Source organism: Candidatus Melainabacteria bacterium (assembly GCA_016193285.1).
In the GTDB taxonomy this organism is placed as follows: Bacteria; Cyanobacteriota; Vampirovibrionia; order 2-02-FULL-35-15; family 2-02-FULL-35-15; genus JACPSL01.
This window is the reverse complement of record JACPSL010000025.1, coordinates 1-57671: the sequence shown is the minus strand read 5'-3', so window position 1 is coordinate 57671 and position 57671 is coordinate 1. Positions and strand designations below refer to the sequence as shown.

At 31.5% G+C, this 57671-nt stretch carries 54 protein-coding genes (1 of these 54 running past the window's edge); 26 read left to right on the top strand and 28 right to left on the bottom strand.

The features are described 5' to 3' along the window. On the top strand, nt 1-549 hold the 3' portion of the coding sequence (locus HYY52_05450) for a DNA-3-methyladenine glycosylase (GenBank protein ID MBI2996135.1). Its footprint begins 6 nt before the window's first position; the window shows 549 of its 555 coding nt (coding positions 7-555); the start codon falls outside the window, past its left edge; it ends in the stop codon at nt 547-549. 25 nt (nt 550-574) lie between these two features. After that, nucleotides 575-1795, top strand: a complete 1221-nt coding sequence (locus HYY52_05445; GenBank protein MBI2996134.1) for a hypothetical protein — start codon at nt 575-577, stop codon at nt 1793-1795. Here the strand turns inward: HYY52_05445 and queC are convergent. Continuing rightward, the gene (queC, locus tag HYY52_05440) at nt 1781-2608 is read right to left on the bottom strand and encodes a 7-cyano-7-deazaguanine synthase QueC (GenBank protein ID MBI2996133.1); all 828 of its coding nucleotides are present in this window, start codon (nt 2606-2608) and stop codon (nt 1781-1783) included. The two genes, HYY52_05445 and queC, sit on opposite strands and share 15 nt — an antisense overlap. A gap of 36 nt (nt 2609-2644) precedes the next feature. Between queC and HYY52_05435 the strand changes: the two genes are divergently transcribed. The 4 genes from HYY52_05435 to HYY52_05420 all read left to right on the top strand — a co-directional run bounded on the left by HYY52_05435 (nt 2645) and on the right by HYY52_05420 (nt 6502). Further along, entirely contained in the window at nt 2645-3349 is a 705-nt protein-coding gene (locus HYY52_05435) for a hypothetical protein (GenBank protein MBI2996132.1), read from the top strand. Between the two features lie 87 nt (nt 3350-3436). Then, nucleotides 3437-4213, top strand: a complete 777-nt coding sequence (locus HYY52_05430) for an SAM-dependent chlorinase/fluorinase (GenBank protein ID MBI2996131.1) — start codon at nt 3437-3439, stop codon at nt 4211-4213. Nucleotides 4214-4235: 22 nt separating this feature from the next. Continuing rightward, nucleotides 4236-5039: a DUF561 domain-containing protein gene (locus HYY52_05425; protein ID MBI2996130.1), complete on the top strand. Its 804-nt coding sequence runs from the start codon at nt 4236-4238 to the stop codon at nt 5037-5039. Between the two features lie 20 nt (nt 5040-5059). Beyond that, nucleotides 5060-6502 carry a lysine--tRNA ligase gene (locus HYY52_05420; GenBank protein ID MBI2996129.1) on the top strand — a complete coding sequence of 481 codons (1443 nt, stop codon included), beginning with the start codon at nt 5060-5062 and terminating at the stop codon, nt 6500-6502. Here the strand turns inward: HYY52_05420 and HYY52_05415 are convergent, their stop codons facing one another. Then, nucleotides 6503-6931, bottom strand: coding sequence for an S-adenosylmethionine decarboxylase (locus HYY52_05415; GenBank protein MBI2996128.1), 429 nt, complete (start codon nt 6929-6931; stop codon nt 6503-6505). Between the two features lie 491 nt (nt 6932-7422). Between HYY52_05415 and HYY52_05410 the strand changes: the two genes are divergently transcribed. From HYY52_05410 to HYY52_05385, 6 genes are all read left to right on the top strand, one after another. Further along, on the top strand, nt 7423-9882 hold the full coding sequence (locus HYY52_05410) for a phenylalanine--tRNA ligase subunit beta (protein MBI2996127.1): 2460 nt from the start codon (nt 7423-7425) through the stop codon (nt 9880-9882). A 13-nt stretch (nt 9883-9895) separates the two neighbouring features. Beyond that, on the top strand, nt 9896-11362 hold the full coding sequence (locus HYY52_05405) for a hypothetical protein (protein MBI2996126.1): 1467 nt from the start codon (nt 9896-9898) through the stop codon (nt 11360-11362). Between the two features lie 15 nt (nt 11363-11377). Beyond that, entirely contained in the window at nt 11378-12472 is a 1095-nt protein-coding gene (locus HYY52_05400; protein MBI2996125.1) for a type IV pilus twitching motility protein PilT, read from the top strand. A gap of 258 nt (nt 12473-12730) precedes the next feature. Further along, nucleotides 12731-16219 (top strand): hypothetical protein, encoded by a 3489-nt coding sequence (locus HYY52_05395; protein MBI2996124.1) that lies wholly within the window; start codon nt 12731-12733, stop codon nt 16217-16219. Then, nucleotides 16216-16506 carry a hypothetical protein gene (locus HYY52_05390; GenBank protein MBI2996123.1) on the top strand — a complete coding sequence of 97 codons (291 nt, stop codon included), beginning with the start codon at nt 16216-16218 and terminating at the stop codon, nt 16504-16506. Before HYY52_05395 ends, HYY52_05390 begins: the two co-directional genes overlap by 4 nt. Nucleotides 16507-16707: 201 nt before the next feature. Next, nucleotides 16708-16968, top strand: coding sequence for a hypothetical protein (locus tag HYY52_05385; protein ID MBI2996122.1), 261 nt, complete (start codon nt 16708-16710; stop codon nt 16966-16968). On the opposite strand, the gene HYY52_05380 is transcribed toward HYY52_05385, so the two are convergent. After that, the gene (locus HYY52_05380; GenBank protein ID MBI2996121.1) at nt 16965-18515 is read right to left on the bottom strand and encodes a hypothetical protein; all 1551 of its coding nucleotides are present in this window, start codon (nt 18513-18515) and stop codon (nt 16965-16967) included. The two genes, HYY52_05385 and HYY52_05380, sit on opposite strands and share 4 nt — an antisense overlap. Before the next feature lie 269 nt (nt 18516-18784). Beyond that, a complete protein-coding gene (locus tag HYY52_05375) occupies nt 18785-20029 on the bottom strand; it encodes an exonuclease SbcCD subunit D (protein ID MBI2996120.1) in 1245 nt (414 codons plus the stop codon). A 72-nt stretch (nt 20030-20101) separates the two neighbouring features. Between HYY52_05375 and pgeF the strand changes: the two genes are divergently transcribed. Continuing rightward, a complete protein-coding gene (pgeF, locus tag HYY52_05370) occupies nt 20102-20887 on the top strand; it encodes a peptidoglycan editing factor PgeF (protein ID MBI2996119.1) in 786 nt (261 codons plus the stop codon). A 9-nt stretch (nt 20888-20896) separates the two neighbouring features. Here the strand turns inward: pgeF and HYY52_05365 are convergent, their stop codons facing one another. The 3 genes from HYY52_05365 to HYY52_05355 all read right to left on the bottom strand — a co-directional run bounded on the left by HYY52_05365 (nt 20897) and on the right by HYY52_05355 (nt 23118). Continuing rightward, entirely contained in the window at nt 20897-21952 is a 1056-nt protein-coding gene (locus HYY52_05365; protein ID MBI2996118.1) for a Fic family protein, read from the bottom strand. Between the two features lie 217 nt (nt 21953-22169). After that, nucleotides 22170-22766, bottom strand: a complete 597-nt coding sequence (locus HYY52_05360) for a hypothetical protein (GenBank protein MBI2996117.1) — start codon at nt 22764-22766, stop codon at nt 22170-22172. 136 nt (nt 22767-22902) lie between these two features. Then, nucleotides 22903-23118 (bottom strand): hypothetical protein, encoded by a 216-nt coding sequence (locus HYY52_05355; protein MBI2996116.1) that lies wholly within the window; start codon nt 23116-23118, stop codon nt 22903-22905. Between the two features lie 24 nt (nt 23119-23142). On the opposite strand from HYY52_05355, the gene HYY52_05350 reads away from it, so the two are divergent. Further along, a complete protein-coding gene (locus HYY52_05350) occupies nt 23143-24246 on the top strand; it encodes a hypothetical protein (protein MBI2996115.1) in 1104 nt (367 codons plus the stop codon). A 13-nt stretch (nt 24247-24259) separates the two neighbouring features. On the opposite strand, the gene HYY52_05345 is transcribed toward HYY52_05350, so the two are convergent. The 5 genes from HYY52_05345 to HYY52_05325 form a co-directional block, all read right to left on the bottom strand. Beyond that, complete coding sequence (locus HYY52_05345) at nt 24260-24526, bottom strand: hypothetical protein (protein ID MBI2996114.1); 267 nt, start codon at nt 24524-24526, stop codon at nt 24260-24262. Then, nucleotides 24516-27119, bottom strand: coding sequence for a bifunctional acetaldehyde-CoA/alcohol dehydrogenase (gene adhE, locus HYY52_05340; protein ID MBI2996113.1), 2604 nt, complete (start codon nt 27117-27119; stop codon nt 24516-24518). The genes HYY52_05345 and adhE overlap by 11 nt, the downstream gene beginning before the upstream one ends. Before the next feature lie 82 nt (nt 27120-27201). Then, a complete protein-coding gene (locus tag HYY52_05335; GenBank protein ID MBI2996112.1) occupies nt 27202-28518 on the bottom strand; it encodes a FliI/YscN family ATPase in 1317 nt (438 codons plus the stop codon). A 73-nt stretch (nt 28519-28591) separates the two neighbouring features. Next, complete coding sequence (locus tag HYY52_05330) at nt 28592-30679, bottom strand: FHIPEP family type III secretion protein (GenBank protein ID MBI2996111.1); 2088 nt, start codon at nt 30677-30679, stop codon at nt 28592-28594. A gap of 172 nt (nt 30680-30851) precedes the next feature. Then, the gene (locus HYY52_05325) at nt 30852-31838 is read right to left on the bottom strand and encodes a glycosyltransferase family 2 protein (protein ID MBI2996110.1); all 987 of its coding nucleotides are present in this window, start codon (nt 31836-31838) and stop codon (nt 30852-30854) included. A 47-nt stretch (nt 31839-31885) separates the two neighbouring features. Here HYY52_05325 and HYY52_05320 point away from each other — a divergent pair, with 47 nt between their 5' ends. Beyond that, entirely contained in the window at nt 31886-32257 is a 372-nt protein-coding gene (locus HYY52_05320; protein ID MBI2996109.1) for a hypothetical protein, read from the top strand. An 8-nt stretch (nt 32258-32265) separates the two neighbouring features. On the opposite strand, the gene HYY52_05315 is transcribed toward HYY52_05320, so the two are convergent. From HYY52_05315 to HYY52_05300, 4 genes are read right to left on the bottom strand one after another with little or no spacing between them, the layout of a single operon-like run. Continuing rightward, nucleotides 32266-32691, bottom strand: coding sequence for a hypothetical protein (locus HYY52_05315; GenBank protein MBI2996108.1), 426 nt, complete (start codon nt 32689-32691; stop codon nt 32266-32268). A gap of 29 nt (nt 32692-32720) precedes the next feature. Continuing rightward, nucleotides 32721-33692 (bottom strand): Holliday junction resolvase RuvX, encoded by a 972-nt coding sequence (gene ruvX / locus HYY52_05310; GenBank protein ID MBI2996107.1) that lies wholly within the window; start codon nt 33690-33692, stop codon nt 32721-32723. After that, nucleotides 33671-34477, bottom strand: coding sequence for an RNA methyltransferase (locus HYY52_05305; GenBank protein MBI2996106.1), 807 nt, complete (start codon nt 34475-34477; stop codon nt 33671-33673). Before HYY52_05305 ends, ruvX begins: the two co-directional genes overlap by 22 nt. Then, on the bottom strand, nt 34452-34850 hold the full coding sequence (locus HYY52_05300) for a response regulator (GenBank protein MBI2996105.1): 399 nt from the start codon (nt 34848-34850) through the stop codon (nt 34452-34454). The genes HYY52_05305 and HYY52_05300 overlap by 26 nt, the downstream gene beginning before the upstream one ends. 106 nt (nt 34851-34956) lie before the next feature. Here HYY52_05300 and HYY52_05295 point away from each other — a divergent pair, with 106 nt between their 5' ends. Genes HYY52_05295 through HYY52_05285 form a run of 3 tightly spaced genes read left to right on the top strand, consistent with a single transcriptional unit; the run spans nt 34957 to nt 37920 of the window. Beyond that, on the top strand, nt 34957-36942 hold the full coding sequence (locus HYY52_05295) for a DUF1926 domain-containing protein (protein ID MBI2996104.1): 1986 nt from the start codon (nt 34957-34959) through the stop codon (nt 36940-36942). A 5-nt stretch (nt 36943-36947) separates the two neighbouring features. Beyond that, the gene (gene rsmD / locus HYY52_05290) at nt 36948-37493 is read left to right on the top strand and encodes a 16S rRNA (guanine(966)-N(2))-methyltransferase RsmD (GenBank protein MBI2996103.1); all 546 of its coding nucleotides are present in this window, start codon (nt 36948-36950) and stop codon (nt 37491-37493) included. Continuing rightward, entirely contained in the window at nt 37483-37920 is a 438-nt protein-coding gene (locus tag HYY52_05285) for a MaoC family dehydratase N-terminal domain-containing protein (protein ID MBI2996102.1), read from the top strand. Before rsmD ends, HYY52_05285 begins: the two co-directional genes overlap by 11 nt. A gap of 21 nt (nt 37921-37941) precedes the next feature. On the opposite strand, the gene der is transcribed toward HYY52_05285, so the two are convergent. Next, the gene (der, locus tag HYY52_05280) at nt 37942-39276 is read right to left on the bottom strand and encodes a ribosome biogenesis GTPase Der (GenBank protein ID MBI2996101.1); all 1335 of its coding nucleotides are present in this window, start codon (nt 39274-39276) and stop codon (nt 37942-37944) included. 727 nt (nt 39277-40003) lie between these two features. Between der and HYY52_05275 the strand changes: the two genes are divergently transcribed. Continuing rightward, complete coding sequence (locus HYY52_05275) at nt 40004-40393, top strand: ribonuclease HI family protein (protein ID MBI2996100.1); 390 nt, start codon at nt 40004-40006, stop codon at nt 40391-40393. Here the strand turns inward: HYY52_05275 and HYY52_05270 are convergent. The 7 genes from HYY52_05270 to HYY52_05240 form a co-directional block, all read right to left on the bottom strand. Continuing rightward, on the bottom strand, nt 40382-40768 hold the full coding sequence (locus HYY52_05270; protein MBI2996099.1) for a hypothetical protein: 387 nt from the start codon (nt 40766-40768) through the stop codon (nt 40382-40384). The two genes, HYY52_05275 and HYY52_05270, sit on opposite strands and share 12 nt — an antisense overlap. Nucleotides 40769-40773: 5 nt before the next feature. Continuing rightward, the gene (locus HYY52_05265; GenBank protein ID MBI2996098.1) at nt 40774-42168 is read right to left on the bottom strand and encodes a substrate-binding domain-containing protein; all 1395 of its coding nucleotides are present in this window, start codon (nt 42166-42168) and stop codon (nt 40774-40776) included. A 40-nt stretch (nt 42169-42208) separates the two neighbouring features. Continuing rightward, complete coding sequence (locus HYY52_05260; GenBank protein ID MBI2996097.1) at nt 42209-42394, bottom strand: hypothetical protein; 186 nt, start codon at nt 42392-42394, stop codon at nt 42209-42211. A 15-nt stretch (nt 42395-42409) separates the two neighbouring features. Continuing rightward, entirely contained in the window at nt 42410-42664 is a 255-nt protein-coding gene (locus HYY52_05255; protein MBI2996096.1) for a hypothetical protein, read from the bottom strand. 145 nt (nt 42665-42809) lie between these two features. Next, entirely contained in the window at nt 42810-43271 is a 462-nt protein-coding gene (locus tag HYY52_05250) for a hypothetical protein (protein ID MBI2996095.1), read from the bottom strand. A gap of 11 nt (nt 43272-43282) precedes the next feature. Then, the gene (locus tag HYY52_05245) at nt 43283-43552 is read right to left on the bottom strand and encodes a hypothetical protein (GenBank protein ID MBI2996094.1); all 270 of its coding nucleotides are present in this window, start codon (nt 43550-43552) and stop codon (nt 43283-43285) included. A 209-nt stretch (nt 43553-43761) separates the two neighbouring features. Continuing rightward, nucleotides 43762-44133: a hypothetical protein gene (locus tag HYY52_05240; protein MBI2996093.1), complete on the bottom strand. Its 372-nt coding sequence runs from the start codon at nt 44131-44133 to the stop codon at nt 43762-43764. A 453-nt stretch (nt 44134-44586) separates the two neighbouring features. On the opposite strand from HYY52_05240, the gene HYY52_05235 reads away from it, so the two are divergent. From HYY52_05235 to HYY52_05215, 5 genes are all read left to right on the top strand, one after another. Next, the gene (locus HYY52_05235; protein ID MBI2996092.1) at nt 44587-47172 is read left to right on the top strand and encodes a hypothetical protein; all 2586 of its coding nucleotides are present in this window, start codon (nt 44587-44589) and stop codon (nt 47170-47172) included. After that, nucleotides 47099-47356, top strand: a complete 258-nt coding sequence (locus HYY52_05230) for a hypothetical protein (protein ID MBI2996091.1) — start codon at nt 47099-47101, stop codon at nt 47354-47356. The genes HYY52_05235 and HYY52_05230 overlap by 74 nt, the downstream gene beginning before the upstream one ends. Nucleotides 47357-47518: 162 nt before the next feature. Further along, nucleotides 47519-48229 carry a response regulator transcription factor gene (locus tag HYY52_05225; protein MBI2996090.1) on the top strand — a complete coding sequence of 237 codons (711 nt, stop codon included), beginning with the start codon at nt 47519-47521 and terminating at the stop codon, nt 48227-48229. Nucleotides 48230-48232: 3 nt separating this feature from the next. After that, nucleotides 48233-48901 carry a hypothetical protein gene (locus HYY52_05220; GenBank protein MBI2996089.1) on the top strand — a complete coding sequence of 223 codons (669 nt, stop codon included), beginning with the start codon at nt 48233-48235 and terminating at the stop codon, nt 48899-48901. Then, nucleotides 48882-51599, top strand: coding sequence for a CHAT domain-containing protein (locus HYY52_05215; GenBank protein MBI2996088.1), 2718 nt, complete (start codon nt 48882-48884; stop codon nt 51597-51599). Before HYY52_05220 ends, HYY52_05215 begins: the two co-directional genes overlap by 20 nt. Here the strand turns inward: HYY52_05215 and HYY52_05210 are convergent. Genes HYY52_05210 through HYY52_05195 form a run of 4 tightly spaced genes read right to left on the bottom strand, consistent with a single transcriptional unit; the run spans nt 51570 to nt 56032 of the window. Further along, nucleotides 51570-53495 (bottom strand): ATP-dependent metallopeptidase FtsH/Yme1/Tma family protein, encoded by a 1926-nt coding sequence (locus HYY52_05210; protein MBI2996087.1) that lies wholly within the window; start codon nt 53493-53495, stop codon nt 51570-51572. The genes HYY52_05215 and HYY52_05210 overlap by 30 nt on opposite strands. A 40-nt stretch (nt 53496-53535) precedes the next feature. Next, nucleotides 53536-54066 (bottom strand): hypoxanthine phosphoribosyltransferase, encoded by a 531-nt coding sequence (gene hpt, locus HYY52_05205; GenBank protein MBI2996086.1) that lies wholly within the window; start codon nt 54064-54066, stop codon nt 53536-53538. Between the two features lie 18 nt (nt 54067-54084). Then, nucleotides 54085-55074 (bottom strand): tRNA lysidine(34) synthetase TilS, encoded by a 990-nt coding sequence (gene tilS / locus HYY52_05200; protein ID MBI2996085.1) that lies wholly within the window; start codon nt 55072-55074, stop codon nt 54085-54087. Continuing rightward, on the bottom strand, nt 55010-56032 hold the full coding sequence (locus HYY52_05195; protein MBI2996084.1) for a hypothetical protein: 1023 nt from the start codon (nt 56030-56032) through the stop codon (nt 55010-55012). Before HYY52_05195 ends, tilS begins: the two co-directional genes overlap by 65 nt. A 53-nt stretch (nt 56033-56085) precedes the next feature. Between HYY52_05195 and HYY52_05190 the strand changes: the two genes are divergently transcribed. Both HYY52_05190 and HYY52_05185 read left to right on the top strand, forming a co-directional pair. Further along, nucleotides 56086-57066, top strand: coding sequence for an asparaginase (locus tag HYY52_05190; GenBank protein MBI2996083.1), 981 nt, complete (start codon nt 56086-56088; stop codon nt 57064-57066). A gap of 63 nt (nt 57067-57129) precedes the next feature. Beyond that, on the top strand, nt 57130-57435 hold the full coding sequence (locus HYY52_05185; protein MBI2996082.1) for a type II toxin-antitoxin system Phd/YefM family antitoxin: 306 nt from the start codon (nt 57130-57132) through the stop codon (nt 57433-57435). Nucleotides 57436-57671 lie beyond the last annotated feature (236 nt).

Here is a 57671-nt window from a genome sequence, read left to right as displayed (position 1 = left end):
AAACTTTTAAAATGCTCATTTTTTGAAAGACCTACGTTAACTGTAGCACCTGAGTTATTAGGGAAAACAATTGTCTTAAGAGGAAAAAATAAAAAAGAAAGATTAGGAATAATTGTTGAAGTTGAAGCTTATACAAAAGATGATCCTGCATGTCATGCAGCTCGTGGAAAGACTCCAAGAAATGAAGTGATGTTTAGTCATGGAGGTTATAGTTATGTTTATTTTATTTATGGTATGTATCATTGTTTAAATTTTGTTACTGAGAAAAAAGGAATACCAGGTGCTGTATTAATTAGAGCACTTGAAATTCCAAATCATGATGATGTTCGTATAGCAAGTGGTCCTGGCAAACTTTGTGAACATCTTAAAATTACAAAAGCTCATAACAATATAAATTGTTGTAATGAAGATAGCCCTTTAATTGTTGTAAACAATCCTTATTATAAAAATTTTTCAATTGTTCAGGCAAAAAGAATAGGCATAAGAGAAGCAGCACACCTGCCATGGCGTTGGTACATAAAAGATAATCTATCGGTTTCAAAGAAGTAACCATGTAAAATATAAAATATAAACTGTGGAAATAAGTAATTTTGAAAAAACATATATTAATTTTCTGGAGGTGATTAACAAAGCACAGGATGTTGAAACTTTATGCATAGAGACTTTTAAAATTATTCAGAAAATATTTAATACTAGTAGGGTTCAAATTTGGGAAGAAGTTCTTGATACAAATGAAATGTCTGTTTTATTTGAATGTTTTACTAGCAATGATATTTCAATGCTTAAACTAAGAATGCCTTATTTACCTGAAGAGTCCCTTAGAAAAATTAATCAATCGGATGTCTGGGAATATACTAATATTTCTGACAAATATTTAATTAGGTATAAAATAAATTCCCTTCTTGGTCTTGAACTTAAAATAAATACTACAGCAAAAAACTTTTTAATTTTAACTTTTACTGAAAAAACTAAAAAATTAAGTAAGAATGAAATATTATTTTTAATAGAACTAAAAAATCTTCTTGAACAATCAATTATAAAAAATAAAAATTATGAAAAAGCACTTGAAGAACTTAAAAGACTTCAAAGCCAAAGTATAAACCTTAGAGAACAAGATCATCGTAGAACAAATTTAATTAACAACATAAGTCATGAATTTAGAACTCCTCTTTTAAGCATTCTTGGTTACAGTAAAATGCTTTTAACTAAAAATCCTTCTCAAATTACAACTAAAGAAATAATTGAACAAATTTCACAAGCTGCAAACCGGTTATCATCTTTAATAACTGATTTTTTACAAATTAATAAATCTGATTATGAAGGATGGTCAGTAAGTCTTGAGCCAACTGACATAGGTGAACTAATTAAAACTTCTGTAAAAGAATTTAGCAACTTAAATAAAAAACATGAAATCACTTATCATATTTCTAGCAATTGCCTTATTCTAAAGACAGACACAAAATTAGTAAGAGTAGTGCTTGATAATTTAATTTCTAATGCAATTAAATACTCTCCAGATGGTGGAAAAGTAAAAGTTTCTTTAATCTTTCCACCAGAAAAACAAAACTTAGAAATTTCTGTAACTGATGAAGGCATTGGAATTCAAAAAGAAGAAATAAATAAAATATTTGACAGATTTTATCGTGCAAGTGATCCAAAAATTCAAAATATTTCTGGTTCAGGTTTAGGCCTTGCAATCTGTAAAGAAATTCTTTCTATATTAAATGGAAGCATAAAAGCTGAAAGTGTAGTAAACAAAGGCAGCGCTTTTACATTTACATTACCAATTACCTGATTTGTAAAAGTCAGGTAAGTGTTTATACTTCAAGGGGTCCTTTATACCAGCCTCAGCAAAACCTTTTAAACGTAATTGGCAGCTATCACATAATCCACAGGCCAACTTACCTCCTAAGTAACAGCTCCAGGTTAAAGACCAGTCAACGCCAAGCTTTTCACCAAGTTTTATAATCTCCGACTTAGTCATTTTTATTAATGGTGTCTTAATATTAACTGACTTACCTTGAACTCCACTAACAGTTGCAACCTTTGCTAATTCTCTAAACTTATCTATAAACTTACGACGACAGTCTACATAGCCTGAATAATCAACTGAGTTTACCCCTATGTAGATTTCATCTGCACTTAATGCTTCAGCATATGCCAAGGCAAACGAAAGAAAGATAGTATTTCTTGCAGGTACATAAGTATTTGGAATTGATTTGTTTGTCAACAATGATTTTTTATTTCTCTTAAAAAGGTTTCTATTTTGAGGTACTTTAGTTTTAATATCTGTTAAAGAAGAACCACCCCAACTAGTTAAATCAAACTTAATTACTTTATGTTGAACTGCTTGAATTCTTTTAGCTATTTTATATGCACTCTTAAGCTCTCTCTTATGCCTTTGTCCATAATTAAAAGTTAATGTGTAAATCCTAATATTTAAGCAAGGCTTCTTTTTATAGCTTGCAAGATAAGCTAAGGTAGAAGAGTCAAGCCCACCTGAAAGCAAGACAACAATTTTTTTAAAAGAATTTTTTGAGACCATCTTGTTCCAAATCTTGTTAGAAGAATTAGTTTTAGGGTATGTAAATAACAAATAATAAATCATACCTTAAAACAGCACTTAAGAAAGACTAAGAAGTCCATGAATAAAGCTATTTTAATATTTTTATCAGCCCTCTTAATATCAGTAAATATTTCATTGCCCTCAAAGTCCAATACTATTTTAAAAGGCATGGCTAGTGTAAATGATATCTTACCTAGAAACACTAAATTAAAAGTATTTGTAAATAACGATCTTGATTCATTAAAGAATCAAGCAGGTGATGAATTTAATGCAACAGTTTTAACTGACTTTAATGTGAACGATATTGATTTAATTCCTGTTGGAAGTATTGTAATTGGTTATGTTGAAGATATTATGCATGCAGGTAAAGCAAGTATGCAAGGAACTATTGAGGTTTCATTAGATAAAATTGTTTTACCTTCGGGAAAGTACCTTCCTTTAAGTGGTGCAAGATTTGCTGCTGATAGAAAATATACAAATAAAAATCACAAGCTTAAAGGTGAAGGTAATGGTTTAGCAAAAGGGGTTGGAATTGGAGTTTTAAGAGGAGCAACATTAACTTTTATTCCAGGAAGGAAGGCAGTAAGAACTACAGCTGTTGGAGTAGCAGCAACTACTGCAATTTTTAGTGGTGGATGGAGTGTAACTTCAACAGCTGTTATTGGTGGAATAACAGGACTAGCATATGGCTTAAAAAAACATGGACAAGAAGTTATGATTGCACGAGGTCAAGAACTTGAAATATTACTTGATTCAGACCAAGATTTAACTCTTCTTGAATAGCAATGTAGCCTCTTAAGGAAACAATTATTAAATAAAATCTATATCTTAATTGACAATTAACGATTGACGATTGACAATTGTTTTAAAATGCAAATAATTACTTTAACAACTGATTTTGGAGATGTAGATCCATATAGTGGTGTAATGAAAGGTGTAATTCATGCTATTTATCCATACGTACGTATTGTAGATATTACTCACAATATTTCTCCTCAAGATATATTACAAGCAAGTTGGGTCATTGAAAGTTCATATTCTTATTTTCCAGGTGGTTCAATTCATGTTTGTGTTGTTGATCCTGGGGTTGGAAGTTTACGTAAGCCCTTGCTTATTGAAAGTAGAAATTATTTTTTTATAGGACCTGACAATGGAATATTTACAAGTGTTCTTGAAAAAGAAGAAATTAAAACTATAACAGAACTTACTGAAAGTAAATATTGGCTGTCAGTTATTAGTCAAACTTTTCATGCTAGAGATATTTTTTCTCCAGTTGCTGCTTACTTAGCAAAAGGAGTTTCTCCAGGTGATTTTGGAACACCACTTACAAAAGAAGGTTTAATTAAACTACCATCAAACAGTTTTTTAAGAACTGAAAAAGGTTGTACTGGTACTGTAAAATACATAGATCGGTTTGGAAATATTATTACAAATATTCCTGATTCAATAATTCCACCTAAGATCCAAGGAAAAATTAAAAACATTGATTTTAAAGGGTTAGTTTCTAGCTTTTCTGAATGTGAGCCTAATAAGTTTTTTGCAGTTAAAGGAAGCAGTGGTTATATTGAGTTATTTGTAAATAAAGGTAATATTGCAAAACAAATTGGTGCAAAGATTGGTGATAAAGTAGAAGTTAGGTTTTTGTAAAGTTACAGAAAGGTTAAAAAATATGTTAAATATTTCAAACAAAGAAAAAATATTAAATGCATTAAAGAGTAAGAAGCTAGTAAAAATTATTTCTGGAATTAGAAACTACGACAAGCAAAAAACATTGAACATAGCAATTGCAGCTGAACTTGGAGAAGCAACTGCACTTGATATTTGTGATGCTCCTGAAATTATAAAAGCAATCCGGGCTTCTGTTCAGCTTCCACTTTTTGTTTCAAGTGTGGATCCTCTAAAGCTAATTGGAGCTCAATACCTTGGTGCTGATGTTTTAGAAATTGGTAATTATGAAAGCTTTTATAAAGAAGGTAAAATGTTTACCCCATCTGAAATTCTTGAGATTGTAAAATTTATAAAGAAATCAATTACAGTAGAGACGCATAGCTATGCGCCTCTACTGTGTTGCACTATTCCTGCAACACTTGAAATTAAAAATCAAATTAAACTAGCTAAAAAATTGTTGGATCTTGGTGTCGACATATTACAAACCGAAGGCTTTGCATTTCTTACACCTGTTTCTGATAGTAAGGAACAAACTTATAATGATGTTTTAAAAGCTGCTTCCACATTAGCAAACACAATTGAGCTTAGAAAAGCTTTGCCAAATGTAAACATTATTTGTGCAAGCGGGATTACTTTAACAACAGTCCCTCTTGCTTTATCTTGTGGAGCAAGTGGTATTGGAGTTGGAAATTATATTAATTCAATTGTAAGTCAGATAGAAATGACTGAAAAAGTAAAAGAAATAATGGAATGTGTTCTATCCAGTTATGCTACAACTTTAAAAATGACACCCATAAGAATTTAGTTTACCTTTATAATATTTAAATGACACAAGCAGAATCTACTCAAGAAATATCTCCGAGGATTAGAAACCAGCGTCTTGAAAAATTAGAAAGAATAAAAAGTCTAGGGATTAATCCTTATCCTTATAAATTTAAAAGAACCCACAAGGCATCTGACCTTCAAATAAAATATAAAGATCTGACTTATGGTCAAGAAACTAATGACAGAGTTATTGTATGTGGAAGGATTCATAATGAAAGAAATGACTGGATGTTTATTGATTTATATGATGATTCTGGAAAGATTCAACTGTACCTTGAAAAAGAAAAGTTAGACAAGAGAATTACTGAATTATTGCCACTCTTAGATAAAGGAGATTTTATTGGTGCAAGTGGCAATATATTTAGAACACCACGTGGAGAGTTATCTGTTAAAGTTAGTGAACTTACACTTCTTTGTAAATCTTTGTTACCGCTTCCTGAAATTATAGAAGGAAAAAAAAGGCACTTAGGAATTCATGACATTGAAACAAGATATAGACAAAGATACTTAGATTTAATTGTAAATCCAGTACCAAAAGAAACTTTAAAAAAAAGAGCAAAAATAATTTCAGAGATTAGAAATTACTTAGATTTAAAAGGATACATTGAAATTGAAACACCAGTTTTACAAACAGAAGCAGGTGGTGCAGAAGCCAGGCCTTTTGTTACACATCATAATGCTTTAGATCTGGATCTTTATTTACGAATTGCAACTGAACTTCATTTAAAAAGACTTGTTGTAGGTGGACTTGAAAAAGTATATGAACTTGGACGAGTTTTTAGAAATGAAGGAATATCTACAAAACATAATCCTGAGTTTACTTCACTTGAATTATACGAGGCCTATACTGATTACAATAACATGATGGATTTAACAGAAGATTTAATTGAGACTATTTGTTTAAAAACATTAGGTAAGTTACAAATAGAGTTCCAAGGTAAAACAATTGATTTTAAAAAGCCATGGAAAAGAGTTTCAATGCTTGATCTTATAAAAGAACATGCAAAATTAGACTTATCAAATTCTCCGGGTGAAAAAATTATTGAAGTATTTGATGAAAATGTAGAATCAAAATTAATTGAGCCCATCTTTGTAAAAGATTATCCACTTATGGTTTCACCTCTTGCAAAAAAACATCGTTCTATAGAAGGCATGGTTGAAAGGTTTGAACTTTATATAAATGGTTGGGAAATTGCAAATAGTTTTTCAGAATTAACTGACCCACTTGATCAGAGAAAAAGATTAGAAGAACAAGCAAAGAGAAAACTAGCAGGTAATCACGAAGCTCATCCATTAGACATAGACTTTATTACTGCACTTGAATATGGCTTACCACCAACAGGAGGACTGGGGATTGGCGTAGACAGATTAGTTATGTTACTTACTAACTCAGCTAGTATTCGAGATGTAATAGCTTTTCCAACAATGAAGCCACTAGCTTGATTATTTTACGCTAGCAATGCGTCTTCTTTCCCCGTGAACGATCTTTGCTGCACGTCCAATAGATCTTGGGAATTCTCTTCCTCTAGTTAAAACTGTTTCGTCAAAATGAACTGGTTCAAGTGTGTCTAAAACAAAATCAACAGCAAATCTAACATCAAAATCCTTACACGAAAAAATATCTAAGGTAAAAAACTCCTTTTCTGGAAAAGTATGTAAAGCAATATGTGACTCTGCAATTAATACTACTCCGCTAATACCCCAGTCTTCTTTTATGTTTCCACCATCATACTTAAATACATAAGGTGGCATTATTTTTGTCATTTCTAACTTTTCAGGTAATATATCAAGTAATCCACTAATTTTTCCAACGTCTATTAATTTCTCTCTTGGTGATCCATATGCTTCTAACAATAAATGTGGTCCAAACATTCCTTTCTTCCTCCAGCCTTTTTACTTAATTTCGATTTTCGATTTTCGAATCTTGATTATTTGCCCAGTTTAATTTCCAAAATTTTTTTTGTTTGGCCGGAATTGGGCAGTCACCGTTTAGGTGCTAGTAACTATCTTAATTTCCTCCTTTCATTTTTTTTTATTTTTAATTTTTTTCTTTGGCTCTTCACTAATTTCACTAATTTCATTTATTCCCTTTTTTCATTTTTTCTACTACAAAAAATCTTTTAACAAGCTTTAGATTATAACAGCAGATTATCTTATGCAACGAAGCTCCTTTCACATTTTTTTATAAACTTTTCTTGGCAAAAAAAATATTTCTTGTGACAAAGAAAACCTGAAAGCTAGAAATTGCTAAATGGGCGAAATTGTTTGAAATTAAGCTTATTTCTAACATTTGTTGCTTGGTGGATATTTTTTTTTGGATAAAGTGTGCCATAATTTTGCTTGGATATTTTTTTTTGGATTTTATGAAACTATCAATTAAATGGCTTGAGAATTTTGTACCGTTAGACGGAACTAGCCCTGAAGAAGTTGCTAAAAAGCTTACTTTGCACTCCTTTGAAGTAGAAGAAGTTCACAAAATTGGTCCAGAGCTCAAAGGTCCAATTGTTGTTGGCAAGATTCTAGAGGTTCAAAAGCACCCTAATGCTGACAGACTTTTAGTAGCAAGGGTTACTACTGATGGAAAAAATCAGCTACAGATAGTTTGTGGGGCAAAAAATATAAAAATTGGTCAGTTAATTCCTGTTTCACTTCCAGGAGCTATGGTCATAAACCGCCAGGACGGGTCTAAATTAGGAATTAAGACTTCAAATATAAGAGGAGCAGAGTCTAATGGAATGCTCTTATCACCAAGTGAACTAGGTTTAGAAACTACTGACCCAAATAGCATTTTAATCCTTTCTGACAACACAAAAGTTGGTGCTGATGTAATTAATTATCTTTCACTTAGCCAAGATACAGTTCTTGAAGTAGCAGCTCGTTCAAACAGGGGAGATGCACTTTCAGTTTATGGACTTAGCAAGGAAATTAGTGCACTAACAGGTAAAAAACTTAAAGAAATAAAAATTAAGCCTCCTTTTGAAGATAAAACAGTTCAAACCATTAAAAGCAAGATTGAGGACAATAAAGACACCTGTATTTTTTATGCTGCAACAATTGAAGATATAGAGATTTCAGAAAGCCCACACTGGTTAAAAAACTTACTACTATCATGTGGGATTAAGCCAGTAAATAATATTGTAGATATTACAAATTATATTAATTTTTCTTTTGGGCAACCTCTCCACGCTTATGACAGGAAAAAGTTAGATGGCAATGTTTTAACTGCTAGATCTGCTAGAAAAGGTGAAGAAATTATTACAATTGATGGAAAAAATAGAAAGCTAGATAAAGGAATCTTAGTAATAAGTGATAGTAGTAAACCAGTTGCTGTAGCTGGAATTATGGGTGGCAAGGAGTCTGAAGTAAGTGAAAATACAACTGATATTGTTTTAGAAGCTGCAGTATTTAGCCACATAAAGGTTAGAAAAGGCTCAAGAACTATTGGTTTATCTACAGAAGCTTCAAAACGATTTGAGCGTGGGGTGGACAGTAATTTTACATATAAGGCCTTGTTGTACGCCATAAATATGATTGAAGAGTTTGCAAGAAAAGATAATACAGTGCCTAAGGTTGGGCAGATACAAATAGCTGGACAACCCTTAAAAAAAGAGGCTCAAATTAACTTAGAAGTAAAAGAAATTAAAAGAGTTCTTGGCATTGAGCTAGATATAAATGAAACTGAAAGGATACTTAATTCAATAGAATTTAAAACTAAGAAACAAGGAAAAGATTCCTTAGAAGTAGTAGTGCCTTCAAGTAGAGTAAATGATGTAACTCGATCTATAGACTTAGTAGAAGAAGTTGCAAGGATTTATGGGTATGATAAAATACCTGCTTTTCCTCCACCTTCATCTATTTCAGCAAGTAGAATACACAGCTCAATAAACAAGATTAGGAACTATTTTTTAGGAGCTGGTTTTTCTGAAACTTATTTAAGTAGTCTTATTGGAGAACAAATTTTAAGTAATATAGAATTCCCGTTTGATAACTCTAAGTCTATAAGCATGGTTAACCCTCTTTCAAAGGAACATTGTGTACTAAGACAATATCTTTTGCCTGGGTTATTAGAAGCATTAAAGTTAAACCAAAGCTATAAAAATTATGCAGTAAGGCTTTTTGAGATTGGGAAAATATATTATTTAAACAAAACTGCTACAAGTATTAAAGAAACAGGTGTTACTGAAAAATTAAAAATTGCAGGTATAATGTCAGGATTTGAAGAAAACTGGTTCTCAAACAAAAACCAAACTGAAAGTAATAGCTTACTTGAGCTTGCATTTTTTACTATGAAAGGTATTCTTGAAAGATTGTTTTGCTTAGTAGCTACTAAAGTCATATTTAATTTTACAAGTGAGGGCTATCTTCAACCTAACTTATCCTTAAAGGTAATCTTAAACAATCAAGATATTGGTGTTATGGGATGCTTACACCCCAAAATAATAAAAAAGCATAAACTTTTACTTTTTAAACCAGTAATGGTTTTTGAATTATTCCTTGACCCAATTATTACAGAATTAGAAAAGATAAAAACATTTAGAAAAATTTCTTCCCAACCAATGATTGAAAGAGATATAACAGTTGATGTTTTAAAATCAATTAACTCAAGCAAGGTAAAATTTGAAATTGAAAAAGTAGTATCAAGCTTTGTTGTGGATACCAACTTAATTAATACATATGAGCTTGACAATGAAAATGTGAGTTTAACTTACAGACTTAAAATGCAAGAATTAAAAGAAACCTTAACTAGTTCTCAAGCTGATGAAGAAGTAAATAAAATAAAAAATCATTTAAGTTCTTGCCTGGGGGGTAAATTCAGGGTTTAATAGGAAGTACACTGTGTATAAGATTAATAAACCAGTACAAATTATATTTATACCAATTGTAACTATAGGTATAATCCTTTGTGCTATTACTCCTAACTACTTTACTACTACACGGATACTATCTATAACAGCATTACTCATTGGTGAAGCAGGATTAAGCTTTATCCCTGTTTTAGCTTTTTACCCTAAAGCTAGCATTACACAAGCAATAACACTTGCCACTGTTTATTTTTTTACAACCTTTCTAATATGCTTTGCTGCTTGGGGAATAAATAGCTTTGGAATAACAAGTGATTATGCTTTTTTAATAAAAGATGGAGAATTCCAAATTAACACTCATGCTTTATTTGTTTCAAATATTTTCTCACTACTGGCATTAATCTTAAGTTTTAAACTTGTTTATCAGGAAGAAAGTAAAAGTACAAAAAAAGATAAAGGCTACAGTAAAGATAGGCCTAAGTTTGTTGGTTTTCAGAAACCATTATTAAAACAACCAGAACATGTAAAAAAGGTGGAATCATATAGCAGTAAAAAAGATGCCTTAGATGAAGATCTTATAAAACCATTTGAGTTTGAACCTGAAATAGAAATTTCTACAAAAGATCTTCCAGAAGAAAGTTCAGGAAAGCTATTTTCACACAAAGAGGAAGAAACTCAAACACCTTCAGAATTCTTTGATGATGGTGAGACAACTAGCCTAGTTAAAAAAACCCTTGAAAAGCCTAAACCAATACAACTTACTCCATTTCAATCTTCAGACATAAAAAAGGATCTAGCTGCAATTTTTGAACAATATTCTTCATTAAATGCTGTAAGAAAATTAACTTTTGATAAGAGTAAGAAAATTCTTGATGATCAAAAAGAACAGGAAAGAAAGAGAAGACAAATAGAAGTTCATGTGGAAGGAGAAGACATTCATGATGCTAGCTTCAGACAAATTAGTGAAACAGAAAAGCTAGAAGAAATCAGGGAAGAATTAAAAAAAGAACTACAAGAAGAATTAAAAGCAAAATTAACACAAGAGATCCCCGACAAAAGCATAAAAACAATAAAAGAAGAACTTATTGAAAGCTTAAAAGAAGAAATTAAAAAAGAGTTAGTAGAGAAAACAAAAGAAGTTTCACAGGAGGACATAAATACTTTAAAAGGAAAACTAGCAACTTTAAATAATAAAGAACTAAAAATTGCTGGTTCGTTTATATTAAGTAAAGAAGGAAACTTGCTAGCTGAAGAGTGGAGAGAAAAACAAGTCTTACAGGAATCTGCTTATAAATCAATAACGCAGTTATTTCGTATAGTAAGTAAAGAAATAAATAAAACAAATCAAGGATCTTTGTTCCATATCCTGCTAGAATCTGAAAATGGTACCTTAGCACTAGCAAAATTAAAAGATAAAATACTAGCTATTAACACAAAAGGAACAGGTGAAAACAATTCAGGTCAAATTCTAAGGGCAATATCTTCAATTGAAGAAAATTAAAATTAAGTTTTAAAAATGAGAGAATTAATTGAATTAGTCATCCAAAAAAAAGCAAGTGATTTGCACATTAGTGTAGGTTCTTCTCCAATTCTAAGAATTGATGGAAAGCTAGTACCAACAGAATATGAAACATTAACACCACAAGATACAAAAGCTTTGATTTACAGCATATTAACTCTTGAACAAAAAAAAATTCTAGAACAAAAACTTGAACTGGATTGTAGTTATGGTATTGAAGGAGTTGGTAGATTCAGGGTGAATGTCTATAAAGACAGGCAAGGCTTTGCAGCTGCATTGAGAACAATTACTACAAAAATACCTACCTTTGAACAATTAAATCTTCCAAAAGTTTGTCAGCAAGTTTGTACAAAACCAAGGGGTTTAGTCCTTGTAACTGGACCAACTGGTTCAGGTAAAAGCACGACTCTTGCTGCAATGGTAGGTTGGATAAATGAAAATAGATCAGATCACATTCTTACTATTGAAGATCCTATTGAGTACATTCATTCAAGCAAAAGATCACTTGTAAACCAAAGAGAACTTGGTGCTGACACACATAGTTTTGATAATGCATTAAGAGCAGCTTTAAGAGAAGATCCGGATGTAATTTTAATTGGTGAAATGAGGGATCTTGAAACAATTGCTCTTGCTTTAAAAGCAGCTGAAACAGGACACTTGGTTTTTGGTACATTACATACAAGTTCAGCAGCACAAACTATAGATCGTGTTGTTGATGTATTTCCACCAGAGCAACAACAACAAATTAGAATTCAGTTAAGCAATGGACTTGTTGCAGTGTTTAGTCAGACACTCATCCCCAAATTAAATTCCCAAGGACAAATTGACGGCAGAGTTATGGCTATGGAAATTTTAGTTAACACACCTGCAATAGCAAACTTAATAAGAGAAGGCAAGACTGCACAAATATATTCTTCTATTCAAACTGGTGGAAGACTGGGAATGGTTACTTTAGAAAACGGCTTGGCAGATCTTGTAAAGAAAAAATTAATAAGGCCAGAAGATGCACTTGCTAAAAGCTCCAGAGCAGAAGATCTAGAAAAATTAATAGCTAGTGAGTTAAGTGGGGCAGGGATTTCACAATCTCTTTAGCTTTGCCTTCAATGCAACCAAAGGTTACATGAAATATTTAACCTTCTCAATATCTCTTCATAAAAGGTGTCTTGAAATATTAAAAAAATAAAAAGTTTTGATACCAAAAATATCATCAATACAGTAAATGTATTAGACAAAAACTCTACAATTAAAAAAATATTTTGTTTTTGCAGTAAATATAACCATAAGTTGCATTTGAATCTAAGGTTTTTCCCGATACAAGAAATTTAAATCTTTTGGTTGAATGTATCTCTCATGATAACTAAAAGAAAAACAATTTCTTTTCTCTGTATCATTTGTTTATTAAACAACATTTGTGTTTTTGCTCTTCCAGTAAATGCTCAAGAAATTGTACAAGATAAACTTGTAATCTCTGGTGTTGTTGAAGATGAACATTTTGATTCAATTTCATACAGGATAAATAATGAAACTGAAATTAAAACAATAAATGAAACAGAATTGGAAGATCTTGGCGATAATAAAAAAGCATTTGAAATAATATTAGATACACAAATAACCCCAATAACAAAAGTAGAAATAATTGCAAAAGATAAAGCAGGAAATAAAACAAGTAAAATATTTGAAGTTGTAGGAAATAAAGTAGTAACATTAAAAAAACAGAGCCAAAATAATGAAATAAATGGAATAAACAAAGTGAGTGAAATAAACGGAGTAAGAATAATAAAAAATGATGGAATGACATATCAAGTAAGACAAGGAGAACCATTTGAACTTATTGGAGATTTGGTAATTTGTGATGATATACAAAAATCTCAAAATGATGGTCAGGCAAAACTAGTAATAAACTCCAATGTTTTTATGATAAATAATAGCTCTAGTAATATAAACATAGGAGGAAGTTTACTTGGGAGTGGATTAATTACAACATCTACAATTGGAAAATTAGACGGTTGTAGACTGTATCCAAGTGTCTTTGAGAGCATTATTTTAAATAGTAATAATACAGTAACTGATCTTTTTAATCCTAATTTAATTGGGAATAACCCAACTCTTTACTGGCCACTTAGAACTTATACAATAACTCAAACACTAACAGCTAATCCAGGGTATTCAAACCTCTATGGTACAACTTTCGAAAACAACTCACTTAGTACAACACTTACTTACAGTATTCAAGTAATCCGCGATGTAGAAGCATCCATACAGAAAGTAGAACCAAAAAATCTAATTTACGACAAAGAAAATACAATAACATTCAAACTACAAACAGAAGACAGTGCTCCCTTTACAGAAGATAAAAAACCACAAATTAAAAATGCTGCTGCAAATATTGAAACTCCAAGTGGTGAAAAAGAAAATAATTTAAACCTAAACTGTAATCTGACACCAAATCAGACTTTGCCAAATAGAAAATTAACTTATGATTGTACATTCAAATACACGCCAAAAGAATATACAAAAGAAGAAAAACCTTACATATTAAATATTCCTGTAGAGTTTCCAGAAGAAAATGGAGATAACAAAGATAACGAAGACAATGGAGGTAAACCACAAATTGTAGCAACTACTAAATTAAACTTTAATTTATTAACTAACGAAAGCTTTAATAAAGATTTTGAAAGTGGGAATGTATTTGGACCAATATATTTTTATACAGCTTTCTCAAGTGCCTCTGAAGATGAAACAAGATTTTCGTATAGTACTCCACAAAAATTAATTCTTTTAGATAAACCAAGGATAAATAGTGGGAGTGGAAAACTAAAAAGAAAAATAGACAAGAAAACACAAGAAGAAACAACGGAGACAAAGGAATTAACACTTAGTATTTCAAACAATACAAAAACACCTGAGAAATATACACTTGAATTAAAATTAGAGATGTATGATGCTTTGAATAATTTACTAACCACGCAAACTAAAAAAGTGAAATTAACTAATGAAGAACTAAGTAAGCAAGTAACCATAACAGGATTACCAAAAGAAACAGAGCTTGTAAAAGTAACTCTAGAAAGAAGTAACAATTTTCTTACTGACCTAAAACAAAGAGTAAAAGAAGAGTTTGGAGATTTAGCAGCAAGTAAATTAAATGATCCAAGATACAAAATAGCAGACAAGGCAGAATACAAAGTAGATGGTGAAGTAGTAACGTTTTGTGATGTAGAAAGAGAAAATGAGGGAAATAAAAACGTAATATTTAGTTACTCACAAAAATCCGGGAAGACACCAGGAATAAGTGCAGAAGGTTATTTAACAAGTGAACCAATAGAAGTAGTTCCAATACTAAACCTAAACGAAATAATAGATCCAACAAATAGACTTACCGGTGCAATGAGTGGAACGATTTCATTTCTAATTCCAGATGAATGGAATAATTTTGACAAGGTCTCCTTCACAATAACATCAGGAGATGAAAGTGACAGTTGTGAATTAAAAATTGGAGACAAAACTTTCTTTACTGAATCAAGTAAAGAAGAAGACAAAATTAAACTTCCATTTGTAACAAATGGAACAGCAACGATTCTAGATGATCTAGCACTAAACATAAAATCAGTAAGCTTTCCATTTAGTGAAGAGCTTACCTTAAAAGATTTCAAACAATTACTGAAAGACCTAAAACTTTTAAGTGAAGACAATAATAATGGATATGATCTTGAGACACAGGAGGCGACGTATGAACTTCTAAAAATTATTGATGATTTAAGATGTAATCAAAATCAAATCTTAGATCAAAATCTTAAATCACAAGTTACAACCACTACATTTCAATGTGGAATATCCACATCAAATTATCAGGAATATATTTTAAGTTCAATTAAACAAAATCTTCCTTATGTAATTTTAATAAAAGGACTTACAAATGTTTTAAAGCCAATAGGATTACAAAGTCCTCTAGTAGATTCTAATTTACCAGATAGTATTTTATTTAAAGCGTTTGCAAACGAAGAAGCACTTTTACCTCTACCACCATGGGTTAAAGTAGCTTTAGGTCTTGGAGCTTACATTGTAGCTGCCACGTTAAATAACCAAAAAACAAAATTAGATTACTTTGAGCAAGTAAAAGATTCAACATGTACAAGAGTTAGCGGAACAATTGACAGAAGATTTATAATCGGGAAAGATCTAAATAACTTAGACAGAATGAGAACAAATACAATGGCAGGAATATCAATAGACAATTCATCAACCTTTAAAGTAAATGTGACAGAACCATTTCCACATATTCCTCAATATCCTGGATTTTATTCTACATGTTTACCTGAAGGATCTCATACAATCACTCTGCAATTTAACGGACAAAATACTTTTAGTATGAGTGTTACTGTGCCTAGAACTTCTCTGCCAATATTTGTTGAGCCATTTGTTGGTGGAGTGTTTAGGAAGTATGGGACATTAACAGCAATTCCTAAAATTATAGATTCAAAATCAATCTTCAGCAGTTCAGAAGGTGATGTAAGATCAGTTCTCAACCCTACTGGCTCTGGTGCATACTTAACTAACTTATCTCTTAAGCCAGATTTAGAAGCTTCAACTTCAGAAATTGCAGAAGCACTAAGATTATACAAGTCAGGCACTTTTGAACTTGGCGATCCAAACAGCAAAGGTGAATTAGAACCTGAAAGAGCTAAAGCTTTTATTGACTTAGCAGTTAATACAAAAGAGATTTACTTAGACCATAATAATTACTTCCCATTACAATTTGTTGTACCATCTTCCCCAATATCATTTGGCAATCCCGGTGAGTTATCACCTTTCATCTTAATTGACAAGTTAGGCATCCCATGACTATTAAAGAAATATTAGACAAATTCAAAAATGCAAAAAATGACACAATTTTAGCAAGGGACATACAGCTTAATGTAAGAGCAACTTTCATCCCTGAAGACCCATTAGTCAAATACACCATACTAGAAGATGAAACGGGGATACTTGAAGCAGTTCCTGCAACAAAAAAAATATTTGAATCTTTAAAGCCACACATAGGAAAGAGTGAACTGCTAACACTTAAAGGTCGTTTAGATAAAACTGGTTTTGGAAATATAGCTTTTGCGATTGAAGAGATTATTGAATAAGTTAAACCTTACTTACAGAACTAAAAACCATTTTAGAAATTCCTGACTAACTTTTCTTTTTTACCAAAACCCGACTACAATTATTTTTAGTATCTCTTTTGATTAAAAAAACCTCAAAAACTTCAACTTAACTAATTTTTACATAAATTTTGGTTAAGAAACTAATACATTTACTGTATATCAGTTAAGAAGTGAGATTAAATGCTTGGCATGGTTGAGCCAGTAAATAATTCAGGACTTTCACTTCCAGAAATGAGGGCACTAGGTATTGATGTTAGGACATCTTTTTTTCCAGACACTCGTAAAAAAGTAGAAGAGATGTTAGCCCGGCAACAAGCATTTAGAGACTCGCTATCTCCAGAAGAACTTGCTGCTTATGATCGAGAAGTGGAAGCTATGAGTGCAGCAACTTGCAGCCTAATTGAGCTCAGGCAAGTGGAACCACGAACTACTGATTATTAATCTTTCATTGCTTTTTCACTTTTAACTTTTTCAGATGCCCCTTTTTCTTCAATGAGGAAGCGTTCTCCTCTAAGTTGTCTTCTTTTTGGGAAAAAATATAAACTTAATCCATTTGATATTTCATATAAAATTGATTTTGTTGTTTTCATAAATGGATTGCTATCATCAAATAGTCTTACAAATGGCATAATTATATTTAAGTTATTTACAAATAAACCTATCATTGAGAGCTTGCATCTCTCATTTGCTATTCTTAGAAGCTCTTGTTTTTGTTCTTCTGTATAATTGTTTGGAAGTTTTAATTTTTCAAGAATTCTTTCACCCTCAATATGCTCCTTAATACTAAACCTAAGACTATAAAGAAGCTGTTGCGTTGCTACTCCTATACTGGCAAGTGAATCTATTTTTCTTCTTACTGAATCACTTATAGTATCTTCAGAAAATAAAAATGTACTTATTGCTTTCAGTGGTACTCCTATAAGTGATACTGCAAATCCAGGTAATCCTAAAAGTGGTGCTAATGCTTCATTAAGTATCCCTGCTGATTCTTCTACTCTCGTTATGTCTTTTGAAAATAATCCTTTAACTAAATAAGTTAATTTTTTTGATACTGTTTCACCTCTTTTAAGTTCAAGCAAGGATTTTAATCTTTCTTTCATAAAATTAACTGTCAATAAATCATCTTTATTTATTTCTTCCAATACTTTCTTACTTGCTTCATTACCAAATAGTGCAAAGGGACAATTTGCTACATACTTCATCAGATGTGTTAAAAATCTTTGGTCAAGGTAACCAACGTATTGCCCTCTCCAAAAAAGAGTTGTTGGAAGTGTAAGTAATTGAATTAAAGATTCTTGTTTATCAGAGTCAAGGAAAGAAAGGAAAGGTAAAACAAAAGGTTTAACTTTAGTTTCAATCTTACAAGAAAGATCTGCAAGATCACCAGTGACATGATTACCATAATGTTCTTTCTGGTAAAGCTTTACTCCTAAATCATCATCAGGTTGTTTATAGATGGTATAGAGGTCATGACCACGTTTTCCTAATGCAAAATTATGAAGAATATTTATTCCTGTTTTTACAAAAGATGGAACGGAATCAAGATTATTTAAAACTGAGAGAAATATTCCAGTTATAGTAGCAATAAGAGCAGCATTAGCTCCGCTTTCACCATAAGTTTTATTTCTCTCTGCCCAATCACATGCTTCTTGAAAGCGATCCTGGGCTCCAGCAATTTCCCATTTAGCTTCATCTTTAGGAATGCCATTTTTGATTAATATCCTTATAGCCTTAGATTTAAGTGAAGGATCTAAAACTATTCTTTGAGCAAAATCTATTGGAAGTGCATTTGGTTTTTGAGGAAGAATAGTTTGCGGAAGAATTAAATTATCTTCGTTTATTATTTGTTCTGGTTTAAATCTTGTAAATTGTCTTTGTTTAAATCTTTCAAAGGTTTCTTCATTTACTAAATATCTTCTTGGGATATGAACATGAGTTTTACCTCTAGTCGGTTGTAATTCAGAAGTTTTACTAATTGCTGTAATCATAGTTGTAACTTCAGGCAGTATTAAATAATTGCAACTACAATACCACAAAGAATTTTGTTTTTTAATCAGGCAAGGTATGGGAATTGAAAATTTAATATTTGTGGAATTAATTAATGAATAAAAACTGTGAAACTTGATTAACGCGTCTTAATTGCAATACAGTAAAAACCTTACCCCTTGGTGCAGAGATTATTAATGAAAAAAATCAAGCAAAAATCTTGATGAAGTAATTACTACTGCTGAAGAAATTCCTTTTTAAAAATTGATAGCTAGTGAGTTAAGTGGGGCAGGGATTTCACAATCTCTTTAGCTTTCTCAAGCAAAATATTTTTTTCTTCATCCTTATACTCAAACAAATACTTTTCTAGAGTAGAAAGCGGGTTTGTAATTAAATTAGAATCAAGTTCTGAAATTCTATAAGTCCTTTCCTTATTAACAATTTCACTCTGAATTAAAAATGCAAAACTGTCACTTAGTAATTTTTTTATTTGTGTTTGATTAATTAAACCAGCATTTTCTTCATTTATTTTATATTTAACCCTAACAATAGCTCCTGCTTCTTTTTTGCTTTTAACTTCGTTGACTTCGTTAACTTTATTTTCAAAATCTAATTGTGGATTTTTGCTATTTGTTAAATCACAATTTATAGTTATAAATTTCCTTGGATTTGTAGAAATAAACTTGTGGTTTACTTTACCTTTTTCTAGTTCTAAATATATAAAACCTTTATCCTCGTTTTCTTCGCTAAAATCTACCCTTTCCAAGGAGCCTGCATATAAAATTAGTGGATTTTCTTTTTGTAAAACCTGATGACGGTGAATATGCCCAAAGCCTACATAGTCAACTTGTGTATTTTGAAAAATACTTAATGGGTAACTTAGAACTTTACCAATGGATAAATCCTGCTCTGAACCAAATTGTGCAGTTTCTATAGTCCCGTGTCCAATTAAAATAGAAGGAGATTTAGGATCTAATTTTTCAATCATTGCGCTAATTGCTTCTTTTACTTTTTGAATCATTAATTTATCTTGCTCTTTTAAATTTAAGTTTCTATATTCATCCTTTATTAATAATCTGCTCTTTGTAATGTGAGGTAGAGTAATTACTTGAACAATTCCATTTCTTGTTTCAATATTTTTTAATTCAATTTTATTAAATACTGTTACATGCTCAATTGATAATGTACTGTAAATATCAAGGGTATCCGATCCATCAATCCTGTATAAAATGTCATGATTACCTACAAGCAAAATTGTTAATATTTTATTTTTGGAAAGTTTTTTAATCCTTTTTGCAAACTCTCGTTGATACACAGGTTCAGGAGTAGCATGTTTATATGTATCTCCTGTAAAAATAACCATATCTACTTTTTTATCAATTGCAAAGTTTACAGGTTTATCTAAAGCAGAAATAAAATCTTCAAACCTTCTATGTAGTCCAGTCTCTGGATTTAAAGAGCCATATCTTTCTCCAGAGCCAAAATGAAGATCACTAAAATGAACAATTTTTATCATTAGTTGCTGGTCTATAGTCTATAGTCTATGGTCTATGGTCTATGGTCTTTCTCATATGCTATATTTTACCTTATGATGTTTTTAAAAAAATTACAAAAGAAAGACTGGGAAGAAGTAAATTTTGGACAAGTAAAAGGATGGCAATGTAATGATCTATTAGAATTTAATAACTTAAAACACTTATTTACCGGTAAATCAAATGACTTAAATTTAGGTAAACATCAACCAACTGTATTTCCTGAAAAAAGTGTTGACAAAAACAGGGAAGTATTGTGTAAAAGCCTGGACTTAAGTTTTGAATCTTTAGTAGTACTTCCAATTGTTCATTCAGATAATGTCTTAGTTTTAGAAAAAAATACTAAAGAAGTTACTGAATCAGATGCTGTAGTCACTAATCTTATTAACATTCCAATTTTAATAACAGCTGCAGATTGTGTACCAGTACTTCTTTATTGTCATGAAAAAAGATTAGTTGGTTTAGTGCATGCAGGATGGAAAGGAACCAGTAAAAGAATTGTTGAAAAAGCTGTTATTGCTATGCAAGAAAATTACCTAGCTAGACCATCACAAATTATTGCAGCAATAGGACCTGCAATAGGTCAAAAAAATTATGAAGTAGGTGAAGATGTTGCAAATCTTTTAATAGAAGCATGTGAAGCAGATGAAATAGTTAACACAGAAGGACTTAAACCTAAAGTAGATTTAAAACTAGCAAACTACATTCAACTAGAACAAGCAGGAGTTATGAAAATCTTTACTTCTGAATTAGACACAGCTCTTCATCATAGTTTATTTTACTCTCAAAGGATTCAAGGCAAAAGAGCTGGCAGGCAAGGTCTAATTGCATGCTTGGTTTAAACACATACTTCATATTTGATATCTTGTTGCTCTTCCCATACCAATTCTGTTAACTCTTTTTAAATCTAGCAACTTGGTGAGTATTTGATTTACTGTAGGTCTAGGAATCTTAAGTTTACTTTCTATCATAAGTGGTGTAACTTCCCCTTGTTTTTGAATAAACTGCCAAACTTTCATTTGTTTCTCTGAAAGAATAACTTCTATATTATCTTCTGAAAGTAAACTAATTGCTTGATTAGACTGTTCAAGCAAAACGTCAAAAAAGAAATCTAACCAAGGCAATATATTTTCCCTCTTAGTTTTAAAAGTCTTTTGAGTTTTTCTTAAAGCCAAATAATAATCAGGTTTGTTGTCTTCAATTATCTTTTCATGTGAAACATAAGGCATGTATAAATATCCTGCTCTTAAAAGAAGTAAATTAGTTAATATTCTAGAAATCCTTCCATTACCATCTTGGAATGGGTGTATTTGAAGAAACTCTACTATGAAATTTCCTGTTACTAAAAGCGGATGAAAAGACTCACTTTTTAAACTTTCTTTTGTCCATTCAACTAACTCAAGCATTTCTTTTGGGGTTAAATAAGCTGATGTAGTATTAAATAATATTCCTACTGATTCTCCAGCTTCATTTATCATTAGAACTTTATTTTCAGTTTTCTTATATTCACCTCTGTGTAATTTATCTTTTTCAACATATTTTAGAAGTTCTTTATGAAAATGCTTAATTGCACTTTCACTAAACCCGATGGTTTCCCAAGAATTAAATATATTTTCTAAAAGTTCATAATAGCTTTTTACTTCTTGCTTATCTCTGTCAGAGAATTTTTGCATTGAAAGACCCCTAAGAAGTTTTTCTATGTCTTTGTCTGTTAATTTTGCTCCTTCAATCCTTGTAGATGCACCAGTTGATGTAACTAGGACTGACTTTTTTAGTCTTCCAAGTATTTGAGGATTTAAATTGACCCCACCTAACCATCTACCTTTTAGTTCATCAATCTTAGCTATTTTTGACCATATTGAAGATGGTAAATTACTTATTCTATTGTCAAACCTTTGTTTTAGCATAATCTAATGTAATTATACCCTGACTATATAAGATTATATAGGATTATATAAGATTGTGGTTTAAGCTACTTCCGCTTAGTTTAAACACATACTTGTTGTATTTCTCAATTTTTCGGTTGATTAATTTCAATCCAATAAATTAAGCAGACATCACAGTAGCCCAATCTCTAGAACAAAGTGATTTATTAATATCCTGAAAACATTTCGTTTGAAATGTTTAACCTTCTCCCTTAACTTTTTCAAATGCAGCAATTATGTTTTCTTGGGTTAAAACTTCTGGTGCATGTTTTTCAATAGCATCTTTTATTTGTCGTGGACTTAAATCTTTTGCAGCTAAGGCAAGAGATGAATAATTAAGTTCACCGTTTATTTTTTTCACTTGATCTAGATCAACCAAATATGTAATCCTACCTCGTAGTGATTCAATCAGCTCAGTATTTTCACGCAATTTACTTCTGCTCATTTCCATTTTTAATGGATTAAGCATATCTTCAATGCTTACTTTATCTTGAGTGCTGTTTGCAACTTGATTAAATGTACTTGTAATAACCGCAGGAGTATAATCTTTAACAACTTGTCCTACTGCAGCATAATTCTCAGGCCTATCTACTTTCCCGGAAATCACATAGGGCTCTAAAAAGTGCCTTGCTAAAGCTTCTCCTTGTTGTGCATCAAGTGGTTTATGAAAAGAATAAAAATGATGACTAAATCTATGTGGTCCTAGCATAGCCTCGCTAATTTTTGTATATAATTTTAGCTCTGCTTTTAAGCTGTGCCCCCCCTCATCAATTGAATTAATTTCTTCTTCACTCAAAGATGGCTCGGATGTGATAATTACAGGTATAAACTTCTTATCTCTATCTGAAAGAGTGCTTAGAAAATATCCTGTAAGATTTTTCTGAGCACCTTCTGGAGTAACGCTAAAGCCACGATCACATTCCCTAGTATAACTACAATTTAATTTCTTCCATATTTTTTACCCGCTCATATTTAAATTTAGTTCTGGCATCTTTAGTTGAAAATCTCCAATTAATAGTGACCTTCTTTTCATTAACATAAGTATTCCAAGCTTTTGTTTTCTTTTTCAAAGATTCAATATCTGGAATTCGTGATTTACCTAAGCATTGTCTTGCATACATGTTAATAGCAATCTCTGCTTGGTTCAGCCAACTCCCATGCTTAGGTGTATAGTGAACTTCGAATTAAATCCAGCACTAATTAAATGCACTAGCTCTAATGACATAAGTATAAAAGCAAATGCACTTCTAGCAATTGCAAACAACATTAAGTGGGGAATTGTTCCAGAGTTATCTGGCTTGTTAGTTACTAATATTTCGGATCAGCATGCTGCAGTAAGAGCAAGTGCCTTACTAGGAGTTAAACATTATTTAGAGCAAGTATGTATGTCTGAACCAAATCTAGAACAGCTGATTAGAAATAACGTACATGACAGAGATGAATCAGTTCGAACAAATGCTCTTTATGCTTATGGCAATGCCTTTATTAGGTTGCCTGTTTTTGATCTGCAACCTGGCGATGTGGAATTATTGTTGCATATTGCTTCTAGAGATACTTATGAACCAGCAAGAGCAGCAACTTATGCTTTGTCAGTAGTAGTAAATAAAGATATAAGTAAAACTGAAAGAGTAGAGTACGAAGATAGAATTGAAATACTGTGTACAATTTTTGGTGGTTGCTTGCCTGAGGAAGATGATAATTATGATAGAAGTATTAAACTGGCTTTAAGCATCTCAGAACAAAGATTTGAACTGTGGAAAATGTCTGTGGTGCAAGAAAGTGTACCTTCTGCTCTAGCTTTAAAACGCTTTGCGATTAGAGATGAATTACACAAGGGTGCTATAAAGCAAATATCTTTAAGAGCAAATGATTTATACCGAGAACTTTTAACAGCTGGTGAAACGATTAAATCTCTTCAGGCAATGAATCTTACTTTAGAATTAAAGTTACAAAGAGAAAGAGAAATAAGACAAAAACTAGAACAAACATTAACTTCATTGGCAATGAGATACGATCAGCTTTACAATATTTATAACCCTTCTAATAAGACTTCAAGTAAAATGGGCTCAAAGGTAATATTGTGGCTCCTTGAGCGTTGTCTCAAAGAGCATGGTTTTTATATCCCAAGGATGATAAATGATTTAAGAGCTAAGTTAATTATTGGCTACACAGTTAAGGGACCAATACAAAAAAGTTTTGGATTACCTGAGGCACTTTCATGGAGAGAAGTTAAAAAAACAATAGAAAGAAACTTTGATATGTTTGAGACGGTCTAATTGCATGCATGGTTTAAACACAAGTATTTAAAATATCTTTAATTCTACTTACCTGGAACACTTTATAAACTGAAGGGTGTACATTAATGATTTGAATTTTTACATCTAAACTTTTAGCTTTATTTACAAAGTTTTCTAATCTCTCTAAAAAATAAACAGAAATGAAATTAATCTTTTCAAAGTTTAATGAGATTTCTCTTTTATCAAGTAATTGATTTTCTAAACTGTTAAAGGTAGAACAGATAACCTCTCTTGAAGTCGTTTCATCACTAATAAGCATTTTTAAAAATTTCCTCTAATTCTTCTATAAGTGGCATTCGTGGATTTGTTCTTAAACTTAGATCATTTATAGTTTTATTTACTAAGTCTGGAATAGCTGCTAAGTATTCATTTAATTTTATTCCTAACTCTGAAACACACCTTGGTAAAAGTGATTTTGTAAGAAGATCTTTTACCTTTTCTTTTAATGAATTTACTAGTTGTTTTACATTGTCTTCTGTACAATCAAGATATCTTGCTATCTCAGCATATTTTTCATGTGCAATATATTTTCTGTAATTAGAAAAAGGCATGAATTTTTTTGGCATTCCAGAATTGTAGTCAATTGTACTTAAAAGAAATACTGCATTTGCTCTACCATGTGGTATGCCAAATTGTGCACCTAAAGCATGTGCAAGTGCATGATTAATTCCAACAGAAGCATTGCTAAATGCCATACCTGCTAAAGTTGCTGCATTATGCATTTTTTGTCTTGCTTCTAAGTTGTTTGGATTTTCTACAGCAATTGGCAACCATTTGTTTATTATTTTTATTGCTCTTAAGCAAAGTGCATCAGTAAAGTCTGATGAAAAAATTGAAACAAAAGCTTCTAATGCATGAGTAAATGCATCAATTCCTGTGTCTGCTGTGGCTTTTATTGGTAAATTTTTTACTAACTCGGAATCAACAATTGCTATATCAGGTGTTAAATTGTAATCAAAAAGAGATACTTTTAAATTATTTTTTTTATCAGTGATAACACATGCCGGACTAACTTCACTGCCAGTTCCACTTGTAGTAGGTATTGCAACCAACCTTGTTTTTCCAAGTAAGGGGAAATTAATTGCTCGTTTTCTAAAATCAACAAAATCAACTGCCAGGTCTTCAAATTTTATATCCGGGCACTCAAAAAATAATCTAATTGCTTTACAAGCATCAATTACTGAACCACCACCAAATGCAATAAAATAATCTGGTGCAAAATTTGTAAGATATTTTAAGCCTTTGTCAATAATATCTTTACTAGGTTCTGGTTCTACCTCACTAAAGACTTTAAAATTACAAGCAGGTGGTAAACTTTCAATTACTCTTTTTAACAGGCCTAATTTTTCCATTGTGTTGTCAGTTACAATAAAAGCATTTTTAGCATCTAACGTTTTTAGTACTGATAATGCTCCTGAGTTAAAATGAACTTGATTTGGGATTCTAAACCACATTGACATGATTTGTCTTTGAGGAACTCTTTTTATATTTAAGAGGTTATAGATATTAACATTGTCGGTAGTACTATTACCACCACCTGTTCCACAACCAAAACTTAAAGTAGTAGAAAGATTATTATAAAAACCCCCAAGTCCTCCAAGTGAAGTTGGCTGGTTAACAATAATTCTTCCAGCATTAATTAGTTCTTGAAACTTTGTAATTACTTTTTCATCTTTTGCAAAAATACCTGCTGTATGACCTGTACCTCCAGCATGGTTTACAAGCAAGCATTTATCTAATGCATCTTCTTCTGAAGTGGCTTTTAAAACTCCAAGGACTGGCATTAATTTTTCTTGTAAAAGAAGATGATTTTTTTGAAATGAATCTATCTCACAAAGTAAAATTTTTGTTTCTTTAGGTACAGAAAAACCACTAGCTAAAGCAATTTTATGAGCTTCTTTTCCAACAAACTTATAATTCATTTTTTCAGTTTCGATGTCAATAACAGTAGGGGTTAATTTTTTCATTTCTTCTTCTGTACAAATGTAACAATTTAATTTTTTAAACTCATTTAGTAAAAAATCATAGATCTCTTTATCAACTACTAGAGTTTGTTCAGAAGGACACTCAGTACCATTATCAAATGTTTTTGAAATGCAAATATCCATAGCTGTACTTGCAATATCACAAGATTTGTGAACATAAACAGGTGTATTCCCGGAACCTACTCCAATAGCTGGTTTTCCACTACTGTATGCAACTTTAACCATTGTAGTTCCGCCTGTTGCAAAAATTAGATCTACTTCCCTATGCTGCATTAAATAATTTGTTTGTTTTCTAAGTTTTGAATTTCTTTTTAACCAGCCTATACAACCTTCTGGTGCACCTGCTTCTAAAGCTGCTTTATATAAAATTTCAGCTGTGTATGCAACACATTTACTAGACATTAAGTGCGGACTAAAAATAATTGTATTTCTAGTTTTTAATGAGATTAAAGATTTATAAATAACTGTACTAGTTGGATTTGTAACAGGTGTTAAAGCACCAATAACACCAATTGGTTCTGCAACTTCAACCATTTTTTCATCTTTAATTTCCTTAATTACGCCTACTGTTTTTTTGTCTTTAATCTGATGATATAAAAATTCACTAGCAACTATATTTTTTAAAACTTTATCTTCAAATAACCCCATTCTTGTTTCACAAGCAGCAAGTTTTGCAAAATCTTTTGAATGATTAATTGCAGCTTTAGTTACATTAAGAACTATTTTGTCTACTTGTTCTTGTGTGTATTGAGTAAAAACTGCACAAGCACGTCTTGCTTTTAAGAGAAGCTCATCAACATTTGGGAAAAATTCTTCCTGGATAAAATTTTCTTGTTTTTCACTTTTTTCACTAGTGGCAAATCTCATAGCCATAATAGTTTACCTTTAAAGACTAAAAGATTTTTATAAATACATTTTAGACATTAGAAAGATAGAACTAAATTGTCAGTTATTTTCCTTGTTGATAAATGTCGATTAGTAATTTTATTGTTTCTTCAAAACCGGAGGTTTCATATATGCCTTGTTGTAAAAATGAATCTATTACAGGTTTTAATAAAATAGCTTTATCAATTCTAGGATCTGAGCCTTTTTCATATGCACCAATTGCAACTAAATCTTCAGCACTATTGTAAGTAGCCATCATGTTACGTATAAATGCACTAGCTTCTTGATGTTCCTTATTAGCTAACTCTGGGAAAAGCCTGCTTACACTGTTTAAAATGTCTATAGAAGGATAATGATTTCTAGCTGCAATTGTTCTAGATAAAATAATATGACCATCTAATATTCCACGAACTGCATCAGCAATTGGTTCATTAAAATCATCTCCTTCAACAAGTACTGTATAAATTGCTGTAATTGCTCCTGCCTTAGATCTGCCTGATCTTTCTAATATTTTTGGCAGCATTGCAAAAACAGAAGGTGTATAACCTTTCATAGTTGGTGGTTCACCGACTGAAAGGCCAACATCTCTTGCTGACATTGCAAGTCTTGTAACTGAGTCTGCCATAAGAAGAACATTTTTCCCTTGATCCCTGAAATATTCTGCAATTGAAGTTGCAGTAGAAAGACATTTAACACGTAACATTGCAGGTTGATCTGATGTAGCAACAACAACAACAGATTTTTTTAAACCTTCTTCACCTAAACTTACTTCAATAAAATCCTGAACTTCTCTTCCTCTTTCACCAACTAGTGCAATAACATTAACATCAGCATCTCCATATCTTGCAATCATACCTAAGGTAGTACTTTTTCCAACTCCTGAGCCAGAAAATATTCCAATTCTTTGTCCAACACCAAGAGTTAAAAGTCCATCAATAGCTCTTATACCTGTAGCAAAAACTGTATCAATCCTTGGGCGGCCATAAGCTTCTGGTGGCTTTGCATCTAAAGCTCTTGGTACTAAAGTTCCATCTAATTCTTTACCATCTATTGGTTTCCCAAAAGTATCAATTACACGTCCAAGTAAACTTTCCCCAACAAGTACTTCTATTGGTCTGCCTGTTTGAATTATTCTGCTTCCTTGATGCACACCAGCACCATCAACTAATAAAAGTAAGAGTGAAGTTTCTCCTCTGAAGCCAACAACTTCACTAGCTTTTATTTCACCACGATCCGTAATCACATGACATAATTCTCCAACCATTGCACCAGGAAGTTTTGCTTCTAAAAGTAAACCAACTACTTTATTTACATAACCAGTCCACTTACGAAGCTCGTTCTTACTAAGCAAGTCTTGAACTTCTCGATTCAAATCTTTTATATAATTTTCATTAACTAAATTATCCATTAGTCCTATCCCCGTCTCGCTATCTCGCCGTCTCGCCGTTTCGTTCTTATGCGGCTGATGCTGTCTGTTGAGCTTCAGCACCAATTGTTTCTAATACTTGAACATTAAAGTCAGGAGAAAGCTCTGCATAAGACAAAACATGTATGTGTGGATCAAACTGTTCAAGCAATCTGTATAATGGCAGTCTTAAACCAGGCCCACAAATTAAAACTGGTTTTCTACCATATCTTTCGTTAATTCTTTTAGAGGCTTTTGAAATCATTGTAACTAATTGTTGAATTTGAAGTGGATCTAAAATTAAGACAAGATTATTTTCAACTCTTTGCAATGACTCTTCAAGTTTACGTTCTGTTGCTGGATGGAATGCCATTGAGTAAATTTGTTTTTCAGGTGTTGCAAACTCAAGACAAATTTGTCTACCTAAAGTAATTCTTAATTTTTCTGACAAAAGATCAGGATCTTTAATTCCAACACATAAATCTTCTAAGCGTTCTAAAATATATTGAACATCTCTAACTGAAACTCTTTCTTTAAGTAAGTTTACAAAAACACGTCTTAAGTCACCAAGGCTAATTAAGTTTGGTACTAAACTATCTACTATTTGTGAATCTCTTTGTTTTGCTTGCTCAAGTATTTTCTTTACGTCTGCTTTAGTTAAAAGCTCATCAATATTTCTTCTTGTAACTTCGGCCAGGTGGGCAGTTATTACTCTTACTGATGGTGTTGCTGGAAACTGCCAGTCAATTTGTTCAAGATAGTCTGGATCAATCCAGTAAGCTGGTTCTTGTAATGCTGGATCCCATCCAGGAAGTGCGCCTGGAGGTGGTTCTGAATAAATCCTGTCCCAATATTCCCTGAGCACTAACATCCTGTCTGGATAAGCTTCACTTGAAGCAACAGTTGTATCTCTTATGACAATCCTGTACTCGTTTGGACTTAAACTTGGAGCATCCATAATTCTTACTGAAGGTAAAATATATCCAAGGTTTAAAGTTAGCTGGTGTCTAAGCGAGGCTATTTCAGGAACAAGAGTACCCTGCCTGGCTGGGTCTGCTATGTCTAGTAAATTTCTTCCAACCCAAATAGCAAGATTGTCTACTTCTAATAATGAATACATCATATCAGGACTACTTGGATTTACTTTTGGTTCAGATGCAGCTTGTTCTTCTGTTGCTTTTAGAGCTTGTGCTCTTTGAGTAAAAACATAAGCAGCCATACTGCCAACGATTAATGAGAGAACTATAAAAGCAGGAGTTGGCAAACCTGGTAAAAATCCAATTAAAAATAAAAGTCCGGATGCAAGTGCTAATGCATTTGGCCTGTTCATAATTTGTGTACCAATATCTTGTCCTAAACTTTCAGCACTTGATGTAGATCTGGTTACAATAAGGCCAGCTGCAATAGATAAAATTAGTGCAGGAACTTGAGCAGATAGTGCATCACCAACAGTTAGTAATGAATATTTATTTGCAGCTTGGGCAAGATCTAAACCTCTTTGTGTAACTCCAATAGTTAAACCTGCAGTAATATTTACAATAGTTATTACAATACCTGCAATTGCATCTCCTTTTATAAACTTACTTGCACCATCCATTGCTCCATAAAATGAAGATTCTCTTTCTAAGTCTGCTCTTCGTTGCCTTGCTTGATCACTTGTAATTAGTCCTGCATTAAAATCTGCATCAATAGACATTTGCTTTCCAGGCATTGCATCTAATGCAAATCTTGCTGATACTTCAGCAATTCTTTCAGCACCTTTAGTAACAACAATAAACTGTACAACAGTAATAATAATAAAGATAATGATACCTACTACTAAGTTTCCACCTGCTACGAATTGTCCAAAAGCATTTACAACTTCTCCTGCATAGCCTTGTGACAAAATTAATCTTGTAACAGCAATGTTTAAAGATAAACGTAATAAAGTTGTAATTAAAAGTACTGATGGTAAAACAGCATAATCAAGTGGCCTTGCAATATACAAAGCAATACCTAAAGTAACAATTGCAAAAGAAATATTAGTAGCTAATGAAATATCCATTAGCCAAGGAGGTAATGGAACAAGTATTAGTAAGAGTAATCCAAATACTACTCCACCAACTATAACTTCACTTATAAGATTTTTTCTATACACAATTTAAGTTTTAAGTTACAAGTTTCAAGACTTACAACCTTCCACTTATAAGTCTTATACCTAATTCTCAAGATTCATATTACCTTGTTATTGTTAGGCATCTAATAATCTAATAATATGAAGGTAATAAAATGTTTAAAAGAAGTGGTTTTATCATCAAATTTGCCTTAAATCATCGATTTATCCCTAGGGGTAGCTCTTCATTAACATTTACTGATTCTTTTATTTGGTAAGTCTTTTTGTTCTGAGATTCAAAGTATGTTCTCATAAGTAAGTCAGCAAGTATTCCCATAAGTAACAGTTGCATTCCAACAATAATAAACACACTAGCAAAAATTAAAAGTGGGGTATGGTCTAAATCAATATTTTTAAAGGCCTTTAAATACAATGACCACATTATAAGTACAAAAGAAAATACAAATGAACTTAGTGAAAATCCTCCAAAAAAGTAAATTGGTTTTGTTGAAAAGTCAGATAAAAACTTTAGTACTAAAAGATCTAGTACAACTTTATAAGTTCTATTTAATCCATATTTTGATTTTCCAAAAATTCTTGATCTATGATTAACCTCAATTTCAGCAACTTTTGCTCCGTTCCATGAGGCACATATAGGTAAGAACCTGTGTAACTCTCCATATAATCTAACTCCATGTAAAACATCTCTTTTGTATGCTTTTAAAGAACAACCATAATCATGTAATTTTATTCCTGTAACCCAGGAAATTAATTTGTTGGCAAGCATAGAAGGAATCTTTCTGTCTAATGTTCTATCCTGTCTGTTTTTTCTCCAGCCACTTACTAAGTCATATCCTTCTTCAATTAAGTTTAATAACTTTGGTATGTCATTTGGATCGTTTTGTAAATCCGCATCAAGTGGGATGATTACATCACCAATTGACTCATCAATTGCTGCTAATAAAGCTGCACTTTGACCGTAATTTCTTCTTAGTCTTATTACTTTTATGTTTGAATTTTTTAAAGCTGCTTCTTTTAAGAGGCTAAAAGAATTGTCCTTACTCCCATCATCTACAAAAACCACTTCATAGTTGTACTGAAAACTTTTTAAAAAATCTTCTAGCTCATCAAGCAAGACTTTTAAACTAGTTTCTTCGTTGTATGTAGGTATGACAATAGAAACTTTTTTAATTGTATTGTGCATTGTTTTTTAGTTTATCAAAGAAGTATTACAATGTAAAATATTAATTAATGATAAAGACCATTATCTATGAACAAGAAGAAGATTTAAGAAAACGTCTTTCAGTAGAACTTTGTGATAATTTTGTCCACAGGCTTAACCCAGCTCAAACAAAAGAAATAAAAATTGGTGCACTTATTGCAATTAAAAATCTTATTAAAGAATCAAAAATCTATGATTCATTTTTGTTTAATTATCTTATTGACACAATAGTTGATCCAGATAAATTAGTTCGAGAAATAGTAGCTAAAATTATTAAAGATGTAGTAACAAACCTAGATGTTTACCAAGAAATAATAGAACTGCTTGAAATTAAGACAAATGAAACAAAAGGTGAAGTAAAGTTAGAGATTAAAAAGTTGTTGAAGGCAGTAAAAAAATAAATCTTAATCTAATTTCCTGTTATTGTTTCTACCACTTCAGGATGTGGCTTGATATTGTTTGTCTTGCAATAATCTAAATATTCTTTTGAGCAGTAAGAAAATATTTTTTCAAATTTACTTTTGTTTTCCATATCAGATAAATAACCTTTTAAAACAGGTGGCAATGATTTAATTGGTTTTGATTCAATTCCAATTTCTTTTCCATAACATATTTTTCTTAAATGACTTAAGCATTTTTTAATATTTGTTTCTTGACCTGAAAGAATCAGTGAAACTGAATCTGGTCCATAAGCTAAAGCTGGTGCAATATTTATTAAAATAACTTTGTAATTGATAAAAAGCTCGTATAAATCTTTTCCTAAGAAATCAATAAGCTTCTGTGAAGTAATGATCATTGCATGAATTATATTGTTTGGGTTGTTATATCTTTTCACCACCAATATTATAAAACACGATTTGTTTGCTACCACTCTATACCTTTGGTATATCCTTTGTAATGTTTGTATGCTTTACCTTTAACAACTGTAGATGCCATGTCTACTAGCCAATCTGGACATAAGTGTCCAGTTACTATAAGGGATGTTTTAGGGTTTAAGGATTTAAAAATTGGTGTAGCTATTTTTTCTGATATTCTTTGTTCTTTATGATAAAGAAGATCTGTAATTTCATCTATACAGAGAACGTCATATTTACCAGATGCTATATCTATTGAAAATTGTTTTATGCCTTGATCAAGTTTTAATTGATCATTAAGTGTCCAGCCGTCTGGATCTCCAAAAAACCTAAAACTACCATCATCTCTTATTCGTGATGTGCCTGCAAAGAAAAAATCAAAGTGGTATGGAAATTGTAATTTTAGTATTTCATAAATTTTTGACTCGCTTGTATTTTCTGGACATTTTGAAAATAATATAATCTTTACTTTTAAATTAGCACCTAAAGCTCTTAATATAATTCCATTAAGTGCTGTTGTTTTACCTGGAGCATATCCTAAATAAAGCCTTATCTTTTCTTTTTTTTCTAAAGAATTTTGTTTAAGGTATTCCTCAAGCAACAATCTGCTAGCTTCTACATCTATCTTAGATTTTATTTCCTTACTAGAAAGACCAGCTTCTCTTAAATTTTCTTCAGCAATAAAACTACTTAATCTTTCATCAATAGTTTGAATTGAAATATTTATTTGTGTCTTTAATTTTTTAATAAAAGCTTCTATATTGTTAGCCATTTTGCCCTTTGATTTATCCATATTGTAGGCCATGCCAATAATAATCAACTCTACATCTTTTTCAATGATTATTTTATTTATATGAGAAATCACATAATTTATTTCTTTATTTTCAATTACTCCATAAGGAAAAGCAAAAGACTTATTCTCGTCAGAAATTGCAAGTCCAATTCTTTTTAATCCATAGTCTATTGATAAAATGCAACCCATAATACTATACTTACAGCAACTCCCAAATTTAAAGATTCTACTTTACCACTGTGAGGTATTGTAACTACTTCATCTGCTATTTCTAATAATTCTTGCGAAAGACCTCTTCCTTCATTTCCAAATAAATAAAGAAGAGGCTGGTTTAAGTCTAGTTCTTGAATTGCTTTACCTTTTTTAGAGCTTGTTGCTATGATTTTATATTTTTTTTCCTTTACAATCTTCTTAAGATTATCAATGTCTTTAAGACTTACTACTGGTAAATTAAATAAAGCACCAGCACTGGAACGAACTACTTTTGAACTATATGGGTCAACTGAGTTACTCGATAAAATTACTCCACCAGCTCCGAATGCTAATGCTTCCCTTATTACTAATCCTAAGTTACCAGGATTTTGAATGTTTTCTAGAAAGATTAAATTTTTTTCATCCGTAAATAAATTAGATAATTCAAAAGTAGGTCTTTGAGCAAGTGCAATAACTAAGTCATCTTGAGTAGGCTTACTTTCAGTGTTATATAAAGAAGATAAAAGTTCATTATTAATAAAAATTAAATCATGCTTCTTAGTATTTAAAATATTTAAATACAAGTCCTTGTTTTTTTTATCAAGATAAACCTCTGTAAGTTTAATAGGACTGTTTATAGCTTCGATTAGTAATTTTCTACCTTCTATAAAAATTAAATTAGTTTTCTCCTTGGAGATTTTTTTTAATTTCTTATATATAGAATTTTGCCTGCTTGTTATTTCTAAAAGTGCTTCTTTATGAGGTTTTTGTTTGTTTATCACTATTTGATTTTAACAATATTTTTTCAATTAAATTAAATAATTCAATAGGACTAAAAGGCTTTGTTAAGAAGTAATCTGTTCCTACTGAGATTGCCCAATCACGATCAGATTGTTGGCCTTTTGCTGTAAGCATAATTATAGTAATTTTTTTTGTCTTGGAATCATTCTTTAGTCTTTCACAAACCTCAAAGCCACTTAATCCTGGCATCATTACGTCAAGCAAGATTAAATCAGGCATTTCACTTTGAGCTTTTGACAAAGTTTCAGTTCCATCAGATGATTCAATAATTTCAAAAGACTTGTTAGCACTTAAGGTAGCTCTTACCAAAAGCCTTAAAGAAGGTTCATCATCTGCAATTAATATCTTTGGCATATTACTACCTCTTCTTATTATAACTACCACAAAACAGTTTCTGATTATCCAAAAATGACTTTTGGAGTGTAAATTGATATATTTTACTTATTTGAGATAATTAACAATGATGGCTGGTGAAAAGTTAAACTTAATCCTTGGTTTCCACTCCCATATTCCACTTAGAGTTTTAAAAGATAATACATACCATGAAACAATAAGAAATTACTTAGGCATAATTGAGTTTTTAAAAAGTTTTAAATCAATTAAAACCAACTTTCATTTTAGTGGTAGCTTAATTACATACTTAGACAAATATTCTGAGAGCTTTTCACAAAACATAAGAAGTCTTCTTGATTTAAACCAACTTGAACTTTTAGGTGGAGGAATATATGAACCCGTTTTCCCTTTTATACCTAAGGAAGATAGGCAAGTACAGCTTCTTTTAATGAACAGGATATTAGCTCATTTGTTTGGCTATACTCCTAGTGGTGCATGGATTCCTAAGTTTGTATGGGAGCCTACACTTGCTTTAGATTTAGCAAAATCAAGGATGCAGTATACCTGCCTTTCAAAAGAATATTTCACTCCATTAGGCATAAATGAAAAGGAACTTACTGGATATTACATAACAGAAGAAGAAGGAAGAAAGCTTGCAATTTTTCCAATTTCTTATTGCTTAAACAGTCTAACTGAAAGGTTTACTCCAGAAGAAGCAATTAATGATCTACTTAAGTCATACAATCATCAAGATACAGAGTCAGACTCAGCTATTGTCTTATTTTATAACAATCCAATATTAGAGATGAGTAAACTTAATTGGCTAAAAAGCTTTATACAAAATATAGACAAGAAATCAGATTTAATTGAGACTAAGTTATTAAATAATTATTTTACAAAGACTAAGCCTAAAGGAAGAATTTATTTGGGTGCATTTCAAGATGTAGATCTTCATAATGGTTCTAAGTTATTAAAACATTTCTTATTAAGACATCCAGAAGCAAACTTATTACATAAAAAAATGCTAAGAGTAAGTAAAAAAATTAATTCTGCCAAGGAAGGAAAATCAAGATTTAAGGTGATTAAGGAAATGATAAATCAAGCTCAGGATTTATTACTACAAGGGCAAAGCAATGATGTGTATTGGGATAGCTTGTTTGGAGGAATTTATTTGCCTGAAGAAAGACAAAATACATATGCAAATTTAATTAAAGCTGAAAATCTTATAGATAGTGCTTCTAGACAAGGTACAAAATGGATTCAACTGTCAGAAATAGATTATGACTGTGATGGAAACGATGAAATTATCATAGAAACTGAGACACAAAATATTTATATTTCTCCTGCTTTAGGAGGAACTATTCTTGAACATGATTATAGGCCAAGAAATATAAACATCACAAGTACAATTTCAAGAAAAGAAGAACCATATCATAATACAGAAGTTAAGACAACGAATGGAAATTTAATTTACGATAAATATTTAAAATTAAGTTTAATTGACCATTTTTTATCAACTGATATAAGTCTTAAAAAATGCAAATCAAATGAATTAGATCATTTAACAAAAAAAATATTTTCTCCTTATATTGTTGAAAAAATAAAAGCTAAAGAAGAAACATGTAAAATAAGCTTTTTGTCTGATATTAAGCTAATAAAAATTACAGGCAATCCAGAAGTCCAGTTACAAAAACAAATAAGTACTAGATCGGGTGATTCGTCAGTACTTATAGACTATGCCTTAATTAATAAAAGCACAGAATCAATTAGTTTTATCTTTGGGGTAGAGTTTAACATAAACTTATCACCTATTAATGAATGTAATTGTTATATTGATGGAGAGCCAAATAACTCACAAGAGAGCAAAAATATAAAACAATTTTTAATCCAAAATAAACTACATAAAATCAACTTCTCAATTTCCTGGACCAAGGAGTCTACTTTGTTCCAATATCCACTTGAGACAATCATACTTAAAGATCAAAAGCTAGAAAAAATTATACAAGGAATAACTTTATTACCAACTTGGCTTGTCAAGCTTGAACCTGAACCAAGCATTCCATGGGAGCTTTCAATTAAACAAGAAATTAATAGTTCTCAAGAAGAAATATAGTTTTAATGTACATTTTAGGCGGAAAACTAAAAGGAAGAAAACTTGCAAACTATAAAACAAGATCAATAAGGCCAGCAATGGCTCTTGTAAGAAAATCAATTTTTGACACAATTAGTAATCACATACAAGGAGCAAAAGTTCTAGATTTGTTTAGTGGTAGTGGTGTGCTTGGAATTGAATCACTAAGCAGAGGAGCAAAAGAACTAACTTTGATTGATTCTAATAAAGATGCTATTAGACTAATAAATAAAAATCTTGAAATTTGTAACTTAGAAGCAAAAGTTATATTTGGGGAATTACCAAAGATATTACATAAAAAACAGATATTAGCTCAAGAGTTTGATTTGATTTTTATTGATCCTCCTTATGGTTCTTGTAATGTGATTGAAAACATTCTTGAAATTATTACCTCAAATAAGATCCTTGCAAAAAGCGGACTTATTTCAATTGAGTCTGAAACAAAAAGTAAATTTTTAATTCCACATCCACTGAAGATTTACAGAGAAAAAAAATTTGGAAGTACTAGAGTATACTTGTTATATGCCAGTTGATACAAAATTTATTGGAAGGGAATACAAGCCAGTTACTTATGTAGTTGGTGAAGAAAAAATAAAAGAATATGCTCTTGCTGTTGGTGACTTAAATCCTTTATATTTAGATTCTGATTTTGCAAAAAAGTCTAGATATGGCTGTGTTATTGCTCCTCCAATGTTTGTAGTTGTATTTGCCAAGGAAGTACTTGTAAATCTTTTTAGTGATGGTAAGTTAAAGCTTGATATGCTTAGGCTTGTTCATGGAGAACAAGAATTCAACTTTCATAAAATTGTTAAAGTAAATGATATTATAAAAACAAATTCAAAAATTAAAAATATACATCAAAAAAATAATAATGACTTTATAGAATTAGAAACAAAATCTTTTAATCAAAAGGATGAATTAGTTGTTGAAGGACTTTGGACATTTATTGTTCGTGGCTAGAGACGCTCCGACGGAGCGTCTCTACTTCTTTTTATTCCTAAATACAAATTTTAAAGGGCTTCCAGAGAATTCGAAGTTTTTGCGAATCTCCTTTTCTAGAAATTTTAAATATTGCTCATTTACTAATTCTGAATCATTTACAAATAAAACTATTTCCGGGGGTCTTATATTTGCTTGAGTAGCATAATAAATTTTTAATTGTTTGCCTTTTTTTGCTGGTGGAGATGTTGCATGAATAATGTCTTCTAATACTTTATTTAATTTACCAGTTGAAATTCTGTTTTGATAGTTTTTATTTACTTCATCTATTAAAGCCCATATCTTTTTAATATTTTTGTTTTCTGTTGCACTTGTAAATAATGTCTTTGAATAATTTATAAAATGAAGATCATGTAAGATTGTTTCTTCTTTGACATTTTCACCAATCAAATCACATTTATTAATTAAAATAATTGAGGCTTTATTCCGTCTTTTTATTAACGAAGCAATTTTTTGATCTTGATCAGAGATTCTTTCTGTAGCATCTACTACTAACAAAACAATGTCAGATCTTTCAATTGCTTCTACAGTTCTTGTGGTTGCATATCTTTCAATATTAGAAGATACTTTTGATTTTCTCCTTAAACCTGCAGTATCAATTAATAAATAATCTTTCTTATTAAATGTAACTTTCGTATCAAGAACATCTCTTGTTGTACCAGGTACAGGTGTAACTATTGCTCTTTCTTTTCCAACCAAACAATTTAATATGCTAGATTTGCCAACGTTTGGTTTACCAACAATTGAGGTTTTAATTTCGTTTTCAATGTTATAGAGACGCCTCATTTGGGCGTCTCTGCCGGATGTAATCACATCTAATATGTCAGCAAGGCCACTAGATCCAGAAAGTGCAGAAATCGGATATGGTTCACCTAAACCTAAAGAATAAAATTCATAAATATAACTTAACTGTTTTTCAGTATCAATTTTGTTGACTGCAAGAAATAATTTTTTTTTATCTTTGATTTTTCTAAAGAACCTTGCAATTCTTTCATCTTCAGAAGTTATGCCACTTGTTCCATCTACCATAAAAATAATAAAATCAGCTTCATTAATTGCTAAGTAAACATGCTTTCTTACTCCTGAAATAATTTCATTACTTTTAAGTTTTGAATCTTCAACTAAGCCGCCAGTATCTATTAAAGTAATATTTTTACCATTCCATTCAAGATCTGCATAAAGCCTGTCTCTTGTAACACCAGGAAGATCATCAACTATTGACCTTCTTTCTTTTATAAGCCTGTTAAACAATGTAGACTTACCAACATTTTGTCTTCCAATAATAGCAACTGTTATGTTTTTGGTTTTAGTAGTCATGAAGATTTTAAATTATAACGCTACAATTAGAACTATGTCTATTGTTCTTGAGTACAAAAGCATTGAATATAAAACCAATATAATCTTATGGGATAGAGATTCATATTTTATTGATTTTAATATTTACTGGGTAAGACTAGTTGGAAGTATAGCTCAAAGAGTTGCTGAAAATACTACTGAAAACTGGCCTAAGTTTAATCAAATAAGAAATCAGACAATTAAACTTCTAGGCATTAATTCAGGAAATAGTATTCCTTGCTTATCAAGTCCAATACTAAACCTTCCTGTAAGTGTTTTCTCATCAATGCTTGCAGTTGGATTAAAAGATTTTTTAAGTGAAAAAACCCTTGACGAACTAAATGATTTATTTCATCTGATTGTTGGGAAAGTACTTGATGAAAATAAAATCTATATAAAAGACTCAATAATGAAAACAAGCTTAGAAAAAGTTAAAGGATTAAATAAAAAAGCAAAACATATTCTAATAACAAATGACTTAGAAGAAAATAATAATCTTTTTATTAAAGAAGGACACATGGAAAATTTCTTCCAAGAATTAATTACAGACACAAACAAAATGAAATTAACTAAGCTTCTAGAAACAAATTCTTTGTTTATTACTAAAAATGATTTTTTAAAAAACTTTTATGAAAAGCAAGATTTACACAATGTTCTAGTTATAGCTGATTTAAATTTACTTTCTTTTAAAGAGAGTATAGAAAATCCAATAATTACTATTAATATTGATGGTGCTTCAAGAGGTAATCCAGGCCCAGCTTCTATAGGCATTGCATTTTATAAAGATAAAGAGTTAATTGAAGAGATGTCTGAACATATTGGTATTTGTACAAATAACTTTGCTGAATATACAGCTTTAATAAGAGCTTTAGAAACCAGTTTAAATAAAGGATTTGATACTATTGAAGTTAGATCTGATAGTGAGCTTGTTGTAAATCAAATAAACAAAAGATATAAAGTAAAAGATGCTGATATTAAAGAATTGTTTGACAAAGCAAATTCATTAATAGAAAAATTTCATTCTTTTAAAATTATTTATGTGCCACGTGAGGAAAATCTTAGGGCAGATAAGTTAGCAAATAAAGCATTAAAAGGATAGTACTGCAAAAGCATTGGTGATAACTTGTTCACCTTTTTGGTTTTCTGCTAATAGTTCAACAGTAGCTAAACTATTTTCAACCTTTGAAACCTTTCCTTTTATAGTTAATTTATCAAGTGGTCTAACCATGTTTCTAAACCTTACTTTAATTTTTTTTATTTTACCTGGATCTTTATTATCTATCGCGGAGCGGTATACATATGCCATCGTACATAAGCCTTGTAAAATAATTCCACCAAGACCAGCCATCTTTGCAAAGTCATTGTCTATGTGAATAGGATTAAAATCACCTGAAGCACCTGCATAATAATACGGCCTGTATTTATCTATTTCTATTTCAAAAGGCTTTATATTTTCATTAAGTTGGTAATTCATCTTTTTTAGTCTTCAGTAACTACAGGTAGTAAGCCTGAGTGTTCAACAACTTCTTGTCCTTTTGGCTCAAGTACCCACTCAGTAAAATCTTTTACTTTACGAGAAGCATTAGTTTGTACAACTAAATACAAATAATGTGCAAGTGGATAATCACCATATCTAATTGCTTGTTCATCTAACTTTTTATTATCAAATGGTGAAACACTAAGAGAATTATCATAATTGTTTACTTTAAGAAATTTAATATTATTATTTTCCCATGGATAATTAGTAGAGTTTACAAAGCTAATAGCAGCTTCATTCTCAGATACAAATTTTATTATTTCTTGATTAGATTTTAATCGTAAAAATAAAGAAGGAAATTTTGTCCCTTGTAAAATTCTGTCTTTAACAAATTCATTAGTCCCACTTCCTTCTTCTCTAATGACTACTATAACTGGTTTGTTATAAGAAACTAACTCTTGCCAGTTTTTAATTTTATTGCTAAATATTCCTTCTAAACCATCTAAACTAATTTCATTAAGAGAATTCTTCTTATTTACAATAATAATAAGTGCATCAAGAGCTACCCTCTCTTCTATTAGTTCCAACCCTTTCTCAGCTGCTTTTTTCTTTTCTAGGAATGATATAGGTCTACTTGAATTTGCTATATCTACTTTGCTGTCAATTAAATTTTTTATTCCTTGATCAGAATCTGAAGCAACTAATTTGACGTTGTATTGTGGATATTCAGTACTAAAAGAGTTCTTCCACCTTTGTGATAATGGAAGTAAACTTGATGAGCCAGAGATTTTTATATAACCCTTACTTGGCTTTACCTTATCTGATTTTTCATTTATCTTTAAGCTACTTACAACATTGCTTACATTGCCATATATTTGATTTATAGTAGGCAACTTAAGTAAAAAATATTTTTGTGTTAAAAAGTAAAAACTACAAAAAATTATAAGCCAAAATAACAAGCTAAATAAACTAGCTGTAAAAGAAGATCTTCTTAGTACCTTGGGTTTTGGTGGAAAGACGATGTTTTTATTTTTAACCGTAATGGTTTTAGCTATATCTTTAACACTTTGACTTTTGTTCATGGTAGACACACTTGTTTTAAGATTTTCTTTAATTGAGTTTATTCCTTCTAAAAGATTTTTTGACACTTCATCTCTTGGTTTGTCAATCTTTTTAGCAATCTCGTCAACTGACAAATTTTGAAAAAACCTTAAATCCAAAATATCTTGTTCTTCTTTTGGAAGTAAGGTAATTATCTTTTTTATATCATCTTTTAATTTTAATAGCTCAGCTTGTAAGGTTTTGTCAAGCTTTTTGCTATTTCTATCTTCTTTAAAGTTTAAAATAATCTCTAAAGCTTTTTCATTTAACACATCAAAAGGCCTGACATCATTCATGTTAGGTTATATTTTAGCAAAAAGAGCTTGAGTGCTAGAGTTAAATTTTACCTAAAGCATTTGGTCTTAATTCTTTTTCTTTTGTAAAAGAAAGTTTTGGCATTTCATTTAAACGATATTCTTTACATGTAAGTTCAATTAGAAATTTACGACAAGCTTCTGAAATCATTTCTTGCCATTCTTTTTCATAAAATTCTTCTACTACTTTTCTGGAAATGGAAATCACTGTTTAAGAAATCCCTTATGCTTTAGCAACTTCATCTGGGCCAGTTTTATGTTCATTTAGCACAAGGCTTAATAATAGTTCTTGAGCTTTTGGTGATATTGGCCAACTTGCTACCGCAGCTTTTAAATTTTTAATACCTTGAGATTGAAACTGGTCTGTATCTGGCACAATTGGAGCTGGTTTAATCTCTCCTGGACTTTTAGATTGTTTAACTGGAGATGGTTTTCCAATTTCTATATTATTAAAATTGCTTGGTTTTTCAACTGACATAGCTTTATCCTCTTTCTCTTTTTAGTCTTAGTCAGAGTAACTCCGACTCTATAGTATATTTAACCTTAATTTAACCATACACCATATCTGTACGATTATATAAAGGATGTAGCTATAAAAAGTTGATAGCTTAAATTATTAAGATTTAGACTGACATTGCTCCCAGATCATCTTTCTTACGTTTATTTTCATTTTGACGTAAGGTATCAAGTGCACCATCAATTTGATCTATAAAAGCTACAGAAGCTGCTAACTGAGTATGTCTGACTCTTGCTTCATGAGCAATATCATTCATATCTGCCATTGCTTGGCCATAAATCCTATTGCTTAGTACGTTGCCTACATATTTACCTACAGCATTTCCTACCGCGTAACCTAATGACAACCCCATAGGTCCGCCAAATACTCCAGCTGCTAGTCCAAGACTTGATGCTAGAGCAGAGACTTTTTGTCTTAATCTCCCTGCACTCGTTTGAAGCTGGCCGCCTTGTTTTAATGAATCCATATAGTCTTGAAAATTTGCATTAAGCAAACCTCTGTGCATATTTCTGTTAGAGTCATTCTCTACATACATTGCTGTAAGATTTATTGGATTTGCAATATACATCTTTAGTACTCCTAATCTTTCATTAATTCCCAGCCTTTTTTCATGCTGTCTTTTTCCCCTTTAAGTACAGTCATCCAGAATTCTTCTCGTTGGTATTCATTCCCAACCATTGATCTTGCAATTCCTAGTAAATGTCTTGCTACGTTTGGATCGCCATAACCCATAATTGCTAACCGGCTTAATTGTTCAGCAAAACTGTTATCTTGGAATGCTTGTGAAATACCCTCTTGTGCACTTGCAACTTCTGCTACTGGGTTTATATAACTTATTGTAGTAGCCATATATTTATCCTCCACTTAACTCTAAAGATTTCTCACGTTCGTTGTATAACGAACAATAGTATTAACTCATATGATTGTTAAAAGAAAGTTATAAAAAATAAAATTTATAAAAGATGAACTTACTATTTTTCTCCTTATGCAAAACAAAAAACTGCACATACCTTTGAAAGTATGTGCAGTTTTCTTTTTACAAGCTGGTGAAATATTATTTATGCTTTTTCTACAGCTTTTTGAGTTTCTTTTTCTAGTTTCTTGTTTTCTGATAATGCGGTGACCCACAAGTTTTCTTGAGTTCTTAAGATGCCTAGATATTCTTGTGTTTTGCCCAATTCATCTCTGACTCTATTTAGATCGTTGCCAACACCTATCCTGATGGCGACACCGAACCAATCTTCACCATCTATAGTAACTCCGTTGCCCGGTAGTAATGGTTGCTCCAAGAGAGTTGCTGAGTAAAGTGCTTCTAAATCTTGCAATCTCGTTTCTGCAGAGAAAATCTTACTTCTGATTTCAGATAAACGTTGTGTTGGATTTTCACTGGTATTTGATCCTGTTGGTAATGGTCTTGGTATTGTACTCATGGTTTTCTTGCCTCCTTATTTTTGTAGTGTCTAGCTTTGCTAGCTCTCCACTTTTTTTTTGCAAATAAGTTATTTTCCTTACTTGCTGTATGAGCTACATTAAGCCTGTCAATGGTTAATAGAAAGTAATGAAAAAATAAAATCTTTTATTAAATTTTTCTTATCAGTGAAAAATTCAACATTTTTATTAATTTAAATCTTAGGAGCTGTCCTACTTGAAGCTCTTTCTTTATCTACAAGCAAGTGGCAGCACTAACAAAAATTAAAAATTAACCCCTGGTAAACCCTCAAAAACATCTAAATCCGTGAATTTTTAACAATTCAACAAAAAAATGCTAATCGAAAATTTTATAAAAATCTAGGGCAAGCTATGGTCCAAAAATTCTACTTCAGGGAACTTTAGTCACTGTATCGAATATTTTCTTTGGGTTAAAAAATCTTAAGAGGTGAAATATGTTAAAGAATAAACGCATTCGTATATTTTTATCAATTTTGTTTTCAGTTTTGTTAACCGGACAAAATTTCCAAGTAGCTTATGCTGGTGCAAGATCTACAACACTAACACTTGAAAAATCAACAATGGACTTAAGTGTTATTGATCCATCCAAGAATAAGTTACATATTTTAAATGCAAGCAGACTTAGTAACACAATTACAATTAAGCCTGCTCCAAAAACATTACGAAATGGTAAGCCAATTAAAATACAAGGAACATTAAATGATGATGGTGCCCTTGAAATTGACTTAAGTACTCTTGGCCCAGCTAACTTACTTCCAAAAGGTACTTATCAAATTACTGCAACAAGTGGAAAGAAAAAATTAAAAGGTCAAGTAGTATTAAACCCACCTACCTTAATAATAGGAAGAGCAAAAGTTCCTATTCCAGATACAACTGGTGAAGTAAAGGCAAGGATTTTAAGACATCAAGAAGCTGTTGCAAGTGGAGAGCCAATAACAGAAGAAACAACAGCTAGTGAAATACCTGATGCTGAAGTTGCATTGTATGACATAAATCATGAGCCAATAGAGGATGTTGCAACAGTAGAGGTTCCTGGAACAGAAGCACTAGATGAAAATGGTAATCCTGTTCTTTATTATCAACTTATATCTGAAATACCTGATAGTGTTGCAGAAGAAGTTGAAAATCCAGTAATAAAGGCACAGATCGAAGCTCCAACTTCTACTGGAACAGAAGAAGTTACATTATCAGCAATTGCATTTACTGAAGATGCAACTGCAAACAATGTAATTAATAATGTAGTGGATGCTGCAACAACTGCAGCAGTAAATATTGCTACTGCAACAGTTGGTGAACTTGAAGATGCAGCACCAAAGGCTGAGATACCTCTTCAAGATACATACGATACAATTGTTGCACAAGTAGAACCAGCAACTGAAAATGCAGAAACTGTTGACGAAGCCTTACAATCAGTAGAAACTGCATGTGCAGTACATTCAACTGAAATATATGGAGGAATAGTTGATGATCTTGCATCTGTCCTAAATAATCCTGAACAAATCGCAGAAATTGCATCAGAAGTTGCATGGAAAGCACCTGAAATAGTTGGAGAAGATCCAACTCAAATTGCGGAACAAGGAATAAGTAATATTCCTTTTAATACTTATGCGACTGGATTTTTTAACGAAGGAGAATTAGGAGAGGGTGTTCCTCCTCCTCCTCCAGAGATTCAAGCTTTGGCTTATATAGAAGCTGGTGTTATACCTGGTTCTATAGAAGCTACAAGTGAAGAAACTCTAGTAGCAGCATTGAAAAGCGGGAGCTTTCCACCAGCAGTTTTTAGACAAGAAGCATTACAAAATTTTGGTGAGTTAGTAAATCTTGCAAAACAAGGAGAGCTAGGAACATTTAATGCATCACAATTCAACAAGATTCCTATTCCTCCAGGTATACAAGCAAATCTTACAGGACTAGCAGAACAAGCAATGGGACTTGCATTTCAAGGGCAAGCTTTTACTTTTGAAGCAGCTCCTGGTAGTTTTCTAGAAGGAGATTTTGAATCACAAGAAGGATTCGAGCTTTTTGCATATCCTGGTGCCTTTATGCCTCCTAATATTGCAGGTACAGCACAGCTTCAATCGAGTGATAGGCAATTCCAGTATCCATCTGGCTTTGTGCCTCCTACTGAAGGGCAAAATGGAGAGTTCACAGCATCTTTTATGCCACCAACAATTGCTCAAAACTTTAATCAAGGAAGCTTTGGAATTTTTGGTTCAATGGGTATTGAGCAAGTTCAAGGAAATGTATTTGCCTTAAATACTGGTAGGCAAGGAGATACATTACCCCCACCAACCGGCTCTATACAATTTTTTGATCCTATGCAACATGCAAGTAAATTGGCTGATGCATTTAGCAGTCTTGGAAGTAATGCCACGCAATATTTCGAAGGAGCAGCAGTGTATCTTGCTGGTGCATTTAATCAAGGAACTCCTTCATCAGGTGGTGGCATGCAAGGTCCACCTTCATTTCTTCCACAAGGAATATTTGACTTAGCAATGGCATCGTTTGACACTGGTCAGTTTACAGCTAGTCCTGCAACAGTTGGGTTAGGAGATGTAATAGGTTCATTTACACCACCAACTTCTACAGGTGGCCCATCAAGCGGATTCCCTGGTGGCGGCGCAACAGGTGGAACATTCCCTGGTGGCGGCGCAACAGATGGGGCATTCCCTGGTGGGTTTGATTTTGGAATATTTACTGGTGGATCTAATGGTAGTCCATTTTCTGGTATGGGTACAACAGCAGGTGGCACAAGTGGTCCAGGTGGATTCACTGAAGGTACAACAACAGGCGGAATGCCACCACCAGGCGGATTCACTGGAGGTACAACAACAACAGGCGGAATGCCACCACCAGGCGGATTCACTGGAGGTACAACAACAACAGGCGGAATGCGGAATGCCACCACCAGGCGGATTCACTGGAGGTACAACAACAACAGGCGGAATGCCACCACCAGGCGGATTCACTGGAGGTACAACAACAACAGGCGGAATGCCACCACCAGGCGGATTCACTGAAGGTGCTACAACAGGCGGAATGCCACCACCAACTGGTGGTACACCACCTCCAGGTGGATATGTTGCTCCTCCTCCAGAGGCACCACCTCCTGTATTTGTTCCACCTCCGGAGCCTGTATTTGTTCCACCTCCTGTATTTGTTCCACCTCCGGAGCCTGTATTTGTTCCTCCTTCTGGCTACTAACTTAGCCTTTTGCGGGTAAAAACATAAAAAGTTAAAAAGCCTCTTTAAAAAATAAAGGGGCTTTTTTGTTTTTGTTTGTTATGAAAAATACTAGGATTTTTGCTAGTAGTAGTTTCTAGGCTCAAACCAGTATAACTAATAGTTTTGTATTAGGATATTAATATGAATGATTTACAAACTAAAGATACATTTGTAGTAGTTGATGATCATCCGCCAATTAGATCATTTAGCAGAAGAATCTTAGAAGAAAATTTTCCTTCTTGTAATGTATTAGAAGCTGAAACAGGTTCCAGAGCTATAGAACTTAGTTTAAAAAATAAACCTGCACTTGTAATTATGGATATTGCAATGCCTGACTTGGATGGTATTGAAGCTACACAAAAAATTGTCCAAAGCTTGCCACAAACTGGAGTAGTAATTTATTCAAACTATGGTGATGAAGTCTATGTTAGAAAAATCAGACAAACAGTTCCTGTAGATAGAGCATTTGCATATGTATTAAAAACTGCAACCCAAGAACAATTTACTCAGGCTATTAAACAAGTTTATTCTGGTGAAGTATGGTTGCATCCTGATGTACAACAAGTTGTTTGGAAATTAAACTCTAATAAAAGAAGTACACAGTTAACTGAAATTCAACATAAGATCCTAACAGCAGTGTCAATAGGGAAAACAAATGATTGGATAGCTGAAAAACTTTACATGAGTAACAAAACTATACAATACCATCTTTATTCTATTTATGATAAATTAGGTATAAACAGTGCAGCTAAAAAAGTTAATCCAAGAAATGAAGTTGTCTGTGTATCTCTTTTAAAAGGATTAATTGATCATCAGGATTTAAAAGAAGCTTATGAAAAGGAAAATCACTAATTTATGAAAAAATATTTTAAAACTTTATTTTTGATTTTCTTTATTTTAATTTTTGTAGCTTGTCCGGCTATTTCAGCTTCACAAGATGTAAGCTACAAAGCTGCTACAAGCACTACTGTAGTTAACTATGCTAGGAATCTTTTACTGAGCATTGTAGATAGTAATTTCAGAGGTAGTTGGGTTGTTGATCCTGAAAATTGGGATAAAGAAATTAAAGTTAGGGAAAAAGTTCAAAAACCATTTGAAAGTCTTGCAAAGATTAAGATTGGAAACACGCCTCGAGAAGTCAAGCAAAGATTAAGCAATCCCACAGAAATAAAAAACAAAGGAAAAATATGGGTTTATGGGAAAAAATTAGAAGACGGGACCTACTTGGAACCTTTGGAAGTCTTTTTTGATGATAAAGTTGAACATGTAATTGGGATCACTTCATTTAATCCAAAGAGTATTGTAGAAAATATTGGTGTAAACATAGGTGATCCAATTGATAAAGTACTATCACTTTATGGGGAGCCAGTTGATGAGAAAGATTTTATTGAAGATCCAGACAACAAACAATATTTGGGATTATATTACCTTTACCCAAGATCTGGTATTGGCTTTCTTATTGGACAGGACAAAACTAAAAAAAATCTTTTAGTACAAGGAGTTCTTGTCTTTGGTAAATTTTAATAAAAACAATTTTTTTCTTAAAGTAATAAGCCAAGCTTGTTTTATTATTTTTTTATTTCAATTACAAACATTTGGCCAAACTTCTGATACAAACAACTCACCTGTAATTTTAGATAGAAATCCTATTTACTTACATCAAGGGAAAGTTTCTACAGTTACAATACGAGGAAATAATTTAGGTTTAAGAAATGCAATTGGTGTGGATGGGGATAATGTAATTGCATTTATAGTAAAAGAAGAATCCGATGGCTCTTCTATAACAGTTACATTTGATGTAGATATTATTGCTTCCTTGGGTGAAAGAGAGTTATTTATAATTAGCAGCGTAGACAACAGCACTAAAGACTCTATCCCAGTAATTGTTGAATCACCTCTTAAGCCAAGTATTGAAAGAATAACTACAAATAAAATACCTACACAGGACTCAGAAGCTATATTACGAATAACAGGTACAGAACTTACAAATGTAACCAAGATTTCAAGTAATAGCGATGATCTCATAATTAATTCTTATGAAGATTCACAGGATGGTAAGTTACTTACAGTTTCAACTACCTTTACTCAAAGCTTTAATCCTGATTTTACTTACAAGCTAGAAGTAGCTAACATAGGTGGAGCAACAACTGTAGACTTTATTTCAAAGGATATTGATTTGTCTAATGTTGACCCTCTTGCTTCAAGAATTTATTCTCTTGAATCAAATCCAACAAACAAAAAACAAATCATTTTAAAAGGTTCAATGTTTGATCCTGATCCAAGTAAAAACAAAGTTACCATTCTAGAAAATGATGATGGGACTGTAATTGCAAGACAAGTAGAAATTATTTCTTCTGATAAAAATGAAATCATAGTAAATCTGCCAGATAATTTTGATTTAAGTAATTCTGGATTAATTAGTTTTGCTGTATCTAATTTTGATGGTAAATCAAGTAATATTAAAACCATTGATTTAGACTTGCTTTATAACGATATTAAAGAACACACAATAACAGGAATAGACCTTAATACTGTTGCAGCTAATATTACTGCTTCAACAATAAGCTCAATAGTTACTGAAGGTAATCAAGCAAGTCAACATATGACTGAATCAATTTCTATTACTGCTAACCCACAAAAAAATCCTACATTACAAAACACTGAACTAACCGAAGACAAAAATATAATTCAAAATGTAACAAATATTAATCAATATCTTTTTAGTAATTCAACAATTGAAACCCCGGTAGTTACTCTTGATGAAAATCCTGTCAAATTAATTTCTACTATTGAAGAAAATAAACAAATAAAAAACCAAGTAGATTTAATTATGATTGCCTTAGATGATGCAAAGAGTAGTCAAGAATTTTCTGAAACAATTAAAAAGGCTGAATCCTTAAGAGCTAAAGTAGATGAACTAGAAAAAATGCTTTCTATTGAAAAGCAAAAAAATAAACCTGACTTAAGGAAACTTGCAAAATATGAGGGGCTCCTTGCAAATGCAAATGCTGAATCAAGGTCCCAGACTTTTACTCTTTTAAACAATTTATTACAATACAAACCACAATTAAAAAACTTATTAACACAAAAACCTTTTGATCTGGCAACAGTCCAGCCAAATATTCCTAGTAATTCTGTAATCTTACAATATGTTCCTACTGAAGAAGGATTAATTATTTTTGTAGTAGACAATAATAATTTAAAAACAAGAATAAACAAAAACATTTCTAAGGATATTTTAAATAGGGAAGTTCAAGCATACAGACAACTCCTTGAACAAGAAATTGAAAAAATAAAACTTACAGGCAGGACAACACCAATAATAAGCTGGAAAAATGACAAATCAAACATTTATAAAAATGACATTCGTCCGTTAAAAGAAAAAACAGTGTTTTTGTATAATGCATTGGTAGAACCAATTGAAAAAGATATTATAAACAAAAAAGTTGTTGCAATTATTGCAAATGGTTGGCTTAGATATTTACCTTTCCAATCATTAGCTAGCTTAAAGTCAAATGGTGATTTAAATTTCTTAATTTCTAATAAATCTATTGTTTATTTAGACAGTGTAATTGCATTAAACAATGATCATATATCAAAACTTTCAAATATGGCTGCAATTACTGTATTTGCAAACCCTGACGGAACTTTAAGCGGAGCAAATAAAGAAGCAGAAATCATTACTAAATTATTCAACAAATCAACAACTACTTTAGTGCAAAAGCCATTTAATGTTTCTCTTGTAAACCAATTAGCAAAAAAAGCAGATATTCTTCATCTTGCTACTCATGGTTACTTGGACAGTTCAGATATTAGTTCAAGTTATTTAGTATCAGGTAAAAAACCAAGTGGAAAACAAATGCTCCAGGAAAAACTATACTTAAAAGATATTTATGATTTAAACTTAAACAACAGTAAACTTGTAGTTTTAAGTGGTTGTGACACAGGGAAATTAGGCAGCTTATCAAATGAACCTGATGATGTTGTTGGCAGCTTAGCAACGGCATTTAGAGTAGCTGGTGCAAACACAATACTTGCAAGTTTATGGAAAGCTCATGATGAAGCTACTAAAATCATTATGCAGAACTTTTATGAAAATATAAGAGCAGGTCTTGATAAGGCAGAATCTTTAAGAAGAGCAGAATTAAAAGTTAAAGAAAATCCCAAATACAGCCACCCGTTATTCTGGGGGTTATTTAATTTGATTGGTGACTGGCGATAGGGTTAAAGTACTTGCTTCCTCTGGTTTTATCTTATTGTTTCCGTTTGGTTTTCTTTCTTGGAAAATAAAAGTTCCATTATTAACTTGTTTAATGATTTCAGCAAATTCTTCTTTTTCAATTGTTTCTTTATCTAAAAGAATCTGGACAAGTGCATCCATATGTTTTCTTCTTTCAAGCAATAGTCTTTTACAGTCGTCATATAACTGATTTACTATTCGCTTCATTTCTGAATCAATTTGAATAGCAACATCTTCGCTATAATCTCTCATATGTCCAAAATCACGGCCTAAAAATATATGCTCATTAGTTTGACCAAAAGTCATTGGTCCTAATTTTTCACTCATTCCAAATTGAGTAACCATTTTTCTTAAAAGTTCAGTTGCTTTTTGTAAATCATTTTGTGCCCCAGTAGTAATATCACCAAATACAATTTCTTCTGCAACTCTACCACCTAATAAAACTTTAATTCTTGCAAGGAGTTGGGATTTTGTTAGATTTAAATGATCTTCCTCTGGAAGAGTCATTGTAATTCCAAGTGCCATGCCACGTGGAATAATTGTAACTTTATGAAGAGGATCTGAATGTTTTTCATTGTAAGCAACTAATGAATGTCCAACTTCATGATATGCAGTAACTTCCTTATCTTTAGGAGTAATAATCCTGCTTCTCTTTTCAGGACCAGCAAGAACTTTATCAATTGCTTGTTCCAAGTCATCCATAAAAATTTCACGTTTGTTTTTTCTTGCAGCAAGTAGTGCGCCTTCATTTAACATATTTGAAAGATCTGCTCCTGTAAAACCAGGTGTTCTTCTTGCTAAAACTTTTAGATCTACACCTTGAGCTAAAGGTTTCCCTTTTGCATGTACTTTTAAAATAGCTTCTCTGCCAGCAATATCAGGCCTGTCTATTACTATCTGGCGGTCAAATCTTCCTGGTCGAAGCAAAGCACTATCTAAAATATCAGGACGATTAGTAGCAGCTAAGACTATTATTCCTGTGGTGGACTCAAAACCATCCATCTCTACCAAAAGCTGATTTAAGGTTTGTTCTCTTTCATCATGACCACCACCAAGACCTGCACCACGTTGGCGACCAACAGCATCAATTTCATCTACAAACACAATACAAGGTGCATTTTTTTTTGCTTGATCAAATAAATCTCTTACTCTTGAAGCTCCTACACCAACAAACATTTCAACAAAATCAGAACCACTTATGCTAAAAAATGGAACAGCAGCTTCACCAGCAACTGCTTTTGCTAAAAGAGTTTTACCAGTTCCTGGAGCTCCAACTAATAACACGCCTTTAGGAATTCTTGCTCCTATTGCTTGATACTTTTCACTATTTTTTAAAAAATCTACAACTTCTTGTAATTCTTGTTTTGATTCATCAATACCAGCCACATCTGCAAAAGTAATTTTAACTTTACTGTCGTGTTGAAGTTTTGCACGGCTTTTTCCAAAACTCATTGCTTGTGTACCACCACTTTGAGCACTCCTTATCATGAAAACTAACATTATTAAAAACAAAGCAGGTACTAAGATTGATGTAAGAAAACTAAGCCAAAAACCTCCACCACTTGGCGGATGAACTTCTACTTCAATTAGTTTCCTGGCTAAACTATCTGCTAACTCTTTAAGAGACTTGCCATCAGAGTTTGGTACTCTAACTATTTTTTCTGAATTGTCAGGAAAAACCACAACAATATTGTCAGCTTCATTGGTAAATATGACTTTTTTTACAGGAGAAGGTCCTTCTTCAAGCAAAGTAATCTTTAAAAACTCACTGTAGGTAAGCACATTGCCTTTTTCCTTTTTAGCTATTACTGTGATAACAAACAAAGTAATTAGTAAAAATAAAATTACAAAAGGTAATGTGTTTGTAAACTTTTTCATTTTTTTCATATTAATATTAGCAGAAAGCCAGTGTTTTGTTTTAATCACATATTGCTAAAACAGGTAAGTGCCTAAAATCTTCTCCGCTATCTAAACCATATCCTACTAGAAAATGATCACCTACCTCAAATCCAATATAATCTGCTTTTATATTTACTTCCCTCCTGGACTGTTTATTTAATAAACATGCTACTTTTACACTCTTTGGTTTAAATTGATCTTTTAAGTAGTCTTTTAAAAAGTGAATTGTTCTTCCACTATCAACAATATCTTCAACAATCAAAATATCTTTGCCATTTAAATTTGGTAAAAGCAAAAGTGGTGCTTCTACTTTTCCACTTGACACTTTTTTTGAACCATAGCTGGATATTCTTACAAACTCAAGCTGAACAGGAAGTTTAATTTCTCTTATAAGATCTGCTGTAAAAATAAATGCTCCTTTTAAAACAGAAATTACAACAAGTGATTTAATCTTGCTTTTCAGACAATCACGATCAATTTTTCTTGCCATAGATTTAACCATTTTTTGGATTTGTGACTTTGAGTATAAGATTTTTAAATTATTTTTCATGTTTTCATGTTATAACTCTTATTTCTTTATATCAAACATAATCTTATTTGCTGTCACATTCATAATATATTTTTTACTTAAATCTATTTTCTTTTGATTTAGAATTGCATCTCTAATAATGTTTATTTTACTTACAGCTCCTTTAATGCCATTGATTGTAAAAAACCAGTATATAAAAGCTGTTTGAGTGTGGTAATCAAGCTTAAGAAATTTTTTCCTGTTTAATGACAATGGTGAATCAATTTGTATTTTTTTTAACAACCAAGAAAAATAATTGTTTAATGTTGTATTTTGAGAATAAACTAAATCACTAAAAGCTAAAATATTATTTTCTGCTTCTGGATTAATTTTTCTTAATAAAGGCAATATTTTTCTACGGACTAAATTCCTTTTATAAATTACATCAAGGTTTGTTTTATCTTCCCTGTAAGGAACTTTGTTTTTAATTGCATACTTTAAAATATCTTTTTTCCATACATTTAAAAGTGGTCTGAATATTTTTACTTTGCCTGAAAGTTCTCTAAACCCTTTAATTGGGGAAAGCCCATTAGGACCAGTTCCTCTAGCTAGTCTAAATAAAATTGTTTCGAGTTTATCGCCTTTATGATGAGCAGTACAAATGTATTTTAATTTATATTTTTTTGCTTGCTGAGTAAAAAATGAATATCTTTGCTCTCTTGCAGTTTCTTCATCTTTTTTTATTTTCCCACTTGATTCTTTATATATAAGTTTGATGTTTTTCTTACTACAATAATTTTTAATTAGTTTAAAGTCCAAGTTTGAATCCTTTCTCCATTTATGGTTATAGTGCAAAACATAAATACGAAAATTAAAATTATCTTTATCTTCGTTTAACTTATTAAAAATATCTAATAAGACCATGGAATCAATTCCACCAGAAACAGCTAAACCAATTTTATCTCCGTTTTTATTTTTTAAAGAATTAATTTTTATCTTCGTTGTCTTCGTTGTCTTCGTTATCTTTTGTTTTATCTTGTTTTTTATCATTTATCTCCGTTGGATAAATATCTAACAAGTCTACTGACTTAGTGAGTGATGAACTTGCTGGAGTTTTAATTATACTTATTTCATCTGTTGTATTGTCTGATACAGGTATTACATTAACTCTCCTTGTTAAAAACACTAAACCTAATAGCTTTGGTTTTAACTCTCCGCCAGTAAGCCCAACTGTAGCTGTTATTAATTCATTTTTACTTCTTCTGTTTGCTGATAAGAACTTTTCTAATTTAGGCTCAGTTACTAGTCTAAACTTATCTTCTGCTGAAACTTGTGGGTAAACAAGAATTTCTTTACTAATAGCTGCTACTGGCTTTATGTCGTTTGGAAGATCAAAGTCAAGTCTTGCTGTATATTGCTGTCCACTAGCTACTTGTTCAGGAGTTGACAGCATAATTTTATTCTCATCAATTAGTTCACTTCCAATTCCATATCCTATGCTGACTTTTTCAAAAACTGTTTTATCGCTTGTTATTTTCCATGTGGGACCAAATTTCTTTAAAAAAAGTTCACCTACTGAAACTGCTTTTAATATACCTTTTGAATCTACCTCCTGTCTTGTCATGCTTGATGTCCCTTGGTATAAATCAGTGCTATCAACTGTTGCATACTCACCATAAATTCTAACTGTTCTTTCTTGTGACTTACTTTTAATATCAGGATATGCTTCCCAAAGTTCTTTGGTAAGGTTTTTTACTGATTCCAAGCCTAATCCATCCCCATTTATAAAATCGTAAGAATAACACTTTAAAACTTTTTCAATATTATGCTCGTTCCATTTATTTTCCAGGTTGTCTAAAAGCTCATTTATTTTTTCTACTTCACTAATTGAATTAATATCTTTTGTTTCAGCATTAATTGAGAAAGCACCACTTTGAAGATCAAATGAAAAAGCTTTTAGTGAAATTAAAAAACTTATCAAGATGATTACTAATAACTTGTTTTTCATTCTATGTGCCACTGCTTTCTTATTATACTCATATACTGTAAATTTATAACACAATGAGTGATTTACTAAAGCCAGCACTTCTTGCAATATCTAAAAGAGGGGAGTTAACTGAAAATTTACACTATGGATGGATTTGTGTCTTAGATAAAAATAAAAAGATAATTTTTAAATCAGGTAAGATAACTGACCAAACGTTCTTAAGATCATGTGCAAAACCAATACAAGCTATATCTACAATTGACAATAATCCAGATATTACAGAAAAAGAACTTGCAATTATATCTGGCTCACATTCAGGCTCAAAAAAACATATTGAATTATTAACTAATTTCTTAAAGAAAAACAATTTAACTATTCAAAACTTAAAATGTGGTTTACATCTGCCTTTTGATGAAGATGAAAGAAAGAGATTACTACAAAGTAAAAAAGAACCAAGTCCTTTACACAATAATTGTTCAGGGAAACATCTTGGAATGTTATCAGTTTGCAAAAAAAAGAAATGGGATTTTAACACTTACTTAAGCCCAAATCATCCGCTTCAAAAAATAATTTTAAAAAATATTGAAGCATTAGCAGAGACTAAGAATATTCATATAGCAACAGATGGATGTGGACTTCCAACATTTGCACTACCAATAATCAATATTGCTAAGATATTTTCTAATTTTACGCTTGATAAAAAATACTTTAAAATAATTACTTCAATGAAATCCTATCCATATCTTATGGGTGGTAAAGATCAAATTGATTCAGAAATTATAAAAGCCTCAAACAGAAAACTTATTTCAAAAGTAGGTGCTGAAGGAATAATAATTGTTGCTTATGAAGGGAACTCGCTAGTAGTAAAGATTACAGATGGAAATTCCAAAATTCGTTCCTTAGTTGTATTAAACTTACTTATAAAACTCGGATGGCTTAAAAAACAAGAAATTAAAGACTCTATACTTGAAGAGATTTATAGAGGTGAGATTAAAAATCATGGTGAGAAAGTTGTAGGAAAGGTAGTGTGTTACCTTAACTCTTTATTAATATAATTGGGTATAATCTATTAAGAGTTGTACAACTTTATATAGTTGTAAGATGATGGAGAAAAAGCAATGAAAGAACTTAACATGTCAGAAGTACGAGAAAAGCTGGCTGATATTATAGAAGAGATCAAGATGACTAACCATAGTGTAATTATTGAAAAATATAATAAGCCTCAAGCTGCAATAATACCTTATTCCGAGTATGAAAAGTTTGAAGAATGGGAATTACAAAAAGAGTCTGAATTAATGAAAAAGCTTTTAAAGAAAGATACCGGTATTAGATATAATTGGGAAGATGTAAAGAAAGAAATATTTGAAAATGTACCAGCTAAATCTTTTAGAAAATCCCCAAAAGTTTCTAAAAAAGTTAAATGATAAAAGACTTTTATTAAGGCTAGTAAAAGCAATTGAAGAGCTAAAATACAATCCTTTTCCAACGAGCAGCAAAAAATTAAAAGAAAATCTTGGATATAGGACTTACGGTTTAAATTAAACCCAAGTGAAGGCAGGACGCCAGGTTGACAGCCTAATCTCATTACGTACTGGTAGAAGTTTCTGCTCGTTAAAGGAAATCCCTCTTTTAAGCCTGTTAATTTCAAACTTTAGAAATG

What these genes read in the sequence shown, in the direction of transcription:
- HYY52_05365 (MBI2996118.1), bottom strand. Translation starts at nt 21,952, where the DNA reads ATGCTAAAACAAAGGTTTGACAATAGAATAAGTAATTTACCATCTTCA.
- HYY52_05295 (MBI2996104.1), top strand. Translation starts at nt 34,957, where the DNA reads ATGATGGCTGGTGAAAAGTTAAACTTAATCCTTGGTTTCCACTCCCAT.
- HYY52_05385 (MBI2996122.1), top strand. Translation starts at nt 16,708, where the DNA reads ATGCTTGGCATGGTTGAGCCAGTAAATAATTCAGGACTTTCACTTCCA.
- HYY52_05225 (MBI2996090.1), top strand. Translation starts at nt 47,519, where the DNA reads ATGAATGATTTACAAACTAAAGATACATTTGTAGTAGTTGATGATCAT.
- HYY52_05265 (MBI2996098.1), bottom strand. Translation starts at nt 42,168, where the DNA reads ATGAATGATGTCAGGCCTTTTGATGTGTTAAATGAAAAAGCTTTAGAG.
- HYY52_05380 (MBI2996121.1), bottom strand. Translation starts at nt 18,515, where the DNA reads ATGATTACAGCAATTAGTAAAACTTCTGAATTACAACCGACTAGAGGT.
- HYY52_05220 (MBI2996089.1), top strand. Translation starts at nt 48,233, where the DNA reads ATGAAAAAATATTTTAAAACTTTATTTTTGATTTTCTTTATTTTAATT.
- HYY52_05235 (MBI2996092.1), top strand. Translation starts at nt 44,587, where the DNA reads ATGTTAAAGAATAAACGCATTCGTATATTTTTATCAATTTTGTTTTCA.
- der (MBI2996101.1), bottom strand. Translation starts at nt 39,276, where the DNA reads ATGACTACTAAAACCAAAAACATAACAGTTGCTATTATTGGAAGACAA.
- HYY52_05270 (MBI2996099.1), bottom strand. Translation starts at nt 40,768, where the DNA reads ATGAATTACCAACTTAATGAAAATATAAAGCCTTTTGAAATAGAAATA.
- ruvX (MBI2996107.1), bottom strand. Translation starts at nt 33,692, where the DNA reads ATGGGTTGCATTTTATCAATAGACTATGGATTAAAAAGAATTGGACTT.
- HYY52_05345 (MBI2996114.1), bottom strand. Translation starts at nt 24,526, where the DNA reads ATGCTTATTAGTGATGAAACGACTTCAAGAGAGGTTATCTGTTCTACC.
- HYY52_05395 (MBI2996124.1), top strand. Translation starts at nt 12,731, where the DNA reads ATGATAACTAAAAGAAAAACAATTTCTTTTCTCTGTATCATTTGTTTA.
- rsmD (MBI2996103.1), top strand. Translation starts at nt 36,948, where the DNA reads ATGTACATTTTAGGCGGAAAACTAAAAGGAAGAAAACTTGCAAACTAT.
- HYY52_05375 (MBI2996120.1), bottom strand. Translation starts at nt 20,029, where the DNA reads ATGATAAAAATTGTTCATTTTAGTGATCTTCATTTTGGCTCTGGAGAA.
- HYY52_05300 (MBI2996105.1), bottom strand. Translation starts at nt 34,850, where the DNA reads ATGCCAAAGATATTAATTGCAGATGATGAACCTTCTTTAAGGCTTTTG.
- HYY52_05240 (MBI2996093.1), bottom strand. Translation starts at nt 44,133, where the DNA reads ATGAGTACAATACCAAGACCATTACCAACAGGATCAAATACCAGTGAA.
- HYY52_05410 (MBI2996127.1), top strand. Translation starts at nt 7,423, where the DNA reads ATGAAACTATCAATTAAATGGCTTGAGAATTTTGTACCGTTAGACGGA.
- queC (MBI2996133.1), bottom strand. Translation starts at nt 2,608, where the DNA reads ATGATTTATTATTTGTTATTTACATACCCTAAAACTAATTCTTCTAAC.
- HYY52_05195 (MBI2996084.1), bottom strand. Translation starts at nt 56,032, where the DNA reads ATGAAAAACAAGTTATTAGTAATCATCTTGATAAGTTTTTTAATTTCA.
- HYY52_05430 (MBI2996131.1), top strand. Translation starts at nt 3,437, where the DNA reads ATGCAAATAATTACTTTAACAACTGATTTTGGAGATGTAGATCCATAT.
- HYY52_05415 (MBI2996128.1), bottom strand. Translation starts at nt 6,931, where the DNA reads ATGTTTGGACCACATTTATTGTTAGAAGCATATGGATCACCAAGAGAG.
- HYY52_05210 (MBI2996087.1), bottom strand. Translation starts at nt 53,495, where the DNA reads ATGAAAAAGTTTACAAACACATTACCTTTTGTAATTTTATTTTTACTA.
- HYY52_05435 (MBI2996132.1), top strand. Translation starts at nt 2,645, where the DNA reads ATGAATAAAGCTATTTTAATATTTTTATCAGCCCTCTTAATATCAGTA.
- pgeF (MBI2996119.1), top strand. Translation starts at nt 20,102, where the DNA reads ATGATGTTTTTAAAAAAATTACAAAAGAAAGACTGGGAAGAAGTAAAT.
- HYY52_05245 (MBI2996094.1), bottom strand. Translation starts at nt 43,552, where the DNA reads ATGGCTACTACAATAAGTTATATAAACCCAGTAGCAGAAGTTGCAAGT.
- HYY52_05255 (MBI2996096.1), bottom strand. Translation starts at nt 42,664, where the DNA reads ATGTCAGTTGAAAAACCAAGCAATTTTAATAATATAGAAATTGGAAAA.
- hpt (MBI2996086.1), bottom strand. Translation starts at nt 54,066, where the DNA reads ATGAAAAATAATTTAAAAATCTTATACTCAAAGTCACAAATCCAAAAA.
- HYY52_05325 (MBI2996110.1), bottom strand. Translation starts at nt 31,838, where the DNA reads ATGCACAATACAATTAAAAAAGTTTCTATTGTCATACCTACATACAAC.
- HYY52_05420 (MBI2996129.1), top strand. Translation starts at nt 5,060, where the DNA reads ATGACACAAGCAGAATCTACTCAAGAAATATCTCCGAGGATTAGAAAC.
- HYY52_05285 (MBI2996102.1), top strand. Translation starts at nt 37,483, where the DNA reads ATGCCAGTTGATACAAAATTTATTGGAAGGGAATACAAGCCAGTTACT.
- HYY52_05390 (MBI2996123.1), top strand. Translation starts at nt 16,216, where the DNA reads ATGACTATTAAAGAAATATTAGACAAATTCAAAAATGCAAAAAATGAC.
- HYY52_05190 (MBI2996083.1), top strand. Translation starts at nt 56,086, where the DNA reads ATGAGTGATTTACTAAAGCCAGCACTTCTTGCAATATCTAAAAGAGGG.
- HYY52_05230 (MBI2996091.1), top strand. Translation starts at nt 47,099, where the DNA reads ATGCCACCACCAGGCGGATTCACTGGAGGTACAACAACAACAGGCGGA.
- HYY52_05425 (MBI2996130.1), top strand. Translation starts at nt 4,236, where the DNA reads ATGTTAAATATTTCAAACAAAGAAAAAATATTAAATGCATTAAAGAGT.
- HYY52_05320 (MBI2996109.1), top strand. Translation starts at nt 31,886, where the DNA reads ATGATAAAGACCATTATCTATGAACAAGAAGAAGATTTAAGAAAACGT.
- adhE (MBI2996113.1), bottom strand. Translation starts at nt 27,119, where the DNA reads ATGAGATTTGCCACTAGTGAAAAAAGTGAAAAACAAGAAAATTTTATC.
- HYY52_05185 (MBI2996082.1), top strand. Translation starts at nt 57,130, where the DNA reads ATGAAAGAACTTAACATGTCAGAAGTACGAGAAAAGCTGGCTGATATT.
- HYY52_05250 (MBI2996095.1), bottom strand. Translation starts at nt 43,271, where the DNA reads ATGTATATTGCAAATCCAATAAATCTTACAGCAATGTATGTAGAGAAT.
- HYY52_05400 (MBI2996125.1), top strand. Translation starts at nt 11,378, where the DNA reads ATGAGAGAATTAATTGAATTAGTCATCCAAAAAAAAGCAAGTGATTTG.
- tilS (MBI2996085.1), bottom strand. Translation starts at nt 55,074, where the DNA reads ATGATAAAAAACAAGATAAAACAAAAGATAACGAAGACAACGAAGACA.